Source organism: Hylemonella gracilis str. Niagara R, assembly GCF_000600295.1.
GTDB lineage: Bacteria > Pseudomonadota > Gammaproteobacteria > Burkholderiales > Burkholderiaceae_C > Hylemonella > Hylemonella gracilis_A.
In genome coordinates this window covers 2,153,142-2,209,333 of the sequence record NZ_JEMG01000001.1, presented here as the reverse complement: position 1 = coordinate 2,209,333, position 56,192 = coordinate 2,153,142, and the positions used below count along the sequence as shown (strand labels likewise).

Sequence of the window (56,192 nt, the reverse complement as noted above, 5' to 3'; positions counted from 1 at the left end):
GACCAGGCCGAAGAAAGCGACCTGGCATTCCTGACGCGACTGGGTAAGCTGCACGACGCGGTGGCCACCGTCAAGCACGGCAGGCTGTTGTTGCTGCCGGTGACATCGGGGCAGAACAGCCAGGGGCAGCAGTTGGAGGGCGTGACGATCGCACGCAGCGACGGCAGCACGCACCGGTACCAGGTGGCGGACCGGGAGACGTGGCGCGGGGTGCGGGCGTACTGGCAGGACTCGCGCGCGGCGCGGCGCAAGAGTGAACTGGCGGGCAGCGATCCGCCCGAAAACAACGGCCAGAACGTGAAACGGCTGCTGCCTACTTACGCGAACCAGGCGGAAGCGCAGGCGGCCGCGAACGCGGAGTGGGAGCGGCTGCAGCGCGGCAAAGCCACGCTGAGCCTGAACCTGGCCGAAGGCCAGCCGCTGCTGACACCACAGGCGCCCGTGACGGTGCGCGGCTTCAAGGCGGAGATCGACGCGCACGCCTGGCGCGCGGCGCGTGTGACGCACGAGCTGGCGGCCAGCGCCGGCTGGACAACTCAGGTCGAGCTGGAAACGGATTAGCGGCCGGCCTACGGCATAATTACGAGCTGCGGACGGTCGGCATGATAAAGGAATCAGGCCTTGCGTTTCCACTGCCCGCATTGCAATTCTCAGAACACCAAGACGCGCTCTTCCCTGCGCGTGAGCGCCACAGTTACGCGTGCCTATGTCCAGTGCCGGAACTCGGCATGCGGCTTTTCCTGGCGCATGGACTGCCACGCAGCCTTCGCGCTGACTCCCCCAGCCAAGCCGGCACCGGGCGTTCTCATCCCCTCCAGCACTTTGATCGATCGCAAGCGGGCGGCGCGGCAGCAGGCCGCAGCCCATGCCATCGAGGTTGCACGGTCGCATCGAGGGGGGCGTTGCGCGTGAAACCCTGGCAAATGATCGAGGGCGAAGCGCTGCCCGAACTACTCGCCATGCCTGGCGCCAGCGTGGACGCCGTGATTACCGACCCGCCCTACAGCAGTGGTGGATTCTCCCGTGACGACAAGGGCAAGAGCCCCGATGCCAAATACACGCAGCATCAGCAGCGCGGACGCTACCCGGATTTCTCGGGTGACTCACGAGACCAACGCAGCTATCTGACCTGGTGCGCGCTGTGGATCGCCGAATGCCTGCGCGTGCTCAAGCCCGGCGGCTACTTCATGTCATTCACGGACTGGCGACAGCTGCCAGTCATGACGGACGCCGTGCAGGCCGGCGGCGTGTTCTGGCGCGGCCTGACGGTGTGGGACAAGGGGCGTGGAGCACGTGCACCGCACAAGGGCTACTTCAGGCACCAGTGCGAATACGTGGTCTGGGGCACCAAAGGCGCCGCATCCATGCTGACCCACGACGGCCCTTTCGACGGCTGCATCCAGGCCACGGTGCGGCGCGACGACAAGCACCATCTGACGGGCAAGCCCACCGCGCTGATGCGTGAGCTGGTGCGTCCCGTGCCGCCGGGCGGCCTGGTGCTGGACCCGTTCGCGGGCAGCGGTTCCACGGGTGTGGCGGCGCTGCAATCGGGGCGCCGCTTCATCGGCATCGAGCGCGAGGCGGCCTACGCCGACATCTCGCGCCAGCGCCTGGCTGCGGCCGAACAGGAGTCGCGGCCGGGCGGCGCGGAAACATAGCGCTGAAATACCCGGCTGCCGCCGGACGCTGGCCAACGCAACAACGGCCCCAAACCCCGAATGATTAAAACGCGCTAGGCGCGTTTTTTTCATGGCCGAACGACTCAGGGCCTAGGCCAAGCCGAAAAAACGGCTCAAACGCCGCGTAGACGCTCCGCAGACCCCCGCGCATGTCGCGGCTCCGGTGGTGTAGCGCCAAAAAATTCCCTCGCGTCCCTAGCAGGCGGCTGTTCACGGCCCGCCAAGCACGGACGACAAGCGGCCTCAGCCGCTTGCGGGAGTGCGCCAGCGGGCCGCCGGGGGCACTGTCATTGCCCCCGCTTGCGGGGGCCTTGTGTGAATAAAACGGTGGATAAGGCGGTTGAAAACCGCCGCCTACGCGCGCGTAGATAGATACTCTCTTAATACTTAATACCCATGGCCTGTTTTCGGGCCAGTTTCGGCCGTTTTGTGAGTGAAAACGGCTTGGGGATTTTCCGGGGGAGTTTTAAATCGGGCGCGACTTTTTAACTACCGGTTTGCTATTCGATTTTTTCCGCACTGCGAGATAGATTCGGAGCTGCCCATGGTTGAAGTTGGCGCTCTTGTCGCGCGCGATCAGGCCATACGCTTCCAGGTCATCGAGGACGCCACGCAGCACTTCACGCGTCGGGCCTTTGCGGCTTGGGCCGCGCTCCGGCTTGGGCGGGGTACATAGGTGCATGAGCTGGGCGTAGCTGCCCAGGTACTCCCCTGTGCCGAACAGATCGCACATGGAGCGAATGGCGATGAAGCATTGCGTCGCCAGCGGATCACGCAGGACGTTGAGCAGCACGTCCAACTCATTGGGCGTGTTTTTCACCGAACCATCCGTGCCCTCAAGGATGAGGAACCGGGGTGGATTTACCCGTGTAGGACGCGGCGCGGGGCCGCGTACCGAGCCTGCAGCGGGCCGATACGGACCATCAGGCGCGGCGCGTGGGTTGCCGGGGGGTATGGGGCGGTTGCCGGGGCGACTTGTGGCCATGCAAGGAGGGAGGTTTCAAACCCACCCGCAGAGGGTCACAGGGGCCGCAGTGGCCTCGAACTGGATCAGCACCAGGGGGCGCAGCAGCTCACGCGGCAGCGAGCACGAAACTACAGTCTCTGCCTCACACAAGGCCATGTCGCCGGATCTGCAGGTCATGCGATCTCCAGCAGTTCGAGCTGCGGCGCGGTCGTGGTGCCCGCATTGAGCGCAGCCATCAGGGCAGGAGAAAGCCAGACGCATTCCGTGCGTTCGACAGAGCCGCGCGGTCCGCTGGCCGCGACCTGGCGTACTCGCCGGGACCAACCGCGCGCGGCTGTGAGCGTGTCGGAGTACAGCTCGCTGTCATAGCCGCAGACCATTACCCTGCCCTGCAGATGCTGAACCACGCGCAACAGCTCGGAATGCTGCGCATCAGTCATTTCGTGGCGGTAGTAGCGGCTGGATGCGCGCATGGACCGCTCACCTATCACATAAGGAGGGTCCACCAGGTGGAGCGTTTGTGGGCAATCGTGCCCCTGCATGACAGAGATCGCGTCCCTGTTCTCAATAAGCACACCCTCGAAACGCAGACCCACGGCCGCGAGGTTGTCCGGGTATTGCGCCCAGATGTGAGCTGAAATATTGCCGTTTCGAGCGGTATCGCTGCGAAAGCCTGTCACACCCTTGGTTGCGCCGGCACTGCCAAATCCCATCATGGCGCGAACGGCCAGGCGTCGGGCTTGTTCGATAGGCTCATCCGCGGGCAGATATGCGGCATCGAACTCTGCGCGAGAGTACGGAGTGAGCGCCACAGCCTCAATAAGTTGAGCGCGCGTCTCAGGGTTGCGCAGTATGCGGAAAAAGCTGGCGACTTCACCATCGAGATCGTTATAGACCTCCGCATGGCTGCGCGGCTTTCGGATAAGCACGCCAGCTGCACCACCGAAGGATTCGACGTAGCGGCGATGCGTCGGCATGAACTGCAATAGCCATGGCGCAAGGCGGAACTTTGCGCCGTGATAGCGCAAGGCTGGGCGGGTGATTTCAGTCATGCCAGCATCCCTCCCTGCCGCCGATCCTGTTGATTTAGCGCGCATCGGCGCGCCAGCTCTACCAGCCAGCTTGCAAGCGCGGGGGGGGTATGCTCACGTTCGGCCTTGGTGATTTCCGGACGGGTCTTTTTGCTACTGGCAACGACAAACTCCGGCTCACCCATGCGAAACGGTGGCATGTCGGGAATGTCGCCTGGTGCGCAGCCAACGATGTAAAGCCAAGTCGCCTTAGCGGCCTTGTGGCCCCACTGCCACTGTTGGATTGGCAGCGTCCAGCCGCCGTAGCCATCGCAGGCCTCGCCGGGTCTAGGCAGGTTCTGCGCACGCCAAAGACCTGAATTTGCGGGGTGCTCCAGTACGCCACCGAACTCGCGAACCAAGGCCGCGGCTAAGCGCGCCAGGTTGCGCTCATCAGCGCGAGGCTGACTGAAATGCCTTAACGCACCCCAGCTGCGGCATGGCGGATGCGCCACGACCGGATACGGGCCGTCATATGTGCGCGCGTCGCGCTCGATGTCGAAAGCCTCGACGCCGGGCAGCGTCTTGTAGATGCTGTCGCGGCGCACGAACAGCGCGGCGATCAGCGAGGCGCCGTCCGGAAGGCCCGTGCCGCGTATGTGGCCGATGCTAGATGGGAGTCGATAGCTCGGCATCAGTCCAGCTCCAGCCGGCCGATCTGGACATAGGGCCGGTGAGAAATTCGCACCAAGTCCCCGAAGTCGCCCACCGTGGCAAGGTAGCCCGCAAACGCGCTTTGCGGCCGACCGTCATGCGGGATCTCCACCACGTCGTAGAAGCGGGCGTCAGTCCAACCGTGGTGATAGGCCAGCCAGTACGAGCCGCAGCTCGTCCAGGACACGGGGATGCACTTGGGTGTGTAGTCGGCAGAACCGTTCATCCCACAAACCCCATTGGTGCGCCTGCGCTCGCCGGGGCCACGTGGATCTCCGGACTTGCGCGGGCGGCGTCCTGCAACTGGCGGCGGATGACGCGGGCTTTCTCCGGCGAACATCGAAGCAAATCGCGTATGAAGGTTTCAGTGGGCGGGCGTGCACCCGCCGTTATCGACCGACGCACTTGCTCCAGCTCGGAGGCTGTCACGTCCAGGTCGGCGGCGGCGTCGGGCACTGACACCGGCGCTGGGTTTTCCTGGTCCGCGCCGTTGTCGGCCGGTGTCGGCATCCGGGCGACTCGGTCTATCCGCGCGCGCGCCTCTCGCGGCGCGGCCAAGGCCAGCCACCACAGCAGGCAGCCCAGGACCTCCACCAGCACGGCCAGGAGGCCGTTGACGGCGAGCTGCACGGCGGCGGCGCTGGCGCCCGTGACAGCCATGAAGGAGCGCGTCACCGGGTCGCTGGCCAGAGCCGCGGCACCATCGCCTGCTGCCTCGCTGACCGCGCCGGCCAGGGCCACCAGGTCATCACGCAGACGCGCGGCGCGCTGAGCTTCTGCCAGCTCGATCTGCAGGCGTTCGACGCGCGCAGGCGTGGCCCAGGCCTGGCCCTGATCGGCGGCGGCGCGAGCAGTAGCCAGCTGCGCGGCCACCGTGGTGACGCTGCGCGCGCGGATGCCGGCGAGCGCTGTTTCCAGGGCTTGGCGCTGGGCGGCGCGCGCTTCGGCCTGGCGCTGCTGCACGGGCGCGGCCTGAGCTTGGGCCGAGGCTGCCCAGGCATTGAGAAAGAATCCTGCATGCGCCACCATCGCGGCCAGCAGACACAGAGGCCAGACGATGACGACGGCAGCGCGGCCCCAGCCTTTGACGCCGGCACCGAGCGCAGGCAATAGGTGGACAGCCAGCACGATGCAGGCACTGAGCGCAGCCAGCGTGAGCCGGTCCACCCAGGCATCAGCACGGCCCCAGGCGCTGGCCACGGCCATGGCCAGGGCGGTGGCAGTCACGACGAGGGCCAGGGCGTAGGTGATGGCGCGACTCATGCGACTTCCACGCATACCACCAAGCGCGCGCGGTCGGCGTCGAACAGTTCAGCATGCAGCGCCAGATCATCCCGGGCCAATTCGATGGCCAGCTTTTCCGTGACGGCGCGCATGCGGGTTCGGAATGTGGCGCCGTCGCAGGCGAATTCCAGCAGCCAGGTGCGCTTATGTTGCGCGGCCTCGCGGGTGATAGCGTCCATGTCGAGGGAGAATCTTGCGGAGTTCATGCCAGCGCTTTCCTCTTGAGGTGGGACACGGGTGCCTCCTCCAGCCCGAACACGAGGGCGGGGAAGTTTTGGGACAGCGCCTCCAGCTTCCTGGCAGCGGTGGAGCGCGTGTAGACGAGCGCGCGGGCGCGGCGCGGGGTCATGAGGGGGTCTCCCTGGCGATCGAGGGAGGCCACCCACATGCCGCGCGACCAAATCACATAGCGTTTTTGCATGTGAGCCTCCTACGCTGTGCGGTCGCACGCCAGGGGCGTGATGCATGCCGCAGGGACAGTGCACAAGGCATCGCCGCGACAGATGACAGGTGCCCCCTGGGCGGCGCTTTCCCGCGCTGCTGCGGCTTTCCGTTCCTTGGCAAACCGGGCGTCCTCCGCGGCCATTTCCAACGCAAAGATGACGGCGCTCAGTTGGTCGGGCTTGAGCTCCACGGCGGCGACCTTGGGTGCGGCAAAGCCCGGCACCATGACGACGCCTAGCGTGACGGTTTCCATGTCTGGCAACCATCCGACGATGACCTGCCCGGCTTCTGCTTGGATGCTGTTCATCGCGGACCGCCTTCCCGCACCATGGGCACGACACTGAGGCCAACCGCAGCCAGCGAGTCGGTCGAGGTTTGCAGCGCCCCCGCCTGTTCGGCGGCGGCCTCCAGCGAGGCCAACAGCAAGCCGAGGTGCGGCATGTCCACGTGCACCGTCATGCTGCCCGGCTCGGCCTGGCCCTGGGCCTTGCCGCGCACGGTGAGCAGCACGCCGTCACCCTCTTTAAGCGGGCTGATGAGCAGCGCGCCCGTCTTGACTTTGATAACGTCGGTCATCGCTCGCCCCCCTTGCCACTGGCAATGCCCGCGAGGGCGACGATCAAGCGGTCCTCGAGGTACCCATCGGATCGGTATCCGATGCGCCGGAAGACGTGCATGTGCCCGTTGCAGCCGAGGTAGTAGCGGGCTTCCGGCAGGCCCAAGAATGCTCGGCTCACCACCCGCGCACCCTTCGGGCTCAGGGTCCGCTTTTTACGAACCTTCACTTTGGAACGGCGCTCCGCATTCACATGGCGCCGTGCTGCTGGCAGACTGCCTGCAAAAGAAAGGGCGTTGTTGGGAAGCACGCTCATTGCACCTCCCCCGACGGCACGGCCTTGGTCGGGTCCAAGTCGTAGGCCTGGGCCACGATGCGGGCCTGGGCGACCAGGTCATCGAAGCGGTTGTGGCTGTTGCAGCGCTTGCACGCCTCTTTGAATGCCGCCGTCTTGACGGCATCCCATTTATCCCAGCCGGGCGGCATGCCGGAGGCCTTGAGACGGTTGATCGTGGTGCAGATCTCGCGCTTGATCGCGCGGCGGTCGCGCGGGTGATCGCCCTGATTGGGCGAAGCCGGGGGCGTGCCCGGATTGATGCCCTTGCGGGCAGTTTGCTGGTGGCGGCTCATTTCGCACCGCCTGTCTGCACGGCCCGCGCTGGATTCAACTTGGTGAGGTACGCCAGCCGCTCTGCCTCGTGCCAGGACCGACGCTCAACGCACTCCCACGAGGCGCGGATGGAGGCTGGAAGTTCGTCCCACGACCTCAAGGCAGCGCGAGCCATGGCTGCGCGCATCGCCTTTTTGTGGGCCTCATAGATCAGACGGCCAATGTCTGACGGGTGATCGCCTTGAGGGCTTGCGCCTGGCGATTGCGCTGCCCGCGGCGGGGGCGCGGCGGGCTTTTTGCGGGCAGTGTCCATGGTGTCCTCCACCGGCCGGACCGCCATCCCGCTTTTTCAGCAGGAGGCCCCGGGCTGGACACTGGGTCGTGCGGACTCGGCCGGATTGGTGGCTTCGGGGCCCGGGGCGAGGTGGAATTTAGTTGAAATCAACTCAACATGTCAACGTCAATTCACCGTTGCTGTCGCCTCCACGTTGAATTATGCTCACCGCTCCAACTGGACACTGGAAAAAGGACTGGACATGAAGGCTATCGACTGGATCGATCGCGCCAAGGCTGCGCGCGGCTGGGAATCGGACTACAAGGCCGCCCAGGAACTTGGCATCACACGCTCTGCCGTGAGCAAATACCGCTCCAGCGTGACGGCAACACTCGATGAGGAAGTTTCTGTCGGTGTCGCTGATGCTCTTGGCATTGACCCGTTTGAGGTGTTAGCCGACCAGGCCGCAGAACGATCTAAAACGGAGAAAGCCCGCTCTGCCTGGCGGGCTTCGCTTGCCCGCCTAGGCCATAACGGGCGGGTCGCAATACTGGCCCTGGGCGTCACCGGCGTTTTATCCGCCCTCCCCCAGGAATCGCAAGCAAACACGGGCCTCAGCACTTTGGCTGATCCGCCGTCTGTGTATTATGTAAAGTTAATGCCACGGGGCTAGTTTCAAACTGGCCAAGTCTTTGACACCGCCACCTGCGCGCCACGACGACCCGACAGCCGCATACCTTTCAGGCTGGCAGACCATCCGTCGTCGTGGCCAAACGCGGAACTCTAGGGCTGCGACGGCAAGCCCAAGGCCCGCATCACCAACAGCTGCTGTTCCGTTTGATGGATAGCCTGAGACACCGTGGGGCCCGCTGCAGTGCCCGGTCTGGCAGCACAGCGCAGGGGCACGCCAGTTGGGCACGCGGCTGCAAGCTCGTCGCGGATGAAGGGCCAGGCGCCCTGGTTCAGTTCCTCCTCCTGCGCCCACACCAGTTCCCGCAATCCGCTGTAGCGCTTGAGCAGGCGCTGCAAGTCTGCCTGTGGGAATGGGTAAAGCTGCTCCAGCCGCAGCAGCGCGATGCCTTGAGCGGAGGCAGCATGCCTCCCTCGTGCCAAGTCGTAATGAAGCTTGCCGCTGGACAGCACGACACGCTCTACCTGGGCCGCTGATTGTGTGAACGGGTCGTCCAACACCGGCTCGAAATGGCCGTCCAGCATCTGCTGCAACGGTGTGTGCGAATCGGCTTCTTCATAGAGCTTGCCCTTGGGGCTCATCACCACCAGCGGCCTGCGCGGCTGCAGGCAGGCCTGACGGCGCAGCAGATGGAACCACTGCGCCGCGGTGGACGGCATGGCCACCTGAAGATTGTCCTGAGCGCACAGTTGCAGGAAGCGCCCCAGGAACCCGCTGGAGTGTTCGGGCCCTACCCCTTCATAACCATGGGGCAGCAACAGGGTCAAACCCGACGCACAACCCCACTTCGCCTCGCCTGCGGCGATGTAATGGTCAATGTAAACCTGGGCTCCGTTGACGAAGTCACCGAACTGCGCCTCCCAGATCGCGAGGCGGTTTGATGCGTCCAGGCTGTAGCCGTACTCAAAGCCCACAACCGCTTCCTCGGAGAGCTGCGAGTTGTAGATCTCAAAGCGTGCCTGACCGTTGCGCAGACGGTCCAGCGGCTGGATCATCGCCGGTCCCCGACCATCCGTCTGTTGGCCATGCCAGACCGCAAAGCGATGCATGAAGGTGCCCCGGCGCACATCCATGCCGGACACCCGCACGCCGATCCCGGCCTGCAGCAACGTAGCGTAAGCCATGTTCTCGGCAAAACGCCAATCGCACCGGGCATCTGCCTGGGCGGACATGGTTCGCCAATCCTTGATCAGGCCCTGCACCATGGCGTGCGGCTGGAAACCGTCGGGCAATTGCGTCAAGGTGGAGACGATGCCTTGCAATTGGGCGAGTTCAGGCAATGGGAGGTCGGGCATCGCCGCGAAGGGCATTCCCAGGGCGGGCGCTTCGGCGGGTGGGCGATCGAAGGCTGCAATCGCTTGTTCGCGGCTGTGCGCGACCACGCGCATCAAGTCCAACTCGCTCGCCCGTCCCGCGTCACAGAGCTGCGCGGCGTAGCGCTCCACCACGGTCGAGAGCTGATCAATGCGGGCCTGACGCGTCGGGGCCGTCAGGGTCGGCACATCATGCTCGGAATGTCCATGGCGGCGGTAGCCTATCAAGTCAATGAAAACATCGCTGCCAAAGCGTGTCCGGTAGGCCAACGCGATCTCGGCCGCTCGTTGCACCTGTTCCGGGGCGTCCGCGCTCACGCGCAGCACGGGCGCATCGATGAGGCGCGACACATCGGTGGCGTAGCGGGGTTGCTCCGCGTCCATGACATTCAGTTCGGTGAAACCGACCTGGTTGTTGATCACGATGTGCACAGTCCCGCCCACGCTGTAACCGTGTTTTCGGCCCATCACCAGCGACTCCATCACGACGCCCTGCCCTGCCAGCGCCGCGTCGCCGTGCATCACCACCGGCAGGGTTTGCTCGGGTGCGTGGCTGGCGCCACGGTCCTGGCTGGCGCGCGCCATGCCAACCACCACTGGCTGCACGCTCTGCAGGTGCGATGGGTTGGCGGCCAGTTCCAGGTCGATGTCGCCGTGGCGTGTGCTGACCCGGTGCCGGGCTCCCAGGTGGTAAGGCAGATCCTTGTGCTGTTCGGGATGGGGGTACTTGGCGTCGAAGTAAGTCAGCAAATCCAGGGCTGGTCGTCCCATGAGATTGACGAGGACATTGATGCGCCCGCGGTGCGGCATGCCCAACACCAATTTGCTCACGCCATGGGCACCCGCCTGTTCGACCAGCACGTCCAGCAGCGGCAGCAGCGCTTCGCAGCCCTCCAGCGAAAAGCGCTTGGCGTGGGGGAAGCGTCGCGCCACGTGGTGTTCCCACGTCTGCACGTGCACCAGCCGCGCCAGCAGCCCCGTGCCGGTCATGGCGGCTGGCAGTGCATCCACGGAGACTGGTGCCTCCATCTCGGCATGCAGCCAGGCCAGCCGTGCCTCATCACGGACCGCGCTCGCATCCAGCGTCAGATTGCCGCAATAGATCGCTCGCAGCGTGGTTGTCAGTTCCTGCACCGTTTTCACGCCCAACAGAGGAGAACCATCCTCCGTGACCGCCTCGGTCGGCGACAACCCGAAACGTTGCGGTGTCAGCAGCACCTCGTCCGCGACGGGAGCATGCCCCAGTGGGTCCAACGGGGCGCATTGGTAGCCCCGCTGGCGGAAGGCATCGAGCAGGCGCTGCACGCCGGGGCGCACGCGCTGACTTGAGTTCCAGCCAGTGGGTGCCTCGGTGATGGGCTTGCCAGAGTCGAAACGGGGGTGGTGCAGCGAGGAATGCTGCAAGAGTGAAGGATTGCGCATGAAACGTTCTCCCAAAAGCGTAGATGGCACCGAACCCGCACCGCCGCTGCGTTGCCTGGGGTTCGCCATGGGGGCGCGTTCTGGGGCGCCGCATGCCATGGATGGCACGGACCCGAACCGCGCCCCTGGCACGGGGCTCGGAACGGGAGTCATGCCGGTCTGTCTACCGGCCGTTGTCTCCGGCTAAAAAGAGTTGCGGCTGCGCCGCAGCGAGCAGTTGCCGCTTGGGTTCGGACTTGTCTTTCAGCACGAAGGCCCGCACGACCTCGTTGAGCTGCTTGGCTTGGTCCTGCATCGAATGCGCCGAGGCCGTGCTTTGCTCCACCATGGCCGCGTTTTTCTGCGTCGAGTCATCCATTTGCACGATGGCTTCATTCAGTTGCTCGATGCCTTGGCTCTGCTCGCGACTGGAGGCACTGATCTCGGCCACGATGGTGCTGACCTGCTTGATGCTGGCCACGACCTGCTTCATCGTCGCGCCGGCCTGCTCCACCATCTGGCTGCCTCGGTCGACCTGCTGCACCGAGTTGTCGATCAAGGACTTGATCTCCTTGGCAGCCACCGCGCTGCGCTGCGCCAGACTGCGCACCTCGGCCGCCACCACCGCGAAGCCACGGCCATGCTCGCCCGCGCGGGCCGCTTCGACCGCCGCGTTCAGGGCCAGGATGTTGGTCTGGAAGGCGATGCCGTCGATCACGCTGATGATCTCGACGATGCGCTTGGAAGAATCAGCGATCGAGCTCATCGTGGTCACGACCTGCCCCACGACGTCGCCACCTTGCACGGCCACGGACGAGGCCTGCGAAGCCAGGGAATTGGCCTGATTGGCGTTGTCGGCGCTGAGTTTCACGGACGATGTCAGCTGCTCCATCGCGGCCGCGGTCTCTTCCAGCGCACTGGCCTGCTGCTCGGTGCGGGAAGAAAGCTCCAGATTGCCCTGCGCCACCTGGTGCGAGGCGCTCACGATGTTGTCCGCCCCGGTGCGCACCTCCAACACGATGCGGTGCAGGTTGTCCACCATGTGCTTGAGTGCCCCCATCAGGCGCCCTACTTCGTCTCGGCTCTCATCCGAGATCTTGTAAGTGAGGTTGCCCTGCGCCACGGACTCCGCCATCGAGATGGCCCGATCAATCGGTCGGATGATCGAGCGCGTGATGAGGACCGCCGTCACGATCCCCAGCAACACCGCGACCACCGAGAAAGCCAGCATGCCGACGCGTGCGCCATCGGACGCCCGCTTGGCCTGAGCCACGTCGGCAATCATGCCCTTTTCCTGGTAGACCACCATCTTGTCGATCAGGGCGTAGTAGCGCGGTTGCAGAGTGGCCATGTCGCCGTGATACACGGCCATGGCTTCCTCCCGCTTGCCAGCAGCCATCAGATCGAACAAATTGCGCACCGCAGCCCCATAGGCCTTGCGGGCCTCTGATTGCTCGGCAAAGATTGCCTTGCTTTCATCGGTATGCAGGAGTTTCTCGAATTTGGCGAAGTTTTCGGTGTTGATGGTGCGCAATGCCGCGTAGTCGTCCATGTACTTCTTGGTTTGCTCAGGCGAGGTCGCCAGCAAGATGCGCCCGATGATGATTGCGCCCTTGTCACCCACGCCCTTGATCGAGTTGCTGAGCGCGATTTGCGCGTATCGGTCGTCCACCAACTGATCCATGGTTCGGTCCACGCGACTCAGCACCGACAAGCCCGCGATCAGACTGGCGAGCAACAAGGCAATCACCAGGGCAAACGCCAGCGCCAAGCGGGTTCCAATTTTCAAGCCATTCAATTTCATTGTTCTTCATTTCCTGTTCTAGTAGGTTGCCTCCCGCGCCGTCATGAACAGCTGCCGCTCACTCGGATACGACGATGCTGTTCACGCTCATGGGCCGATGTGCCACGTACCTGCTTGTGTGCCCATGCGTGCAAGTGGTCTTTTTGTGCATGGATGCATTCCATCGTTGTGCCCTGAAACAGCGCTACAAGATTCATGCCCAGCCCGCGAAGCGGAGGCGAGAGAATTGCAACAGTCTGCTAATCGTTCGTGCAGAGGTGTCGTTGACAGGGGCCGGATGTGGACGCGTGGAAGACGGAAGAGATTTCATCTGCTTCTCGTGTCAGCGCGATGACCTCCGCGACGAATGGGTCATGCAAGTCGTTGGTGCTGACTCATGCGCTCACGATCGAATTCACCTCGGAAGATGTGAGGCGAGCAAATACGGCGCCTGTGCAGCGACGAGTGGCTGGCTGTATCGACTGGTCATGGGCGCCAGCAGGAAGGCCTGCTATATGCGCGCCCACGTGTGCGTGGCACGCAGCAAATTCAGTGGGTTGAATTCACCGATGTGATCAAGGTGACTGCGTGGCCGGCTACGACACCGAACTCAATCGCGCGTGGAAGGCCGGCGACCTTGAATGGTTTGCACGCCTGTGACCGGGCTGCCAATCAGTGTGCGTGATCAGCGTGGCCATGGGCGTGGCCCCAGACCAGCAGTGCGTCACGGCCTTCCACCAGCAGATCGCAGCAGGCGCCAACCGGCAGCAGCACCTTGGTAGGCACATGGCCGAAGGGCAGGCCCGTCAGCACCGGTACCTTGAGCTGGCTGCGCAACCAGTTGACCACGCTTTGCAGCGTGTATCCCTTGTCGTGCGGTGTCAGCTTGTAGTCAGTGAAGTGGCCGAGCAGGATGGCCTGCTGCCGGCCCAGCACGCCCGCGTGCAGCAGCTGGGTCAGCATGCGTTCGATGCGGTAAGGGTGTTCGCCCACGTCTTCCAGGAACAGCAATCCCCCCTCGGTCTTCATCGGAGACGGGAAGTACGGGGTACCCAGCAAGGACACCAGCACAGCGAGGTTGCCGCCCCACAGCGGTGCGTGCTCCACCTTGATGCGAGCCGTGTCACCCAGTCGGCGTGCCTGCCAGGCACCCGCCGCCGCCTTGTTCGCCTCGCTGGTCTTGGGCAGCCGCCAGCCCGTGCCTTCACCCTGCCCCAGCAACAGGTCCTCGAAGCAGGCCTGAGTGATTTCGTCTGGATCCCCTGCTCCACCAAAGGCTTCGAGCAAGGCGGGGCCTGCCCAGGTGATGCCGACCTCTTGCCCGCTCGCGTGGGCCAGCACGGCGAGTTGGAAGGCGGTGAAGTCGCTCAGTCCGACGAAGGCGGTGCCGCGTTCGATCGCTTTGTGGATCTGCTTCATGGGCAGGTCCGGCAGGATGCGCGTGAGGCCATAACCCCCACGCGTGATCAGCGCCACGTCCGCGCCGCTGGCCGCCGCGCGGCGGATGGCGGCCAGCCGAGTCGCGTCGTCGCCCGCGAAGCGCTGCTGGCTGGCCAGGGCGGTCTCGTCGACTTCCACCTCGAGGTCTATGCCGAGAGCGGGGCCCAATGCTTTCAGTCGTTGGATGCCGCGCTTGAAGGCAGCCTTGTCGCGCACCGCGCCGGAGGGGGAGTAGATGTAGATGTGTTTGCTCATACCGCAGCCATTATCGGTGGCGATCTGTGTCGTCCCGACCCAAGGAGCGGTTTCCAGCCCATCGGGGTGGGTGCCCCAGCTCAGTCCGGTGCGCTGATGGTGGCAAAGGCCGCGAAAGCGCGTTGCGCGGCGCGATGCCCGGCATCGGGAAACGGCGCGTCCCAGGCGCGGCGTGCTTCCTGGGTGTACGACTCGTCCAACTCATCCGGCTTGGCCCTGGGTGCTGCTGCATCGTGCGCTTGCACTTGCCGTCCCGATTCGGCCCTGGCCCAGCGTCGGCCCAGTTCAGCGATCGGGTCACCCGCCTCGCCTGGCAGCAGCAGCGCCACGCGCCGCAGGTCCAGCCGTTCGACAAATTCCCGCAGTACCTGCAGGTGCCATTCCAGGCGGTGGGCGCCCTCCTTCTTGGGCTTGTCGCTGCGGCCGAAGCCGATCAGGTCCGGCGCGACCACGCGGTCACCCCGGGCCAGCAGTTGAGGAATCAGCGCACGGTAGCGGTAGCTCCAGTCGCCTTGCCCGTGTAGGCAGAGCCAGGTGACTCTATGGTCGTCGGATGCATCGGCCGGCCCGTCTCCCTGATGTGTCGTGTCGCCGCCACCTTCGTCCAGGTAATGCAGGCGCAGCCCGGCCAGGGATGGCAGGTCGTTCAGGTAACGTGGCGTCCAGGGGAAATCGGGCAGATTGGCGAAACGGTGTTCAGGTGTGCGCAGCGCATCCTCGCGCAGCGGAAAACGGGCCGGATCCTGCAAGGTGGCTTCCCGCGCCTGTCGACGACGCTGCAGAAAGAAGTCCTGCAGCAGCGCGCCGCAGTCCTCGGCCAGCAGGCCACCCTGCACCTTGGTCTGGTGGTTGAGTTGGCGGTAATCAAACAGGTTCAGCACCGAACCGGCAGCGCCGGTCTTGGGGTCGGCCGCGCCATAGACCAAGCGCTTGAGGCGCGCGTGCAGCATGGCGCCGGCGCACATGGGACAAGGTTCCAGCGTCACGTACAGCGTGCAGTCCTCGAGCCGGTAATTGCCCAGGGCCAAACCGGCGGCGCGCAAGGCCTTCATCTCGGCATGGGCGGTCGGGTCATGGTCGGCGATGGGGGTGTTGCGTCCGGTGGCAAGCACACGATGCGCGCCCGTGCGCGGGTCCTGGTGGACCAGCACCGCGCCGACCGGAACCTCACCCATCTGAGCGGCCTGGCGCGCCTGGTCCAGGGCCTGCCGCATGAAATCGAGGTCCAAACTCATGCTTGCCCGCGCAGGCCCAGCCGGTCCATCCAGGCCGCCAGGCCCTGTTCGTCCGCGCTGCCCGCCGCGTAGCCCGCGCGCATGGCAGCATGTGCCTCGGGCCGGTGCTGGTTGAGCTTGAGCTTGCACTGCAGCGCGGTCACGCGCAGTTCAAAGGCGACGATGCCGTTGAGCATCTTGCGCTGAAATTCCGGGTCCAGGCTACGCCACCGGGCCGCGTAAGCCGGTTCATGGTCGCCGATCAACTGCTTGAGCAAGGCGTCCTTGGCCTCGGCGTCCTCGATCAGCGTGGCCTCCACCGCGCAATGCACGGCCAGGTAGTTCCAGGTAGGCACCCGTTGTTCGTCCGGATAGACCTGGGGCGACATGTAGGCATGCGGCCCCAAAAAGGTGACGAGCGCCCGGGGGCGGGCCTGCAGGTAGCGCCAGTGCGGATTGGGTTTGGCCACATGGCCCAGCAAATGCAGTTCCTCTTGCGCGCCCTGTGCCAGGGTATGCAACTGCACATGCAGAGGCAGATGAGTCACGTAAGGCAGGCCCTCGTCGTCATTGCCGATCAGGCTGGCGAAGGGGTGCTCGCGCATCAAGGCCAGGGCGAGCGAGCGGTCCTCGGATGTGAATTGCGGCGGCAGGTACATGCGGGCAGAATGTAGCGCATGAGTGGCGCATTGGTGGGCTTCCGTATCGGCGGCGAGAAAAAGCTGCTGCGCCTGCATGGCGAGCGCGGTTGTGAAAGCGTGCTGACCGGCCTGCTGGCCTGGTTGCGCGGCGTCAGTGACGCGCGCCTGCACGCATACGCCGGCGTACTCCACGCGGTGGACATGGCGCAAGGGCACTACACCGCCGAGCTGCGAGAGAAGGAGCGCGCCATCTTGCTGGCCTTCTTCGAAGACCACCTGGGCGAAAGCTGCCAGCCACCGACCTGGGCCGAGGCTTTCGCGGCCTTTCCCGAGCTGGAAGGCTGGCATGCCGGTTTTCCCTACATGCCGGCCGCCAACATCGACGCTTGCGCCGACGTGCCTTGGGGTTTCCTGCTCGACCTCGACGCGGACCGGGGCGCTGGCGAACTGCAGATCTACATCAACCGTCACGCCCGTTTCGCCTGGCGCGACATGGGTGTCGGCCCGGCAGCCCCCTGCTGCACCGTGCCCCTGGCCCACGCCCGCAAGCTCACGGCCGCCGATGTGGCCGCCCTGCAGGGCCTGCTGCATCAGAATTTCTATTCCGACGGCATCGACCCGCTGCTGCCCTTGCGCGAACCCGCGCGCAACCATCTGTCGCCTCCCTTCCCGGCCCTGGGCTCCACCACCTCTGTCGCGGGTGAGGAGGCTTGGCTGGCTCGCCTGCATCTCTCGGCCGGTCACGCGCGCCTCCTGTTGGAACGCGCGGGTCTGCGTGCCACGGTGCGCCAGGTGAGCGAATTACGGCTGGACGATCCCCATTGCGGGGCCTGGCTGCGCGAGGCACTGGCACCAGAGGTTCTGGCCCTGACCCTGGCGATCCACGGCCCCGGCGCGAGCCTGGGCCAGATGGCCCGCGTTGCGGCGCATCTGCCCAGCCTGCCTTTCGCGGTTGAGCTCCGAACCGAAGCCGGGGCAGAGGTGGTCAGTGGCGGCCTGCCGCTGCTGGCTCTGGGCCTGAACCCGCATACAGGGCTCAACCTGGCCCTGAGTCCGCGCGACGGTCCCGCCTACTTCGACGCATTGCGCACCTGCTTCCTTGATGGAGGCATGAGCGTGCAAGGCTGGCGTTTCCTGATCAAGCAGGACAACGCGGTGCTGCGCGCCATCTTGCAGTTTTTTCCGCCTTCGGCCCGCATCCTGCGCGGCTTCACGCACTTCATCAACCTGCTGGCCAGCAGCCTGCAGCGCGAACCGCTGACCTTGAACCGCTGTCAGCCGGCCCTGCGCGGGGTGGAGCGCATCCTGGACCGCACGCGTGGACGTCCCGAAGCGATGCGCGAGGAAAACGCGCGCATCTTCCTGCGTGCCCTGATGCGCGCGCGCCTCTCGGTCGAGCAGGAAGCCAACCTCGCCCACGAGGCGCAGGACGTGTCGGACTTCGTCTACGCACACACCGCCGTGCTCAAGGGCGCGACCTGGGCGTCCTTGTGCCGCCGCTCGGATGCCTGGCACCGCGCCTTGCTGATCGAAGTGGATCCGGCCAAGGACCTGCGCTGGCATGCCCTGCTGCCCCTGCATCAGAGCGGCGCTTACGTCGCGGTCGAGCTGGACAGCGGCTACCTGCTGGCCGAGGAAGGGCTGGAACAGCGCCATTGCATCGGTAGCTACGCCAATGCATGCGCCAGCGGAGGCACGCGGGTGTTCTCGCTGCGCCATGGGACCGCGCAGGGCCGGCGCGTGGCCACACTGGAAGTTCAGCGCGGCCACGATGGGGTCTGGCGCATGGTGCAGATCCGGGGCAAGGCCAACACGCCGGTGCATGACCCGCAGCTGCTGCAGGCGGCCGATCAGGTCGTGGCGGCCTATGGCGCGGCGGTGCGGACCCGGGCCATGCGGGCCGGCGTGAGTGGCCTGGGCTCCTCAGCGGTGGGGGACTATGCTGCACCGCCTTATGTCATCCACCGCCAGGAACACTGGACCGGCTGAATTCCGCGTCCATTTTCCATCGCCCCTTCGCATCCACCTTCGCACGTCCGGATCCCCATGGCCACCGACCGCATCTCCACCGGCAGCGCGTTGCTGCCCTTGCCGCGCGTCGCCAGCACGACCGGGAGTAAGGCCGGTGGCGGCGATGGCGAAATGCTGACGCTGCGCATCGAGAGCCGCAGCGGCGCCGGCGCGAACCAGGTGTTCAACGGCCGCAGCGCGGACGGGCGGCTCTTCCAACTGAGCGCGGGCCTGGCGACTGGCATCAACTTGCAGATCGGACAGTTGCTGCAAGTCCAGGTGCCAGGGAGGCAGTCGCAGTTTCAGTTGGCGATGCAGGGCGGCGCCCTGCTTGTGCCCTCGCCGACCCAGCCCGGCGCGCCCACCAGCACCACCCTCAGCCTCGCGGCGACGCAAGTCCAAGCCCAGATGACGGACGCGGACGGTGAGGCCTCCTCCCGCGCGCCGGACCTGGAGCAATTGCTGCTGCAACGTTTCTTCCAGGGCCAGGGGAGCGTGGGCGACATCTGGGTACTGGCGCAGGGCTGGCGTCATCTGGTGCTCGCGCGCATGCGCCAAGTGCAAGGGCCGACCTTTGCAGCGACGCCCACGGCTGCCGCACGCCCCGGCAACACCACCGTGGACGCCGCTGCCACGGCCGCCTCGATGGCCCTGCTGCAGGCCATGACGCCGGATGAAGGACTGCAGGACAATGGACCACATCCCTCCTTCTTCGGCGCCACGGCCCAGGCGCCCACTCCCCCGCTGCTGCTGCCGCAGCTCTGGATGTTCCATACCTATGTCTGGAACAATACCCTGCCCCTGACCTTCTGGGTGCTGCCGCGCGAGGAAGAAAAAAAGGAGGGTGGGCAAGCCACCCGTCAGCCCACCCGCGCGCGCATGCTGCGCTTGTGCTTCAAGCACCCTGTGCACGGACTGCTCTGGGTGGACGTGCGCGTGGACGAGCTGCACGTCACGCTCGATGTCCACGCGGAACAGGCCGCCGCCGTCGACGCCTTGCTGCAGCTGCGTCCAGCCGTCAGCGCCGCCATGGCGCAGGCCGGACTGCGTCTGCTGCGGTTTCAGGTCCGGGCAGAGCCGCCCCCTCGTCCCGCGCACGATCCTGACCAAGCGGGCACGGCGGCCCTTCGGGGCGGCATGGATACCTTGCCTGCTCCGCTGAACTTTGCCGAATCGGCGCTCGCACCCGAGCTGTTTCTCGCGGCGGTGGGCTTGATGGAAGCGTTGCGCCAGACTTGAGTCCGCAACGGCGGCACCTAGGGTCCATGGAGAGTGCGTGGATGGTCATGCCGCATTCATGGCGGTGGTCGCGCGGGCGCCGCACTGGCGAACACATGGTCCCAGAAGCCGCTGGTCACGCCATAACAGGCCGACGCCGCCTCGTGGTGGTGCCGGGCATGCCAGCGTTTGCGCTCACGCAACCAGGCATTGCGGGCACGCCAGTGGTGTGTGGCATGGTGCGTTACCGCGTAACCCAGGTAGCCCGCCAGCACCCCCAGCGTCAGCGCGCAGGCCTGCCAGACACTGCCCCAGAGCAGTGCTGGCAGAAACACCAGCGCGACGAAGAGGCTCGCGCTCAGTATCGTGGGGGTGAAGATCAGCGCCTGGGGTCTGCGGTGGTGCGCCGCGTGCCAACTGCGAAATGGCTCCACGCCATGCAGAATGAAGCGGTGCAGCAGGTACTCAATGGCTGTCCAGGCCACGAGACCGACCGCGACGAGCGCGCAGCTCTGCAGCCACTGGTCACGCGGGCTGACGAACAGCAGCAGAAGCATCAGGACCGCCGTGGCGCAGGTGTAGAGCACAAAATCCACCAGGTAAGCCGTCTTTCCTTGCTTCAGCGTGAACAGCAACGCCATCCGGCGCGGCAACGAGCGCTCAGATCCGGACATGGGGCATGCGTGGCGTGGCTGCGTCGCGGGTCGTCGCGTCGGGCAAGGACCCGCATCGCGAGGTGATGGGTTCGGCAAACACCATCGCGGCTTCCACCGCACGGGCGACTCTCTGGCCGCGCGCTTCGTCCTCGGTCCAGACCGAGCCACCCAGGCTGGAATCGGCGCACAGGGCCAGCGCGGTCGCGGCCGCGTCGTTCTTGACACGATGGAAGGACAGCATGGGGCCGAAAAGATCGTCACGGAAAGCGGGCTCACCCGGCTGGATATCGGTCAGTATCGTGGTCAGCATGAAGGGCCCAGGACCGGCAATGCGCCAGCCGTCCAGGGCTCGCCCTGCCCCGGCTTGCAGCGCGGCATCCACCTGCGCCAGCAGCCGGACCAGCACAGCCTCGGCGGACAGCGGTCCGCGGGTGCTCCTTGCATCCGTGCGGCCGCCGATCGTCATGCCCTTGAGCTCGGCCTTGAAGCCCTCCAGGAACGCGTCGGCGACCGATTCGACCACGATGAAGCGCCGGGCGGCAGCCCCACTCTGGCCCGGAGGGTACATGCGCCCGTGGACGGCCCAGGGCATGGCCTGGGCCAGATCGGCGTCGTCCAGCACGATGAAGGCATCGCTGCCGCCGAGTTCCAGCGCGCCTTTCTTCAGGCCACCGCCCTGGCATGCAGCGGTGCCGGCCATCGCGGTCGGGCGGCCATCCGAGCCCAGTCCCTGGAGGTGCGAACCGTTGATGGCCTGGTCGGACCGCTCGTGCGAGACGACCAGGTTGGTGTAGACCCCTGCCGGTGCGCCGGCCTCGGCCCAGAGTTTCTCGAATGCGATCGCGCAGGCGGGCACATATCCGGCGTGTTTGACGATGACCGTGTGGCCCGCCATCAACTGCGGACCAGCGATGCGGGCCAGTTGGTAGAACGGAAAGTGCCAAGGCTCGCCGCAGAACAGCACCCCCAGGGGACTCCCCTGCAGGAAGGCCGCGCCATACCGCGGATAGAGATTGGCGGGATCAGGAAATGCCTCGGCCTGTCGCGCATGGTAGGCCAAAATGTCCGCGCTCAAGCGCACCTCGCCACGGGCCTCGCCGATGTGCCGCCGCATCTCCCGCGTGACGAGGCGGGCGTAGTCATCGGCGTGCGCCAGCATCAGGGCCGCCGCCTTGTGGACGATCTCGGCCCGTTGCGCGGCGGAGGTTTTTTTCCATTGCTGCAAGCTCGCATGCGCCTTGGCCAGTACCGCCTCGGTCTGAGTGGCGTTGATCTGGCCGGGAGGTTTTGGCAGTTCGGTGGTGCTCGGGTCGATGCTCAGGCGGGTCACGGTGAAGTCGTCCTTCAAGGGGAAATGGCCTGGGCCGTGCGGATCATCCAGGGATGCAGGCGGCCCATGCTTCATGCAGATGCACAGTGCGGCATCGCCCTCACCGTGGTCTGTGCGTTGGAGTACCCACTGCGCGAGCGTCGACAAGATCTCATGCCATGCGCATCGCGGCGCATGGCATGGGTGCACGGACTGCGTATGCCGGCGCACCGACCGCGGCGCGAGGCCTCGCCCACAGTCGCTAGGGACCAGGCCGCGCTTGCCACAAACATGCCGCAGCCCTTACCCCAACCTTGATTGCACGAGGAAACACCATGTCTCCTGGCTTGACCGAATCACATCGAACCCTGGTTCTGAAAACCGGGTCTTGCCCGGCATGGCCCCCATGTCTGCGCTGATGGGCATGGACCTGGATCATGTGCTCCGAGCCGCGAGGGCCGACCGTTTCATCGCCGCGGGTTGACGAAAGGCATGGTGTTTCCCGGCATCGACACGCTTACCATCGCGGCGCGGCGATCAGGTCCGACCTCGCCGACTCACAGGCACGGCGCATCCATCATGGTTTCGGTGTCGGACGCCGTGCTCATCTTGCTTGTCTCCTCATAACGCGGAGGGCTGCGCCAGGGCAGTGCCCGATTCGCGGTTTTCGCGAGCAAGGTGAGCATCGATCCCTTGCGGGCATCCCCATGGGGTGCTGCCGGGGCCGATCGGACGGGGGGCATGGGTGGGCTTGAGGAAGGCATGCCTCAGTGTGGGCAGCAACAGCACCTGCCTTCTGTGCGCTGGCGCACATCAGCCCCGCTTTTCCGAGCCGATGTTGTTTTCACGGCAATGAAGGGCCGGTCAGCCGACCTGCCAATCGGCGATGCCTTGCTCATGCATGCAGGCCAGCTGGCCGTGCTGATGCGCAAGACAAGGGCGAGGCGCGCTCAGCGCGCCTCGCCCACGCAGACCACGGCTTGGTGCCGCAAGTGGAACATCTCGATGTCGGTTTCCAGGAAGAAGGCCGCTTCCCAGGGATTCTTCAGGATGAACTGGGCACGCAGCGGTTCGTACTCGGCCGCCGTGCGCGGCACGAGGTAAGCCTGCATTTCCAGGATGGTGTAGTTCCAGTGGATGGACTGGTCGAAGGTGAACTTGGCGCGTTCGTCGATGGTGAAGAAGCAGCGCGGTTCCCGTTTCAGGACTTGCGACTTGAAGGTGCCGGGCCGCGTGATGATGAAGACATCGTCGTCCTCCGAGGAGAGAAAGGCCATCACGGTGGTGTGCGGCTGCGCGGGTGTCAGCGTGGTCAGCACGCCGATCTTGTTGGGGTGGTCCTTTTCCTCGGGCGCTGGAATGCGGCTCAGCGGAGAGGCCGCCAGCGCGCGCGAGGGGCGCGGATCGGCCGGGAACTCGTAACCGGGTTCGCGTTGCGACTCGACCACCTTGACGCCGTGGATCAGGCTGAATTCGACCGGCGCCACCGTGGCCCAGTTCTCGTCCACCGCCAGTACCCTGCCCTTGTAGGAGGTCCGGTAGACGCGCAGCTCGGCGTCCAGTTCGTCCACCCCGGTCCGGTTGTCCAGGTGCAGCGTGACCAGGGAGCCCTGGGCCAGGGCGTGGCCCTTGGGAATGAACAGCTGCAGCTGGTTGTCACGGCGGGGGTACACCACGCAGATGTGGTGCACGATGCCCGAAGCCTGGTAGGAGGCCAACACCCCCAGAATCTGCTCGCCCAGATAGTCACGCAAGGCCATCACGGAATCCTTCGTCTTGATGCGCGCATTCTAGACAGATGGCTTGGACGGTGGGTTCGAGGGCAGACGGTGCGCCGGACCAGCCGGCGCACCGGATGTCCGCGTTCAGTGCGGCGAATCGGGGAAGTAGTACTTCGCGGCGTTGTCCTTGGTCACCAGCACCGAGGGGATGATGGTGCGCGCTGGCATGGACTTGCCGGACACGCGGGCCTCGGCCGTGAGCTTCATCGCGTCGGCGATCATGCTGGGCGAGTAGGTCACGTTGGCGCGGACCAGCTTGTCGCCGTCCATGACTTTCTTGATGTAATCCTTGGCACCGGCACCACCGACGACGAGCTTCACATCCGTGCGCTTGGCCTGTTCGATGGCGCGTTGCACGCCCACGGCCATGTCATCGTCCGAGGCCCAGACGGCGTCGATCTGCTTGAAGCGCGTGAGGAAGTCCTGCATGACCTTGAAGGCGTCATCGCGGTTCCAGTTGCCGTGCTTGGCGTCGAGCACCTTGATGCCGGGGTGCTTCTTCATGACGGCGTTGAAGGCGTCCACGCGCTCGTTGTCGATGACGGTGGGAATGCCGCGCAGGATGACGACGTTGCCCTTGCCGCCCATCTCCTTGGCCATGTATTCGCCAGCCACCTTGCCGAAGCCGGGGTTGTCGCCGGCGACATAGGCGTCCTGCGCCTTGGGGTCGGTCAGGCCACGGTCCACCACCGTCACGAAGACCCCCTTGCCCTTGACCTGCGCCACGGGCCGCGTCAGGGGGGCGGACTCAAAGGGCAGGATGACCAGGGTATCGATCTTGTTGACCGTCTGCAGGTCCTGGACCTGGTTGGCCTGCTCGGCGGCGGAGCCCGCGGTCCGCACGATGACCGTGGTGCCGGGGTATTGCTTCTCAAGCTCGGTCTTGGTGCGGTTGGCCCAGTACACCACCCCGCCCGTCCAGCCGTGGGTCGCCGCCGGGACGGAGACACCCATCACCATCTTGTTCTGGGCAAATGCAGGCGCGCTCATCAGAGCGCAGACGGCCAATGACATGGCCGAGAATAGACGTCGATTCATGTTGTCTCCTAGCGTAAGTTTTTGAAGGCAAAGATGGCCTACCGCCCTCAGGGGCTGGCGTGGCCGCAGGTTCATCGTCGCCCACGTTGTAGGAAGGCCACGACGATGATCACGAAACCCTGCACCGCCGCGTTCAGGTAGACGCTGATGATGCTGGTGAGGTTGAGGATGTTGCCGATGACCGAGAGCAGCACAGCGCCGACCACGGTGCCCGCGACGCGGCCCTGGCCGCCCTTGAGGGCGGTCCCGCCCACGATGACGGCGGCGATGGCCTCGAGTTCCCAGAGCAGGCCCGTGGTGGGCGAGGCTGAACCCAGTCGCGGCACGTAGAGCACGGTGGCGATGCCCACGCAAATGCCCAGCAGCATGTAGGTCAGGATCTTGACCCGGTCCACCGCCACGGCGGCATAGCGCGCCACCTGCTCGTTGGAGCCGATGGCCTGCACGTAACGCCCGTAGCGCGTGCGGTTGAGCAGCAGCGCGCCCACCAGGGCCACCGCAAGAAAGACCCAGATCGGGATCGGAATGCCCAGCCAGGCCCCGTAATAGACCGGGCCGTAGACATCACCCAGGGTGTTGTCCAGCGTGAGCGCGCCGCCGTTGGAGAAGTAGGTCAGGTAGGCGCGGAAGATGCCCAGGGTGCCCAGCGTGACGATGAAGGGTTCGATCCGCCCCTTGGTGATGAGCAGGCCATGCGCCAGGCCGAAGGCCGCGCCCAGCGCCAGCGCCAGTGCCATGCCCACCAGTACGGCGGCGAGCGGGCTGCCGACCAGGGGAGCCACCCAGTTCATGACCATGATCATGCAGCCCGCGATCAGCGCCGCCATCGAGCCCACCGAGAGGTCGATCCCGCCCGAGATGATGACGAAGCACATGCCCACGGCGATGATGCCGATGAAGGCCGTGCGGGTCAGCACGTTCATCGCGTTGTCCCAGGTGGCGAAGTCGCTGTTGAGCAAGGTGCCGACGACGCACAGCAGCAGCAGGCCGATGAAGGGGCCCGCTTCGCGCAGGTGACGGCGCAAGTGGCGGCCCATCAAAGCGCCGACCGGCTCTTGCGCGCTGGTTGTGGTGTCGGGTTGCTGCATGGTCATGGTATCAGTGCGTGCCGGTGGCATGGGCGATGAGCTCCTCTTCGGTCAGATGGTCAGAGTCCAGGGTGGCCTGCACGGCGCCAGCCCGCATCACCACCACGCGGTGGCACAGGCCGATCAGCTCCATCAGTTCGGAGGAGATCACGACCACCGCGCGGCCTTCGGCCGCGAGCCGCTGGACCAGGAAGTAGATGTCGCGCTTGGCCCCCACGTCCACGCCGCGCGTGGGTTCGTCCAGCACCACCACGCGCGGGTCAGGCTGCAGAACCTTGGCCATGGCCAGCTTCTGCTGGTTGCCGCCGGACAGGGACCCCGCGGCGGCGTCCAGCGTCCGTGCGCGGATGCCGAAATCGGTCACGGCTTGCGCCAGTGCCCGGCGTTCCGACTGCGGATCGAGCCAGGGCCGCGCGTGGCGGTCCAAGTCCATGAGCGTCAGGTTCTCCTGCAGCGACATGCGGGTGTGCAGCCCCCGGCCCTTGCGGTCCTCGCTCAGGTAGGTCATGCCGGCGCGCGCCGCCTCGCGCGGGTTGCGAAAGCGCACCACCTGACCGCCCAGTCGCACCTCGCCCGCGCTAACGGGGCGCAAGCCCAGCAGGGCCTCGAACAGTTCGGTGCGCCCTGCCCCGACCAAGCCGGCGAAGCCGAGGATCTCACCCGGACGCACATCAAAGCTCACGTCCCGGGCCCAGCCGGGCACACTCAAATGCCGCGCCGACAGCAGCGGTTCGGCCGGCGGCGGTGGCTTGCGGGGCGGGAACATGTCGGAGAGCTCACGACCGACCATCAGGTTGGCCATCTGCTGCCGGCTGTGCTCGGCGGTGGGGCCGTGAGCGACGAAGCGGCCATCGCGCATCACCACGATCTCGTCGCTCACGCGTTCCACCTCGTCCAGCTTGTGCGAGATGTAGACGATGGTCACGCCCTGGCCACGCAGCCGCGCGATCACCTCGAACAGGCGCTGCGCCTCGGTGGGCGTGAGCGTGGCCGTGGGCTCGTCCATCACCAGCAGGCGCGCCTGACGCGCCAGCGCCTTGGCGATTTCGACCAATTGCTTCTCGGCCACCATGAGATCACGTACGCGCGTTTCGGGGTCCACCTCCAGGCCCACCTGTTGCAGGACTTCGCGCGTGACGCCGCGCATGTGCGCCTCGTCCAGCAGCAGTCCGCGTCTCGGTTCTCGGCCCAGGAAGATGTTCTGCGACACCGTCAGGTCATCGGCCAGGTTGAACTCCTGGTGGATCAGCACGATGCCGGCGTCCTCGGCGTCGCGCGAGCTTTTGAAATGCCGCGCAGCGCCATCGACTTCGAAGCCGCCGGCACTGAGCGTCTCGTAACCGCAAAGAATCTTCATCAGCGTGGACTTGCCCGCGCCGTTCTCACCCAGCAGTCCGACCAGGCGACCCGCCGCCAATTCAAAGCTCACGCCGTGCAGCACCCGGACCGGGCCGTAGTCCTTGACGACCTCGTGAAAGCGCACATGCAGGCTCACGCCGGCACCTCCACCCAGCGCGCGCCCTCGGCGGCCGAGTGCACCGCCGCTTCGATGAAGGCCATGCCGTGCACGCCGTCGGCGATGGTGGGGAACACCACGTCCGCGGGCGGGGCCTGGCCCTCGCGCGCGGCGTGCAGGGCCTGCGCGATCTCGCTGTAGATGGTGGCGAATCCCTCCAGATAGCCTTCGGGGTGGCCGGACGGCAGGCGCGTGACACGCGCCGCGTCGCCGTTGGCTGCGCCGGTGCCGCGCGCGATGGTCTGGGTCGGCTGGCCGAATGGAGACCAGTGCAACTGGTTCGGATGTTCCTGCCGCCACTCCAGCCCGCCCTTGTCGCCATACAGGCGCAGGCGCAGCCCGTTCTCGTTGCCGGGCGCCACCTGGCTGGCCCACAGCAGGCCGCGCGCGCCGTTGGCGTAGCGCAGCATGACTTGCACGTTGTCGTCCAGCGCACGGCCGGGCACGAAGGTGCTGAGCTCGGCGCACAACTGCGTGGGCTGCAGTCCCGTCACGAAACCTGCGAGTTGGTAAGCGTGGGTGCCGATGTCGCCGACGCAGCCGCCCGCGCCGGAGCGCTTCGGATCGGTGCGCCAGGCGGCCTGCTTCTGCCCCGTGGATTCGAGCGACTCGGTCAGCCAGTCCTGCACGTACTCCACCTGCACCAACCGGATGTTGCCGAGCGCGCCCTCGCGCACCATGCGCCGCGCGTGGCGCACCATGGGGTAACCCGAGTAGTTGTAGGTGACGGCGAACAGGCGGCCGCGCGACTGCGCCAGCGCCTTCAGGCGCTGGGCGTCGGCCAGCGTGGTTGTGACCGGCTTGTCGCAGATCACATGGATGCCGGCTTCGAGGAAGGCCTGGGCGGCCGGCGCATGCTGGTCATTGGGCGTGACGATGGCCACGGCCTCAATGCCGTCCGGCCGGGCCGCCTCCTCGCGCGCCATGGTGCGGTAGTCCGCGTAGGCGCGCGCCAGACCCAGCGCCGCGGCCGAGCGCAGCGACTTCTCGGGCGTGGATGAGAGCGCCCCCGCCACCAGCTCATAGTGGTCGTCGATGCGGGCCGCGATGCGGTGCACCGCGCCGATGAAGGCGCCCTCGCCTCCGCCCACCATGCCCAGGCGGATGCGTCCGCCTGCCTTGCCTTCGGCCTTGCCGGCTTCGATGCTCATGCGCCCTCCTTGGCCAGGCCCAGCATGCGGCGCAGCTGCGCGGGATCGGTCTGGCCCCCGGCAAAGTCGTCGAAGGCCTTCTCGGTCACGCGGATGATGTGGTCGCGGATGAAAACCGCCCCCTCCGCCGCGCCGGCCTCTGGGTGCTTGAGGCAGCATTCCCATTCCAGCACGGCCCAGCTGTCGTAGTTGTACTGGGCCATCTTGGAGAAGATGGCACCGAAATCCACCTGCCCGTCGCCCAGCGAGCGGAAGCGCCCCGCGCGCTGCACCCAGGGCTGGTAGCCGGAGTACACACCCTGCCGCCCCGTTGGGCGGAACTCGGCGTCCTTGATGTGCAGCGCCTTGATGCGCTCGTGGTAGATGTCGATGAACTCCAGGTAGTCCAACTGCTGCAGCAGGAAGTGCGAGGGGTCGTAATTGATGCAGCAGCGCGGATGGTTTCTCACACGTTCCAGGAACATCTCGAAGGTCACGCCATCGAACAGGTCTTCGCCCGGGTGCAGCTCGAAGCAGACATGGCAATCGGCGTCCTCGAAGGCATCGAAGATCGGCAGCCAGCGCTTGGCCAGTTCATCAAAAGCCGCCTCGATCAGGCCGGCTGGGCGCTGCGGCCAGGGGTAGAGAAAAGGCCAGGCCAGGGCGCCGGGGAAACTCACATTGCTCTTGAGACCCAGGCGCTGCGAGGCCTTGGCGGAGAGCTTCATCTGCTCCACCGCCCAGGCCTGGCGGGCCTTGGGGTTCTTGCGCACGGCCTCGGGCGCGAAACCGTCAAAGGCTTCGTCGTAGGCCGGGTGCACGGCCACCAGCTGGCCTTGCAGGTGGGTGCCCAGCTCGGTGATGGCCACGCCGTGCTCGCGCGCCACGCCCGCCACCTCGTCGCAATAGGTCTGCGACGCGGCGGCCTTGTCGAGGTCGAAGATGCGCTTGTCCCAGGACGGGATCTGCACACCCTTGAAGCCCAGGTTGCCGGCCCATTTCGTGATCGACGCCCAGGAGTCGAAGGGCGCGGTGTCGCTTGCGAACTGCGCCAGATAGATACCCGGACCCTTGATGTTGCTCGCCATGTCTCGCTCCTTATTGCGGGTTGCCGCTTGTGGTCAGAAATAGCTGTTGACGAGGTGCTCCAGGCGCTCCTGTTGCGCCGAGCGCGGTTGCGGCTCCAGGCTGCGCGCCTCGACCTCGCGCGCCAGGTCTTCGAGCGAACGCCGCCCTTGCAGGATGGCGCGGCCGTTGTCACTGTCCCAGCCGGCATAACGGTCCTGGACGTGGCGTGGCAGCGCGCCGTGGTTCAGCATGCGCTCGGCCACCAGCAGCGCGCGCGCGCACAGGTCCATGGCGGTGGCGTGGGCCCATACCAAGTCATCCGGATCGATGGACTGGCGGCGCAGCTTGGCATCGAAATTCAGCCCGCCCTGCCCGATGCCGCCAGCCTTGAGCACCTCATACATCGTCAGCGCGACCTGGGGCAGATTGTTGGGGAACTGGTCGGTGTCCCAGCCCAGCATTTCGTCGCCGCGGTTCATGTCCAATGAGCCGAAGATGCCCAGCGCCCCCGCCAGCGCGATCTCGTGTTCGAAGGTGTGGCCTGCCAGCAGCGCGTGGTTCTGCTCCAGGTTGACCTTCACTTCTTTCTCCAGTCCATGGGCCTTCAAGAAGCCGTAGACCGTGCCCACGTCGTAGTCGTACTGGTGCTTGGTCGGTTCCGCGGGTTTGGGTTCGATCAGGATCTGGCCCTTGAAGCCGATCTTGTGCTTGTGCTCCACCACCAGGTTCAGGAAGCGGCCGAGCTGGGCCAGCTCACGCTTCAGGTCGGTGTTGAGCAAGGTCTCATAGCCTTCGCGTCCACCCCAGAGCACGTAGTTGGCACCTCCGAGTTCATGCGTGAGTTCCAGCACGTTCTTCACCTGGGCCGCGGCGTACATGAAGACCTCGGGGTCCGGGTTGGTGGCCGCGCCGGCCATGTAGCGCCGGTTCGAGAACAGGTTGGCCGTGCCCCAGAGCAGGCGCACGCCGGTGTCCTGCATCTTGCGGGCGAACACCTCGCCAATGCGGCGCACGTTGGCGTTGGATTCGGCCAGCGTGGCGCCTTCGGGCGCGATGTCCCGGTCGTGGAAGGTGAAGAACGGCGCGTCGACCAGGCGAAACAGGTCAAAGGCCACCTCGGCCTTGAGCTCGGCCTGCGCCATCGGATCGCCGGCCGCGTGCCAGGGCCGCCGGAAGCTCGGTTCACCGAAGGGATCGGTGCCGCCCCAGCCGAAGCTGTGCCAGTAGCAGACGGCGAAGCGCAACTGCTCCTCCATGGTCTTGCCCAGCACCACGCGCTTCTTGTCGTAGTAGCGGTAGGCCAGAGGCTCTTGCGCGCTGGGCACGAAGTCCGGGCCCCGGTAGGCCAGGGTTTGCGGGAAGCTGAAGTACGCGGTGCGCCGCGCGCCCGAGGGTTCGTTTTTCATGCGGGTTCCGTGGTCGTGGGAAGAGAAGATGGCAAAGCCGATGCTGGCGCAGGCAGTTGCCGCAGCCGTCCGTAGAGCTGTTGCCACTGTTCGAAGGCACCGTCATGCCGGTGCGCCGCGTGCCCATCGGGCAGGTAGGAACGCTGGCGCGGCGGCTTGCTGAAGAGGCGTCCGCCGTCGGCCGCCACGCGTGCGAGCCTCGCCGCGCCGAGCGCGCAGCCATGCTGGGAGCCGGCCACCTGGTGCAGGGGCAGGCCCAGCACGTCGGCCAGCGTCTGGTTCCATAGATCGGAACGTGCCCCACCGCCGATGAGGTCCGCCTCGGTGATGCGGGTGCCTGCGGCCGCGAGCGCGTCGCGCATGTCGCGAAAGGCGTAGGCCACCCCGGTGAGGACCGCGCGTGTCATGTCGACACGCCGTGTGCTGGCCGACAGATGGACGAATCCGCCGCGCAGCAGCGCGTCGTTGTGCGGCGTGCGTTCACCCGACAAGTAGGGGGCGAACCAGCAAGCCCCCTCGCCCGCGCTGTTCATGTTTGTGTCCGCCTCGACTTCCCGCAGCAGATCGGCTTCGGAACATGCACTGACACCGGCCCACCAGGACAGGCTGGCCGCTGCCGAGAGCATCACGCCCATCTGGTGCCAGGTGCCGGGCACGGCGTGGCAAAAGGCATGCACGCCGCGGTCGGGCGCGGGCGCGAAGCCGGCTGTGGTGGCCCACAACACACCCGAGGTGCCGAGTGACAGAAAGGCGTCGCCCGGTGTGACTGCGCCGACACCGACCGCCCCGGCTGCGTTGTCCCCTGCGCCACCGGCCAGTACCGGGGCTTGTTCAAAGCCCCAGCGCGCCACCCATTCGGCGCGCAAGCGCCCCGTCGGCACCGTGCCTTCGACCAGGCGTGGCATGTGCCGCTCGTCGAGCCCGCAGGCCGCCAGCAACGGCGCGCTCCAGGCCCGGGCACCGACGTCCAGCCACAGGGTGCCCGAGGCGTCCGACATGTCTTCGGCGTACTCACCGCAGAGCTGCCAGCGCAGCCAAGCCTTGGGCAGCAAGACCCTGGCCACCCGCGCATACACCTCGGGTTCGTGCTGGCGCACCCAGAGCAGCTTGGGCGCGGTGAAGCCCGGCATGGCCGGGTTGCCGGCGCGCTGGCGCAGTTGCAATTCAGGCCGCTCCAACTCGGCACACTGGGCTTCGCTGCGACCATCGTTCCAGAGGATGCAAGGGCGCAGCACTGCGTCATCGGCGCCCAGCAGCGTGGCGCCGTGCATCTGGCCTGACAGGCCGATGGCCCGCACGGCCGCCAGGGCACGCGGATGCTCGGCCTTGAGTGCGTCCAGGCAGTCGCAGGTGGCGCGCCACCAGTCGGCCGGATCCTGTTCGGACCAACCGGGGTGCGGGCGACTGATCGTCAGCGGCGCGCTCGCCACGGCGACCTGCCGCTCGTCCTCAAGCAGCAGCGCCTTGACGCCGGAGGTGCCCAGATCAATGCCCAGCGTGATCATGGCAAGTTGTCCTTCACGTAGACATCGATGCGAATCCGTTCCTGGTCGGCGTGCAACGGCTCATGCGTCACACGCGCCAGCGCCTGGCGCAGCGCTGAACGGATTTCATGCCCCGCGTCCTGGTTGATCACGGCGGCCAGGGTGCCATCCAGCAGATCGGCGCGCGTGCCTGGTGTGAGCTCATGCCCCACGAACACCACGTCCCGCGCGCGGCCTTCGGCCTTGAGGGCCAGGGATATCCCTTTGCTCGCGCCGATGCAATAGATGGCGCGCAACTGCGGGTGTTCGCTCAGCAGCCGGCGCGCGAGTGACTCGTTGAGCGCAGGGGTGTCCTTGCCTTGCAGGGTGGGGAGCACCGTGAGTTGCGGGTATTCGGCTGACATGACCTGGTTGAAGCCCAGGTTGCGCTCCGCGTGATCACGCAAGGACAGGCTACCGGCGATCACGCCCACCTCCCCCGCCACGTGACCTACAAACCGACCGATCAGGGTGGCCGCCGTGCGCCCAGCGGCCACGTTATCGATGCCGACATACACATGCCGAAGTGAACGTGGCACGTCGGAGACCAGGGTGATCACGCCGCAACCATGCGCGACGAGTTCATCGATGGCGCTTTGCACCAGCGGATGGTCCAGGCCCATCACCACGACGGTTTCGCAACGGTCCTGCAGGGAGCGCAGCAGATCGGCCAGCCGCTGGGGCTCAAAGACATCCACGTTCAGCGTCTCGGCACTGGCGCGGTGATCCTCCAACCATGGCCGGCTGGCGTGCAGCTCGGACTGCAGCTGTGCCACAAAGGGGTTGTCCCCCGAAGGCAGCACAAAACACACCCGGTGCGAGCGCGTGCGTGCCAAGCGTGCAGCCGCAGGGTCAGGGCGGTAGTTCAAGCGCGCCACCGCCTCGTGCACGCGGGCAATGGACTTGGCGTGGACCCCGGCGCGATGGTTCAGCACGCGGTCCGCGGTGGCCAGGCTGACCTGGGCTTCGCGCGCCACGTCGCTGAGCGTGGCGCGCCCGGGGACAGCATCCGATTTGACTGACATGGCGAAATTTTGAGGTTCGAACCTCAAAATCACGATCGGGGTTTACGCGATGAAATAGAGTTGATTTTCAAGCGTTATGAAGGATGAAGAGATTCTTCAAGGAGAAAAATGAGGTTCGCAAGTCAGCATCATGATGCTGCGGCAATAGGACTGACCGGCAGGCCAATCACATCGCGGCATGGCGCTTGCAGAAATGACAAGCCCCATCCAACGCCAGCCATCCCGAGCGCGGAACTATGTTGGCTCGGTCAGCACCATCAGGACGTCGGCATACCAGGCGCAGTTGAGTCCGAGCGACTCGTCTTGGACCTGATCTCGGGTCCGCATGTCCATGCGCGTGGAATGCACCCCAAGCAACTGCCAGGTCGCTAGCGACGAACTGCCACCTTGGCCGCTCCTGCGGCGCAGCACGGGCGCGCCGCTGCTGCCGCGGTGCGTCCTGGCGTCGGTCAGGAAATAGCCCTGCTGCTGGAAGCGCACCCCATACGCGGAAGCGATCGATGCGCTGCGGGCAACGGCCAGGTGATGCACCGTGTCATGGAACCCCAGCGGAAAGCCGATGACCATGAGCGCGTCCCCGATGGCCACGTCTTCTTCCTCGCAAGCCAGGTGCGCGGTGTCGAAGGCCTGCAGCACCGCGCCTGCGGGCAGGCGGTCGGCCTGGAGTTCGATGACCGCGACATCCACCGGACCGGCCGTGTCGGTGGTCTCCCGCCACAGCGCCAGGCCGTTGCCGTACAGCGGTATCGAGAAAGTCGCGTATTGCCGCAGATCGCTGTCATCGGTATGCAACTCGATCTCGATGCGGTCCGGAAGATGGACGCTCGGCTCGTCGAGAAAGACATGCCGGTTCGTCACCAGGAACAGGCGCTCGTCGCGGCAAAAGAAAAACCCGCTGGCACCTGTCGACAGATGCGATCCCCGGAAGGTTCGGATATGCGTCGTCGCCAACAGCACCGCCTCGACCGCGTGGCGCGAATCCGGCACCCGCTGGGGCGACAGCGTGCCGGCCAGCACCGCGCGTGTCCTGACCACGTCGCGCTCGAACGCAGCCATCACATGGTCCGACATGGTGGTGTTCAGCATGACGGTTCGCGCCGCCTCGGCATGCGCTTCGAACGAACGCGTCAGTGCGGCGTGCGCGGTCGGCGGCAGCGTTTCCAGCAGCGCCGGTAGCAAGGCGTCCAGGGCGACCAGGCTGCCTTTGAGCTCGCAGATGCGCTCCGTGGCTTCCTGCAGATTCTTCATGGCACATGCGCCTTCCCAAAAAAAGAAGCGCGGACAAGCCGCGCTTCGAGCCATCGGTGCAAACCGAGTGGCTGGACCCGTTGGCCCGATGGGGCCCTCAGGTCTGCAGGCGCATCAGCTCACTGCACGAATGTTGGAGGCTTGTGGGCCCTTGGCACCCTCGGTGACCTCGAACTGCACATGCTGGTTCTCGGTCAAGGTCTTGAAGCCGCCGCCCTGGATTTCACGGAAGTGGGCAAAGAGGTCCTTGCCACCTTGATCGGGGGCGATGAAGCCAAAGCCCTTGCCTTCGTTGAACCATTTCACGGTTCCGGTCTGTGTCGTCATGGTGATTTCCTTTCGAAGTTTCCAGAACGCAAAAGCGCGCCCGGGGAAGAGACGCCAAGAAAATCATCGAGGGAAGTTTGACACGGCCGCCGGAAGAATCCGGGGAAGCGAATAAAGACCGAGGCAATGATGGCCTTGCACATTTCAACGAAGCCATAGTACACCTTATGCGGCTTGCGTGCGCGTTTTCCGAACTTATGTTTTTCGGGATGGTCCATCGCTGGGGTCGCGAAACCCATGGCCGCGATGGTGCTTGGATGGTCGCAGCGTGGCCAGGCCCTGCTTCACCGCCACGCGCGAATCGATCATCCGACGTGCTGCTCCGCCCGGACACCGGGGCCGATTAGGAGTAGCGTGCAAGAAACTGTCGGACTGGATACCCATGAATGCTTTGCTGTCTCGCATCTTCGCTCCGTGCAGAGCGCCTCCTTTCTGGATGGACCAGGCACCTGTTCGCGAGGAACTCTTCGGGGCCGATCGGCTTGAACAGCATGCCAAGAGCCTGGCCTTGGCCCAGCCCGTGGCCTCCAGGCCTTTGCCGGTTCCCTCATTGCACCGACGGCTGGATGCCAATGCGCGGGTGCTGCTCCTCGCCTATCGCACCAGCGCGAACGAACTCGAAGCGGGGCGACGTGGGGTACCGGCTGCCGAATGGCTGCTCGACAACTACCATCTGATCGAGCAGCAGATCCGTGAAATCCGTGCCGATCTGCCAGCCAACTACTACCGGCAGTTGCCCAAGTTGACGACGGGTCCGTTCGTCGGTTACCCCCGCGTCTTCGGGATCGCCTGGGCCTTCGTCGCGCACACCGACAGCCACCTCGACACCGACATCCTGAGACGGTTCATCGTTTCCTACCAGCAGGTCGAAGCACTGACCATCGGCGAGCTGTGGGCGGTTGCGATCACGCTGCGCATCGTGCTGATCGAAAACCTGCGTCGCCTTGCCGACCAGATCACGGCGGGCTGCGTGGCTCGCGCGGATGCGGACAGGCTTGCGAATCGCCTGATCGAAAGCAGCAGCGCGCGTGCCGCGCTCGAAGAAGACATCGCCTTGCGCTCGCCGCAGCCGCTGTCCGAGCTTTTCGCCGCGCAGTTGGCCAAGCGCTTGCGAGACCGGGATCCACTGGTGATGCCGGCGCTGGGATGGCTGGAAGAGCGGCTGGCCCAGCAAGGGGCCTCCATCGACGAGGTCGTCGCGCATGCGCAGCAACGCTTGGGCGCTTCCAACATCTCGGTGCGAAACGCGATCACCAGCCTGCGGCTGATCTCCGACATCGACTGGCAGGAATTTTTCGAGAGCGTCAGCCCGGTCGATGCCAAGTTGCGCGCGGGCAGCGCATTTGCGGCCATGGACTTCCCGACCCGCGACCGCTATCGCGGCGCGATCGAGCATCTGGCGCGTGGCTCGCCTTGCTCGGAGCTGGAAGTCGCCGAGCGGACCCTGCTGGCCGGGCGCACCGCGGGCGCCGCGCGCGTCGATGCACGCGAGCGGGCACGGGTCGAAGATCCTGGCTACCACCTGATTGCCGAAGGCCGCGTCGCCCTGGAGCAGGCCGTCGGCTACAGGCCCACGCTGCGCACGCGCATGGGCCGCTGGCCAGGCTTTCAGGGCATTGCCGCCTACGCCACCGCGATCACCGGGGTGACGGCCCTTCTGCTCGGGTTGGCCTGGGTGCTGGTCATCCTGCCGGCCATCGACGGCGGCCATGCCACCAGTCATGCCGGCGTTCTGGCGCTATGGCTGCTGGCCTTGCTGTTGCCGACATCGGAACTGGTGGCGTCGCTCGTCAACCGCCTGGTGGTCTGGCGCTTTGGCGCCGTGGCCCTGCCCGGCCTGGCGCTCGTGGAGGGCGTGCCGACGTCGCTGCGCACTCTGGTCGCCGTACCGACGCTGTTGACCGGAAAAGACGATCTCCTGGAGCAGGTCGAACGGCTGGAAGTCCACTATCTTTCCAGCGGTGGCGGTGACATCGTGCTGGCCCTGCTGACCGACGGCATGGATGCCGACCGCGAATGTCTGTCCTCGGACGAGGCGCTCCTGGCCGTCGCCGTCGAAGGCATCGCGGCGCTGAATCGGCGCCATGGTCCGGCGCCCGCGGGCCCGCGCTTCATGCTGCTGCACCGGCGCCGCATCTACAACGCGTCCGAAGGCGTGTGGATGGGCTGGGAGCGCAAGCGCGGCAAGCTGCATGAGCTCAACCGGCTGTTGCGCGGTGCGACCGACACCAGTTTCATGGCGTCCGGCGAAGCCCCGCTGGTGGTCCCGGATGGCGTGCGCTACGTGCTCTCGCTCGACGCCGACACGCGGCTGCCGCGCGACGCGGTGCTGAAACTGGTCGGAAAGATGGCCCACCCGCTGAGTCAGCCGCGTTTCGATGCCGGGTCACAGCGCGTCGTGGGGGGGTATGCCATTCTTCAGCCGCGCATCACGCCGTCGCTGCCCATGGGCCAGGAGGGGTCCGTGTACCAGCGGATATCGTCCAGTCCCGCCGGGATGGACCCCTACGCGACGGCGGTGTCGGACGTCTACCAGGATCTTTTCGGGGAAGGCTCCTTCACCGGCAAAGGCATTTACGACATCGACGCCTTCGAGGCATCGATGCGGGGCCGGGTGCCCGACAACACGATGCTGAGCCATGACCTGTTCGAGGGGGTCTTCGCGCGCGCCGGACTGACCACCGACGTCGAACTGATCGAGCAGGCGCCAGCGCGGTACGACGTCGCGGCCGCGCGCCAGCATCGCTGGACCCGGGGCGACTGGCAACTGCTGCCGTGGCTGTTCGGGCGCCAGGACGGCGTGCACGCCATTCCCCCCATCGGTCGCTGGAAGATGTTCGACAACCTGCGGCGCTCGCTGCAGGCGCCTTCTACGCTGCTGGCCCTGGTCTGCGCCTGGTTGCTGCCAGCGGCGGTGGCCCCCTGGGCCGTGCTGCTGGTGCTGGTTTGCGTCGGCTTTCCCATGCTGCTGCCCTTGCTGGTCGGCATCTGGCCGCGTCGCCCAGGCGCCCGCATGCGTCGCCACACCGGCGCATTCACGACCGACCTGAGGCTGGCCATGCTCCAACTGGGTCTGAATCTGGCCTTTCTGGTGGATCAGGCATGGCGCATGGGCGACGCCATCGCGCGCACCCTGGGGCGCCTGTTCGTCACGCGACGGCACCTGCTCGAATGGACGAGCAGCGCGCAGTCGGGCAAGCGCACCCGTCCTGGCCTGGCGGCTTGTTATCGCCAGATGGCCCCGGGCACGACGGTGGGCCTGGCGCTGGCGATCGGCGTGCTGGTAGCCGTGCCGGCGGCGACCGCCTTGCTCGTTTGGCCCTTCGCCTTGCTGTGGCTCGCCGCGCCGGCGCTGGCCTTGTGGTCCAGCAAGCCGCCCGCCTTGGCCCGGAGGCAGGCGCTGTGTCCGGCGGACATCCACGCCCTGCGCCTGACGGCCCGGCGCACCTGGCGTTACTTCGAAACCTGCGTGACCCCGGCGGACCACATGCTGCCGCCAGACAATTTCCAGGAAGACCCGCAGCCGGTGCTGGCGCGGCGCACCTCGCCCACCAACATCGGGCTCTATCTGCTGTCCACCGTGGCCGCGCGTGATTTCGGCTGGGCCGGCACGCTGGACACGGTCGAGCGCCTGGAGGCCACGCTGACCACCTTGCGTGGCTTGCCGCGGCACAGGGGCCACTTCTTCAACTGGTACGGTACCGCGGATCTTCGCGTGCTCGAACCTCCCTATGTCTCGTCCGTGGACAGTGGCAACCTGGCAGGCCATCTGGTGGCGCTGGCCAATGCCTGCGAGGAATGGCGCGATGGCGTGCCCTCGGCAGCGGCCAGGGTCGGCATGGACGACGCGCTGCAACTGGCACTCCAGGCCGTGGCCATGCTGCCCGAAGATGCGGGCGGACCCGCGGCTCGCTTGCGCATGCAGATGACCGACATGTTGGGGCAATTGCAAGGGCCGCGCAGTGTCGAGGCCATCGCGCCAGTGCTGGAACGCCTGGCCGCGAAAGCGGCCCACACCGCACGCAACTTGTGGCCGTCTCGGCAGGACGACGCGACGGACCTGGTGTTCTGGATCGACGCCGTGGGCCGCTCAGCTGCCTCGCATGCGCGAGATCGGCCGCAGGCGCAAAAACCGCAAGCGCTGGCCGACCGGCTGCAGTCGCTTGCCGATACGGCGCGCGAGATGGCGCTCGCCATGGACTTTGCCTTTCTCATGGACCCCGCGCGGCGTCTGCTGTCCATCGGTTATTCACTGGCCGACCAGCGGCTGGACACCGGCTGTTATGACTTGCTGGCTTCGGAGGCGCGCCTGGCCAGCCTGTTCGCCATCGCCAAGGGCGATGCACCGACACGGCACTGGTTCCGCCTCGGCCGTGCCGCCACCTCGATCGGCGGGAGGGCCGCGCTGATCTCCTGGTCCGGCTCCATGTTCGAGTACCTGATGCCCTCGCTGGTGATGCGCGCGCCCGCCGGCAGCCTGCTCGAACAGACCAACAGGCTGGTGGTGCAGCGGCAGGTGGACTACGGGCACTGCCTCGGCATCCCCTGGGGCATCTCGGAGTCGGCCTACAACGCCCGCGACCTGGAACTCACCTACCAGTACGCCAATTTCGGCGTGCCCGGCCTCGGGCTCAAGCGCGGTCTGGCCGAAGATCGGGTGGTGGCGCCTTATGCCACCAGCCTGGCGGCCATGGTGGATCCCGTGGCCGCCTGTCTCAACCACGTCCGTCTCGCCGCCTGGGGCGGGCTGGGCCGGCATGGCTATTGTGAGGCGCTTGACTTCACGCAGTCGCGCATCCCCGACGGCAAGAAAGTGGCGGTCGTGCGCAGCTACATGGCCCACCACCAGGGCATGACCATCGTGGCGCTGGCCAATGTCCTGATGGATGGCGTCATGCGCGCGCGCTTTCACCGAGAACCGATGATCCAGGCCTGCGAGCTTTTGCTGCAGGAGCGCATGCCGCGCGATGTGGTGGTCGAGCACCCGCGCGCCGAGGAAGTCAGAACCTTGCGTGAGGACATCAAGGTGCAGGCGCCGACGGCGCGCTACCTGTCCACCAACTTGACCGGCCCAGCGCCCATCACGCATCTGTTGTCCAACGGACGCTACAGCGTGATGCTGACCACGGCGGGCGGCGGCTACAGCCGCTGGCGAGGGCTGGCCGTGACACGCTGGCACGAGGACACGACCCGGGACTGCTGGGGATCCTTCGTCTATCTGCGCGACGTGCGCAGCGGGCAGGCCTGGTCCGCCAGTCCGCAACCGATGACCGCCCTTGCACGACCCGGCGAGGTGCTGTTCAGCGAGGACAAGGCGAGCTTCGTGCACCGCGACGGCAGCCTGAGCGCGACGCTGGACGTGCTGGTTTCCGGAGAGGATGACTGCGAGGTTCGACGCCTGTCACTGGCCAACGGCGGCTGGCGCGCGCGTGAACTGGATGTCACCTCGTATGCCGAGCTGGTGTTGGCCCCGCCTTCCGCCGACACGGCGCATCCTGCCTTCTCCAAGCTCTTCATGTTGACGGAATACCTGCCGGAATTCGGGGCCTTGATCGCGAGCCGCCGCCCACGCACGCCAGATGAACCGCGGATATGGGCCGCGCACTTCGCCGTCGTGGAAGGAAAAATCACGGCCGAGCCGCAGCATGAGTCCGATCGCGCCCGTTTTCTGGGCCGTGGCCGGGATGCGGCGTCAGCCTCCGCCATCCAGGACGGCCGGCCGCTGTCAAACACCGTGGGCTGCGTGCTGGATTCGGTGTTCTCTTTGCGCCAGCGCGTGCTGATCCCGCCGGGGGGAACGGCATCGATCGCGTTCTGGACCGTCGTCGCGCCGAGTCGGAACGAATTGCTGGATCTGATCGACCAGCACCATGACCGCAGCGCATTCGACCGGGCCGCCACGCTGGCCTGGACGCAGGCCCAGGTCCAGTTGCGGCATCTGGGCATGGGATCGGAAGAAGCGGCCGATTTCCAGCGCCTGGCGGCGCCAATCCTCTACACCGACCGGCGCCTGCGTGCCTCGCCGGAACTCCTCCGGCGGGAAGCCGGGGCACAGTCGGGCCTCTGGGCCCATGGGATCTCTGGCGACCTTCCCATCGTGCTGCTGCGCATCGACGACCTCGAGGACATCAACCAGGTGCGCCAGTTGCTGCGGGCCCATGAGTATTGGCACATGAAGCAACTCGCGGTCGATCTGGTGATCCTCAACGAACGCGCCGCCTCCTATGTGCAGGACTTGCAAGTCGCGATCGAGGCGTCCGTGCGCAGCAGTCCGTCGGGACGCCGCCTTGAGGAGGGTCTCGCGCAGGGAGTGGTCCACGCATTGCGCGCGGACCTGATCGGGCGTGTGGCCTGCGGCTTGCTGCGGTCGGCCGCGCGGGTCGAGCTCATCGCCCGTCACGGCCCCATCGCTGATGGACTGGCTCGTCTTCTTCCCGCTGAAATGAAAGACCCAGGCCGCCCCGCTCTGCCCGCGCCCCAGAGTTTGCCGTTGCTCACGGATACCGCTTCGGCGCAGCAGCCCTCCTCCGGGAATCTGGAGTTCTTCAATGGCCTCGGGGGGTTCGCGCACGGGGGCCGGGAGTACGTGGTGCATCTCTCGGCCGGAAAGACGACGCCCCAGCCCTGGATCAATGTGGTCGCCAATCCCGGCTTCGGATTCCAGGTGTCCGCCGAAGGCAGCAGCAGCACCTGGTGCGAGAACAGCCGCGAGAATCAGCTCACCCCTTGGTCGAACGACCCGGTGACCGATCCGTCCGGCGAGGCCTTTTTTGTGAAGGATCTTGAAAGCGGCATGGTGTGGTCGCCGACGGCGCAGCCCAGGCGCGACGGTGGAGACTACGAGGCACGGCATGGCTGGGGCTACAGCCGTTTCGCGCATGAGGCGCACGGCATCGCGCTCGAACTGCTGCAGTACGTGCCGCTGGACGACCCTGTGAAGATCTCGCGCATGACCTTGCGCAATCGATCGGGCCGGGCGCGCCGCCTGTCGGTGACGGTCTATGTCGAATGGGTATTGGGAACCTCACGGGGAGCCTCGGCGCCCGGCGTCGTCACCGCCCTGGACCCGGCCAGCGGCGCGATGCTGGTCCGCCGGCCCTGGGGTGTCGCTTTTCCGGGCCGGGTGGCCTTCGCCGACCTGGGCGGCCGGCAGACGACCTGGACAGGGGACCGTGCCGAGTTCCTGGGACGCCATGGCGGCCTGGGCGCGCCTGCGGCCCTGTTCCGGGAAGAGCCGCTTTGCGGCGCCACGGGGGCCGGCTTGGACCCGTGCACGGCCTTGCAATGTGTCGTGGAACTGGCCGCCGGCGAGTCGATCGAGCTACGCGCCCTGATGGGCCAAGGTGCTTCCGAGGAAGCCGCGAAAACCTTGATCGCCCGCTACCGGGCGGCAGACCTCGACGCCGTGCTGGCGGAGGTCACGAACTACTGGAAGCGCACGCTAGGCGCCGTTCAGGTCAAGACGCCCAACCGCGCCATGGACATCATGCTCAATGGCTGGCTGCTGTACCAGACCATCGCCTGCCGGCTGTGGGCGCGTTCGGCCTTCTACCAGGCCAGCGGCGCCTATGGGTTCCGGGACCAGTTGCAGGACGGCATGGCCCTGACCTTCGCGCAGCCCGAGGAGACGCGGCTACACCTGTTGCGCGCGGCGGGCCGCCAGTTCGTCGAGGGCGACGTCCAGCACTGGTGGATGCCCCACTCGGGCCAGGGGGTGCGAACCCGCATCTCGGACGATCGCGTCTGGCTGGCTTTCGCCGCCGCGACCTATGTCAACGCCACGCACGATGCCGCGGTGCTCGACGAGCCAGTCGCGTTCCTGGCCGGCCCGGCCCTGCAGGCGGGCGAGCACGATGCCTTCTTCCTGCCCACGGCCGCCGGACCAGCCGCCTCGCTGTTCGAGCACTGCGCGCGCGGTCTTGACCAGTGCATCGAACTCACCGGTGCCCTGGGCCTGCCGCTCATGGGCACGGGCGACTGGAACGATGGCATGAACCGGGTCGGCGCGGGCGGCCGAGGCGAAAGCGTGTGGCTTGCCTGGCTGCTGGTGCGCACGATTGCGTTGTTCGCACCGCTCGCGCAGGGTCGGGACGCGGCGCGCGTTGGCCGTTGGCGGGCTCATGCGGAATCCGTGCGTGCAGCCATCGAGCGCGAGGCCTGGGACGGCGCCTGGTACCGCCGCGCGACCTTCGACGACGGTAGCTGGCTGGGCGCCAGCGCCAATGAGGAGTGCCGCATCGACGCCATCGCCCAGGCATGGGCCGTGCTCAGTGGCACCGCCGACGCCGGACGCGCGGCCACGGCCATGGCATCACTGGCGCGGCATCTGATTCGCCCTGACGAAAAGCTGGCCCTGCTGCTGGCGCCGCCCTTCGACAAGACGGCGCGGGATCCGGGCTACATCAAGGGCTACCCACCGGGACTGCGCGAGAACGGCGGCCAGTACAGCCATGCGGCCATGTGGGCCGCCCTGGCGTTTACCCAGCTGGGTGACGGCGATCAGGCGACGACGCTGTTCGACCTCGTCAATCCCATCCATCACGCGCTGACGCCTGCGGCGGTCGCGCGTTACCAGGTCGAACCGTATGTGATGGCCGCCGACGTGTACGCCGTGGCACCCCATGTGGGACGGGGTGGATGGACCTGGTACACGGGCTCGGCCGGCTGGATGTACCGCGCGGGCATTGAGGGCATCCTGGGCCTGCGGCGCGAAGGAGACTGGCTGCGCCTCAGCCCCTGCTTGCCCTCAAGCTGGCCCGGCTTCGAGGCCACGTTGCGTGTGCTCTCGACCGAATGCGCGATCCAGGTGCGGCGTGCATCGGCCAGCGAAGAGGGCGGCATGCATGCCCTGCTGGACGGTGCGGCCGTTACCTGCGAACCGGGCGGCGTGCGCATCCGGCTCGATGGTGGATCACACCGTCTGGAGTTGCTTGTCTAGGTCGCCGCAGGTGGACATGGGACTGAGCATCTCTAAGCCTGCCCGACCGAAGCGGCGCTGAACAGCGCGGTGTAACGGCGCTGCATCTCCTCAGGGGTGACCGATTCGATGGCGTGCCCGATCAGCCAGCGGTGACCAAAGGGGTCGCGCACGGTGCCGGAGCGTTCGCCGTAGAAATGGTCCTGCGGCGCACGATTCAGCGTGCCACCCGCCGCCACCACGCGTGCGATCAATGCATCCGCGTCGTCCACGTGCAGGTGCAGCGTGACCGGCGAGGCGCCCAAGCCCTCGGGACTGCGCACGCCCAGCTCCGGATATTCCTCCGAGAGCATCAGCGTGTGGCCGCCGAAATCCATCTCGGCATGGCCGACACGGCCGGAAGGTTCGGTCAGGCGGAACAGTTCGCGCGCGCCGAAGGCACGGGTGTAGAAATCGATCGCGGCGCGTGCATCGCGCACGCACAGGTAGGCATACAGCTCGTGGATGGTCATGGCAACTCCTGGTCGGTGTGATGCGGCATTCTGGCGTGGGCAGGCCACCGCGTCTTGCAGGAAATTGACCTGCCTTGATTTCAGGGGGGGCGTGGCCGCGGTTCGAGCACCTGCGGCACATGACGCGGTTCGACCGGGTCCATCTGGCGCCGCCAGGCGCTGGGCGTCAAACCCGTGATGTCCCGGAAGCTGTTCGCCAGATGCGCCTGGTCCGCATAACCGCAGGCCGCCGCGATGTCGGACCAGCTTGCCAGGGGCTGGACTGCCCGTCCCAGCACCTGGTTGAAGCGTTGCAGCGCCAGCCATTGGCCAGGCGTGAGCCCGGTGACCTGACGGAACAGCGCAATGCAGTGGCGATGACTGAGGCCGCTGGCGCGCACCAGATCGGCGACCCGCTGCCCAGGATGCGCGGGGCGCTGCAGCACCTGGATCAAGGCTGGATGCAGCACCACGGGCCGGCCCCGAGCCCGGACAAACAACCAGTGTTCGAACAAGGCCAGCCGCCTCGCCCCATCGCCACAAGCCCGCAAGCGCTCCGACAAGGCCGCCACTTCGCTCGCTGGCAGCAACTGGTCCAGCGGAGTGTGCTGCCCGGCCAACGTGGATTCAGGCGCGCCCAGCAGCACGCTGGCCGCGCCCGGCCGCAGCATCGCGCCCACCGATGCCGAGGGCTGCGACACATCGCGCAGGTGATGGACCGTGCGGGCGCCGCCCACCACGGCATGACCCAATTGCTGACCGAGCGGGTCAGCGGCGTGCGCGTAGATGCGCAAGGGCGGGCCGTCGAGGCGCAGCGCGATGTGCGTGGCCCCGGTGGGCAGCACATGCTCGCGTGCGCCTGGCGATGCGGGAGCCCCGGGCGACGGATCGTGCGCCCAGACCGTGGCCACCAAGGCGCGCAGCGCGGGAACGGGGGCACGGTGCAACGTCGCCATGGCCAGATCTTAGCGGTGGAGGATGGTGGACACCGCAACCCCTCTCCATCCAACACTGCACAAGACCGACTCAGAGGCAGGCGCCTGCATGGATGAGAGGTCGAAGCCGGGAAAACCCGGCATCAATGAATGAAACAACTAATTCTCGTAATGAATTGACTATTACAAATTGATCGGTATGCTGCGAAGCATGTGGTCCATGCTTTGTCTGACCTTGCCGACCCAGCCCAGCGCAGTGCGCCTGCGGGTCTGGCGCGCGCTCAAAACCCTGGGCTGCGGTGCACTGCGCGACGGGGTGTACCTGCTCCCCGAAGCCCATGCCGAGCTGTTCACGCCGATCGCGCAGGAGGTCCGCGCCCATGGCGGTCTGGCCATGGTGTTGGAACTTTCGTCGGCGCAGGAGGAGGTACGACGCGAAGTGCTGACCTTGTTCGATCGCGCGCCGGCCTATGCGCAGTGGCGCGGCCTCGCGCAGTCCTTGCAGGCCGATTTACCTGAGCTGGAAGAGGTGGAGGCGCGCAAGCGCTGGCGTGGTGTGGCGGAAGCCCTGCAGGCGCTGCGTCGCATCGACTACTACCCGGGCGACGCCGCCGCGCAGGCGGTCGCGGAGCTCGAGGAACTGCGGCTGGCGCTGGACGCGTGCTTTTCGCGGGGTGAGCCGGTCGCGCGCGCCCCCCACAACATCCCCCTGCTGGACCCACGCAAGTATCGCGGCAAGCGCTGGGCCACGCGTGCCCGTCCCTGGGTGGATCGACTGGCCTGCGCCTGGCTGATCCTGCGCTTCATCGATCCCGAGGCACGCTTTCTGTGGCTGGCCGATCCCGCTGCAACGACGCCTGCGCCGCGAGGCGCGCTCGGTTTTGACTATGACGGCGCTCGCTTCACGCATGTCGGCGCGCGTGTCAGCTTCGAGGTGCTGATGGCCAGCTTCGGCCTGGATGCCGATGCTCGATTGCAAGCCATCGCGCGGGTGGTGCACTTCCTGGATGTTGGCGGAATCCCCGTGCCCGAGGCTGCCGGGCTGGAAGCCGTGCTGTCGGGTCTGCGCGAGGTTCACACCGACGACGATCAACTTACCCTCGCGGCAGCGGCGATCTTCGACGCGCTGCTCGCGGCACCTGGACCTTCTCGATGAGCACCACGGCACGCCCCTCACCCGACGACGCCCAGCAGGCTGCGCCCGACATGCCGCCCGCGCCGGTCAGCTTCGCCGAGGCCTTCCGCTTCTGGCTCAAACTCGGTTTCATCAGCTTCGGCGGACCTGCCGGGCAGATCGCGATCATGCATGCCGAGCTGGTCGAGCGCCGGCGCTGGATCAGCGAGCGCCGCTTCCTGCATGCGCTGAACTACTGCATGCTGCTGCCCGGACCCGAAGCGCAGCAGCTCGCCACCTACATCGGTTGGCTGATGCATCGCACCTGGGGCGGCATCGTGGCCGGTGCGCTCTTTGTGCTGCCAGCACTTTTCATCCTGATCGCCCTGAGCTGGATCTACCTGCGCTTCGGCGACGTGCCCCTGGTGGCCGGCCTGTTCTACGGCCTCAAGCCGGCGGTGACGGCGCTGGTGCTGCACGCGGCGCACCGCATCGGCACGCGGGCACTCAAGAACCGCTGGATGTGGGGCATCGCCCTGGCCTCGTTCGTCACGATCTTCGCGTTCGACACGCCCTTCCCGGCGATCGTGGTGGCCGCCGGGCTGATCGGTTGGTTCGGTGCGCGTCGCTGGCCACAGGTGTTTGCCCTCGGCGGCGGGCATGACGGCGCCCAGGCCCAGCATGGTTCGGCGCTGATCGACGACCACACGCCCACGCCCGCGCACGCACGCTTCTCCCGTGGCCACCTGCTTCGCGTACTGATCGCCGGCCTGGGCCTGTTTGGCTTGGTCATGGTCGTGCTGGTCTGCACCCAGGGCGTGCAAGCCACCTTGACGCAGATGGCCTGGTTCTTCACCAAGGCCGCCTTGCTGACCTTTGGCGGCGCCTACGCGGTGCTGCCCTACGTCTACCAGGGCGCGGTCGAGCAGCACCAGTGGCTGAGCGGACCGCAGATGATCGATGGCCTGGCGCTCGGTGAGACGACCCCGGGCCCCCTGATCATGGTGGTGGCCTTCGTCGGTTTCGTCGGTGGCTGGCTAAAGCAGGTGCTCGGGCCCGACGCACTGTTCCTGGGCGGCGCATTGGCGGCCACCGTTGTCACCTTCTTCACCTTCTTGCCGTCGTTCGTGTTCATCCTCGCCGGCGGGCCCTTGGTCGAGGCCACGCACGGAAAGCTGGGCTTCACCGCGCCGCTGTCGGCCATCACGGCGGCGGTGGTCGGTGTGATATTGAACCTGGCGATGTTCTTCGCTTACCACGTCCTGTGGCCACAAGGCTTCGGCGGGCATTTCGATTGGCCCTCGGCGCTGATCGGTGCCGCCGCCACGGTGGCCCTGTTCCGTTTTAAGGTCGGCGTGATGCCGCTGCTCGGTGCCTGCGCGGCCATCGGGCTGTCGGTGAGCTGGCTGCTTCCAACGCTGCGCTGAAAGAAACCGCATGGACGCCCGCCCCCTGGATCTTCCATTCGACCCGTCGACCCTGCGGGGGCTATCGCCCCGGCTGATCACGAGCCACCACCAGAACAACTACGGCGGCGCTGTCAACCGGCTCAACGCCATCCGAGCGCAGCTGGTGGCCATGGCGCCTGGGGCCGCACGGGGTTTCCTGCTCAACGGTCTGAAGCGCGAGGAACTGATCGCCACCAATTCGATGCTGTTGCACGAGCTGTATTTCGGCGGTCTGGGCGGGGATGGAGTGACCATGGCGCCTGCGATGAAACTCGCGCTGGACGCGAATTTCGGCAGCGTCGAGCGTTGGCGCGAGGAATTCACCGCGATGGGCAAGGCGCTGGGCGGTGGCTCGGGCTGGGTGCTGTTGATGTTCCAGCCGCGCGAGGGCATGCTGGTCAATCAGTGGGCCGCCGACCACACGCATGTACTGGCCGGTGGCATGCCCCTGCTGGCGCTGGACATGTACGAGCACGCCTACCACCTCGACCATGGCGCAGCGGCCAGCACCTATGTCGATGCTTTCATGGCCAACATCGACTGGGCCGCCGTCCACGCGCGTTACCAGCAGGCGGTGCTGGCGGCCAGCGAGCCCCTGGGCGTCGACGCGGACGAGATCGGCGACGCCTGCTTGCTCGACGTGCGCCGCACCGAGGCTTTCGACCAGGCCCGCACGATGGTCCCCAACGCGCGTTGGCGCGACCCGGCCGCGGTATCCACCTGGGCGGCGCAATGTCCCACCGACCGGGACGTGGTCGTCTATTGCGTGCATGGCCACGAGGTCAGCCGCGCCACCGCGATGCGGCTGCGCGCGGCCGGCCTGCAGGCGCGTTACCTGCGCGGCGGCATCGAGGGCTGGCAGGCTGCAGGCCGATTGCTGTCAGAAAAGACGCGGCCCTGAGCCCCGTTCGGAGCAGTGGTTCATCCCAGGGGGAATGCCCAGCTTTCGTGGCTGGTGGCTTGCCGCTCACGACCTGGCACTTGCGGTGGATGCCCTGTGCTGCACGCGGGCCACTTGCCCCCTCGGGGCGCGACGTCACCAGGGCGTGCGGCCTCCGGGTTCGAAGAACAGCCCCGACTCCGTGCCCTCCAGCGCAAACTGGACGGGCAGTCTGGCGCCCTCCTCCGGCGTCATCGTTCCGTACCCCGTGAGGTCGGTCTTGACAAAGCCCGGACTGACCGAATTCACAATCACACCCGTTGCCTTCAGTTCCTCGTGGAGCTGCACCGTCAGCATGTTCAAGGCCGCCTTGGAGGCGTTGTAGCCGATGTACTGCGCCGCGTAGTAGGTGGAACTCGGGTCGCCATTGAGCGTCAGGGAGCCGAGTGAACTGGACAGGTTGACGATGCGCCCCGCCGGGGCGGCGCGCAACAGCGGCAGCATGGCCTGAGTCACCGCCAGCACGCCGAAAAAGTTGGTTTCCATGGTCCTGCGCGCGGCGGCCAGAGACGCCTTGCTGGGAGGGGCGTCGGCCGGATCGAATATGCCTGCGTTGTTGACCAGGATGTCCAGACGGCCGTGTTCGGCCTGGATGACCGCCGCCGCAGCCGAGATGCTGGTTTCATCGGTGACGTCGAGGGCGACGGCGCTGACCTCCAAGCCCTGGGCCCGCAATGAGGCCACCGCGGCCTGGCCGCGCTGGGCGTCCCGGGCTCCGAGGATCACGCGCACGCCAGCCTTTGCCAGCTGTTGCGCGATGGCGTAACCAATGCCCTTGTTGGCGCCCGTGACGAGGGCGATGCGTTGTGTGCTCATGAGAGAAGTCCCTTTCAAAAACAGGTGGCGTTAATATATGAAGCATTGTTCGGTTATGGAATTCGCTTTTTGGCCACCCCCACCCGCCCCTCTCTGAACCCGCGTAAAAAGCCGCGTCAGGCCCGCGCGGCGGTCACGCTGGACGCCATTTTTGAAGCCACCATTCAGCTTTTGGTGGCCGAGGGCATGCATCGGCTCACGACCACCCGCGTGGCCGAACGTGCCGGGGTCTCGGTCGGGACGATGTACCAGTACTTCCCGAACAAGGAGTCCTTGGTCTACGCGCTCAATGAGCGCTATCTGGTGGCCTTGGCATGCAAGATAGAAACCACCTGCGCGACCCTGCGCGGCGCCCCGCTCCAAAGCATGGTGGAAGCGCTGATCGACACGTACTGGGCCGCCAAGACCGAGCGCGCGGACGTCACTCGGGCGCTGTACCGTTCGGTCGCGGAGCTGGACAACCAAGCCATGATCGACGCGTTCGCGAGCCGGGTGGATGCCGCGACCCAAGCCATGCTGGCCACCGCATCGGATGCCAGCTTCGCCGATGTGGAGGAAGTGACGCTGACCTTGCTGACCGTGATCTTCGGCGCCGTGCGCAACGCATTCGAGCGCAATCTGCCGCCCTTGGCGGTCGATGCGCTGCGTGGGCAACTGAGCCTCATGTGCCGAGCCTACCTGGCCGAGAAGCGGTTGCCTGCCGCACGCCGTGGCAGGCAGATCCCAGCAGCGGATGGCGGCCACGAGGCTGCACGAGCCCGCGTCGCGCCGCACGCTAGGCGTAAGCGACCCACCCTCTGAAACTGAAGCCTGCGTAGAACAACTCCACCCCATGGAAGCCGGCCTCTCGCAAAAAGGCTTCTTCGGCTTGCGGCGCCACGATGCTGAGCCGGGTTCGCATGGCGGAGATGGTGTGCTCAGCCTCGTGCCGCGGCGTCGCGGAATACGCAACGTGACGCGCCAGCCAGAGCGACCGTTCCGGCTCGGTTTCCGCCACGCTGATGTGCGCGACGACCAAGGGCGCGCCAGGTTTCAAGCGGCGGTGGATGGCCTGCAGCGTGGCCAGACGTTGCGTTCGCGCAATGAAGTGGAACGTGAGCAATGAGACCGCGCCATCGTAGGGCCCCGACGGTGCCGCATCGATGTAACCCTGATGCCAGGCCATCCGTTGGGCGTGCGCTTGAACGGTCTGCGCCGCGAGGTCCAGCATCTCCCGCGAGGGGTCGATGCCGTCGAACCGCCATCCCGCATGGGCGTCGGCGAGCGCCTTGATCTCCATGCCGCCGCCAGCGCCGAGAACCAGCACCTGCCCGTTGGCGGGCACGCGCTCGGCCAGCAACAAGCCAACCATGCGATGCAGACCCGCAAGGCCGGGCACCTGTCTCGGTGGGCCATCCAGGTAGCTGTGCCGTGGTGCGGGGCTATCGGAGGTACTCATGCTGGCTCGCCGCGGCGCGTGCCGGGACAAGGAATCGGCACATCATGCGCGCTCGAAAAGGGACTCACTCCCACTCGATCGTCGCCGGTGGCTTGCTGCTTACATCGTAGGTCACGCGGTTGATGCCACGCACCTCGTTGATGATGCGGCTGCTGACCTTCTTGAGCAAGGCGTAGGGCAGCTCGGCCCAGTCGGCGGTCATGAAATCGCTGGTCTGAACGGCGCGCAGGGCCACGACGTAGTCGTAGGTGCGGCCGTCGCCCATCACGCCCACGCTCTTGACGGGCAGGAAGACGGTGAAGGCCTGGCTGGTCAGTTCGTACCAGGTCTTGCCGGTTTTCTCGTCCTTGAAGTTGCGCAGTTCCTCGATGAAGATGGCATCGGCGCGGCGCAGCAGGTCCGCGTAGTCTTTCTTGACCTCACCGAGGATGCGCACGCCCAGGCCCGGGCCGGGGAAGGGATGGCGGTAGACCATGTCGTGTGGCAGGCCCAGGGCCACGCCGAGTTCACGCACCTCGTCCTTGAACAGGTCGCGCAGTGGCTCCAGCAGCTTGAGGCCGAGCTGCTCGGGCAGACCACCGACGTTGTGGTGGCTCTTGATGGTGACGGCCTTCTTGCTCTTGGCGCCGCCGGACTCGATCACGTCGGGGTAGATCGTGCCCTGGGCCAGGAAGGTCGCCCCCTTGGAACCCGGTCGCGCGGCCTTCAGCTTCTCCGCCTCGGCCTTGAACACATCCACGAACAGCCGGCCGATGATCTTGCGCTTCTGCTCGGGATCGTTCACGCCCGCGAGTTCGCGCAGGAAGAGTTCGCTGGCGTCCACGCGCACGACCTTGGCGTGCAGTTTGCCAGCGAACATCTCCATCACCATGTCGCCTTCGTTCAGGCGCAGCAGGCCATGGTCCACGAAGACGCAGGTGAGCTGGTCGCCAATGGCGCGATGGATCAGTGCGGCGGCCACGGAGGAGTCCACGCCGCCCGAGAGGCCCAGGATGACCTCCTCGTCGCCCACCTGTTGCTTGATGGCTTGCACGGCTTCATCGATGTGACCGTCCATCACCCAGTCGGGCCGGGTCTTGCAGATGTCGAGCACGAAGCGCTCGAGGATGGCCCGGCCCTGCACCGTGTGCGTCACCTCGGGGTGGAACTGCACTGCGTAGAAGCCACGTTCCTCGTCGGCCATGCCCGCGATCGGGCAGGACGGCGTGGAGGCCATGAGCTTGAAGCCGGGCGGCAGTTCCGTCACCTTGTCGCCGTGGCTCATCCAGACCTTGAGCATGCCGTGCCCCTCGGGGGTGGCGTAGTCCTGGATACCGTCGAACAAGCGGGTGTGGCCGCGCGCGCGGACGTCGGCGTGGCCGAACTCGCGTTTGTGCCCGCCCTCCACTTTGCCACCGAGCTGATGGGCCATGGCCTGCATGCCGTAGCAGATGCCCAGCACCGGCACGCCCAGTTCGAATACGGCCTGCGGCGCCTTGTCCGTCGTTTCCTCGTAGACGCTGGCGTGGCTGCCCGAAAGAATGACACCCTTGAGCGTGCCGTCCTTGGCGTAGTCGCGTATCCACGCGTCCGTCACGTCACAGGGATGGACTTCGGAATAGACATGCGCTTCGCGCACGCGCCGGGCGATGAGCTGGGTGACCTGGGAGCCAAAATCGAGGATGAGGATTTTCTGGTGCTGCATGGTGCTGAAACGGATGTGACTTGAAAAACAGAAAGCCCGAACACCGTGATGGGGTTCGGGCCTGTGTCTCAGGGCGGCTTAGTTCGCCCGGTAGTTGGGGGCTTCCTTGGTGATCTGCACGTCGTGGACATGTGACTCACGAATCCCCGCTGAAGTGATCTCCACGAACTCGGCCTTGTTCTTCATGTCCTCGATGGTGGCGCAGCCGCAGTAGCCCATGCTGGCACGCACGCCACCAGCCATCTGGAACAGGATGGCGACCACCGAGCCCTTGTAGGGCACGCGGCCTTCGATGCCTTCGGGCACCAGCTTGTCGGCCTGCGGGTTGCCAGCGGTCGATTCCTGGAAGTAGCGGTCGGCGCTGCCCTGCTGCATGGCCCCGATGCTGCCCATGCCGCGGTAGCTCTTGTAGCTGCGGCCTTCGTACAGGATGACTTCGCCCGGCGCTTCTTCCGTGCCAGCGAACATGCTGCCCATCATGACCGTGGATGCCCCTGCCGCGATGGCCTTGGCGATGTCACCGCTGTAGCGGATGCCACCGTCGGCGATCAGCGGCACGTCCGTGCCCTGCAGGGCCGTGGCCACGCCGTCGATGGCCATGACCTGAGGCACGCCCACGCCGGCCACGATGCGGGTGGTGCAGATGGATCCGGGGCCGATGCCGACCTTCACCGCGTCCGCGCCGGCCTCGACCAGCGCCAGCGCCGCCGCGCCGGTGGCGATGTTGCCACCGACCACGTCCACCTGCGGGTAGTTCTGCTTGACCCAGCGCACGCGGTCGATCACGCCCTTGCTGTGGCCGTGTGCCGTGTCCACCACGATGGCGTCCACGCCGGCTTTCACCAGCGCTTCCACGCGTTCTTCCGTGCCCTCGCCCACGCCCACCGCCGCGCCCACGCGCAGGCGCCCGGCCGCATCACGCGCGGCGTTGGGGAAGTTCAGCTGCTTGGTGATGTCCTTGACGGTGATCAGGCCCTTGAGCTCGAAGGCGTCGTTCACCAGCAGCAGGCGTTCCAGCTTGTGCTTGTTCAGCAAAGCCTTCGCTTCGCTGGGCGTCGTGCCGTCGGGCATGGTCACCAGGCGCTCGCGCGGTGTCATGATCTCGCGCACCGGCAGGTCGTAGCGGGTTTCGAAGCGCAGGTCACGCCCCGTCACAATGCCGACCACCTTGCCGTTGTCCACCACTGGGAAGCCGGACACACCGAGCTGGTCCGACAGCTGCATGACCTGGCGCACCGTGGCATTGGGGTTGATCACCACCGGGTCGCGCAATACGCCGGACTCGTAGCGCTTGACCTTGGCGACCTGGGCGGCCTGTTCGGCGGCGGTCAGGTTCTTGTGGATGATGCCCATGCCGCCTTCCTGGGCGATGGCGATCGCCAGGCGAGCCTCGGTGACCGTGTCCATGGCCGCGGAGACCAGGGGCAGATTCAGGGCGATGTTGCGGGAAAAGCGGGTGGAGAGAGAAGTGTCCTTGGGCAGGACCTGGGAGTACGCTGGCACCAACAACACATCGTCGAAGGTGAGCGCTTTACCGAGAAGGCGCATGTTCTAGGGCTCCAAAAACAGCATTGTACCCGCGCGTCCTGCTGCCATTTGTGCGGTAGCGGCAAATCCCTGTCACCGGCCCCGACGCAGGTGGGCCCGCCCTGACCACGCTGCTTGCCCTCTGCGTCCTACGCCCTTCTTTTTTCTAGTAGCCGGCCTTTGCGCCGACCCGGCGCTGCGCGAACAGCCCCGCACGCTTGGCCCCTTGCTGCGCGAAGCGTTCGCGCCGCGCCACTTTCGGATCCACCCGCAGTGGGCGGTAGATCTCGACCCGGTCCCCCTCACGCAGCGCATGGTCGGGGGTGGTCTTGCGCCCCCACAGGCCCAGTGCGCCGCTCGCAGCCAGTTCTGCCAGGCTCTCGGCGGGGAACTCCGGCCAGCCGCAGGCCACCACCGCCTGCGCCACCGTGGCGCCCGCGGGCAGCGTCAACCGATGTTCACGCACCTGCTTCGCAGCGCGCGCCTGGGCGACGACCACGGTGATCTGCGTCGGTGCGGGCGTTGTGTCCATGCCCATGTACTGCTTCTGTCAGGTCGCCCCGTACACCTGCTCGGCGCGCTTGACGAAAGCGTCGACCAGAGTGCCAGCGATCTTGTCGAACACCGGCCCGACCAGCTTGCCCAGCAAGGCGTTGGTGAAGCCGTATTCCAGCGTCAGCTCGACCTTGCAATGTGCGTCGCTGCCACCCACGGGCGTGAAGGTCCAGTGCCCATCCAGTTGGGAAAATGGCCCATCCACCAGGGTCATGTGCACGCTGTTGCCATCGGGACCGCTCTGGTGCGTGTTGCGGGTGGTGAAGGCCTGATGCAGGCCGCTGAAAGCGATGCCGACTTCGGCCGTCAGCCCGTCGGGACGTGACTCGATCACGCGGGCACGATCGCACCAGGGCAGGAACTGCGGGTAGTCCGCCACGCGCGTGACCAGATCAAACATCTGTTGCGGGCTGAACCAGATCAGGACGGACTTCTTCACGGTTTTCATAGAATGCGGGGTTACTTGCTGCTCCGCCGCGCGATTGTAATTTTGCGCGGAAGGCCCCACATACAGACGCATGTCCACCGACAAGAAAAAAACCGCCAAAACCGCCCTTCCCGCCCGCATCGCCGACAACAAGAAGGCCCTCTTCAACTACCACATCGAGGAGCGCTTCGAGGCCGGCATGGTGCTCGAAGGCTGGGAGGTCAAGGCCGTGCGCGAGGGCAAGGTGCAGCTCACCGATGGCTACGTGGTCATCCGCGACGGCGAGCTGTTCCTGATTGGCTGCCAGATCAATCCGCTCAAGACCGCCTCCACCCATGTGCGGCCGGACGCGGTGCGCACTAAGAAGCTGCTGCTGCACAAGGACGAAATCCGCCGCCTGATCGGCAAGGTCGAGCAGAAGGGCCATACCCTGGTCCCGCTGAACCTGCACTGGAAGAACGGCAAGGTCAAGGCCGAAGTCGCCTTGGCCAAGGGCAAGGCCGAGCACGACAAGCGCGACACCATCAAGGAGCGCGAGGGCAAGCGCGAGGTGGAACGCGCCATGAAGCAGCGAAGTCGCTAAATTTTTCGAGACGATGGAATAAACGACCGGGCCAGGGCGTTCATCCAGACAGGCACGCTCTTGTGCCGTATTTTTCTGGAGACCCCATGAAATTCACCCTACGCGCCCGTCTTTCCCTCTTCGTCGCCACGGCTGCCCTGGTCGGCTGCGCCGCCATGGCGGCAAGCCCGGCCCAGGTCAGCGACGGGGCTTTGGTCGGCCCCAACGGCATGAGCCTCTACACCTTTGATCGCGACGCCATGGGCAGTGGCAAATCGGTCTGCAACGGCCCTTGCGCCACCAACTGGCCGCCTCTGATGGCCAGCGACATGGACAAGGGCGGCGGTGACTACAGCGTGATCACGCGCGACGACGGCAAGAAACAATGGGCGTACAAGGGCAAGCCCCTGTATTTCTGGGTCAAGGATGGCAAGCCGGGCGACCGCACAGGCGACGGCTTCAACAACGTCTGGAAGTTAGCCCGTCCCTGACATCGCATTGCCCCGGCATCCCTTCACGTCGCCACCCCAACCATGGACCGCCGTCCCCTCGTCGAGCAGATCCCCGCGCTGCGGCGTTATGCCCGCGCGCTGACGGGCGAGGCGTGGGCCGCCGATGACTTGGTGCAGGACACGCTGGAACGCGCCTGCGTCAAGTGGCGTCTGTGGCTGGCGGGCTCGGACCTGCGGGCCTGGTTGTTCAGCATCATGCACAACCTG

General features: G+C 66.2%; 52 protein-coding genes (2 of these 52 cut by a window edge). 14 read left to right on the top strand and 38 right to left on the bottom strand.

Annotation, left to right across the window (positions count from 1 at the left end; genetic code table 11):
* The 3 genes in view from AZ34_RS10200 to AZ34_RS10195 are tightly spaced (at most 60 nt apart) and all read left to right on the top strand, a layout consistent with a single transcriptional unit that may run on beyond the window.
* Positions 1-561, top strand: the 3' portion of a protein-coding gene (locus AZ34_RS10200; RefSeq protein WP_035607746.1) for a contractile injection system protein, VgrG/Pvc8 family. It extends 447 nt beyond the left edge of the window; 561 of the gene's 1,008 nt are visible here — the last part of the coding sequence; its start codon lies beyond the left edge, outside the window; its stop codon occupies positions 559-561.
* 60 nt (positions 562-621) lie between these two features.
* On the top strand, positions 622-912 hold the full coding sequence (locus AZ34_RS19025) for an ogr/Delta-like zinc finger family protein (RefSeq protein ID WP_081767167.1): 291 nt from the start codon (positions 622-624) through the stop codon (positions 910-912).
* Positions 909-1,658, top strand: coding sequence for a DNA-methyltransferase (locus tag AZ34_RS10195; RefSeq protein ID WP_231495505.1), 750 nt, complete (start codon positions 909-911; stop codon positions 1,656-1,658). Before AZ34_RS19025 ends, AZ34_RS10195 begins: the two co-directional genes overlap by 4 nt.
* A gap of 487 nt (positions 1,659-2,145) precedes the next feature.
* Here AZ34_RS10195 and AZ34_RS10190 read toward each other — a convergent pair whose 3' ends face one another.
* The 11 genes from AZ34_RS10190 to AZ34_RS10145 all read right to left on the bottom strand — a co-directional run bounded on the left by AZ34_RS10190 (position 2,146) and on the right by AZ34_RS10145 (position 7,284).
* Positions 2,146-2,472, bottom strand: coding sequence for a hypothetical protein (locus tag AZ34_RS10190; RefSeq protein ID WP_155831779.1), 327 nt, complete (start codon positions 2,470-2,472; stop codon positions 2,146-2,148).
* A gap of 347 nt (positions 2,473-2,819) precedes the next feature.
* The gene (locus AZ34_RS10185; RefSeq protein WP_051509671.1) at positions 2,820-3,698 is read right to left on the bottom strand and encodes a DNA adenine methylase; all 879 of its coding nucleotides are present in this window, start codon (positions 3,696-3,698) and stop codon (positions 2,820-2,822) included.
* On the bottom strand, positions 3,695-4,351 hold the full coding sequence (locus AZ34_RS10180) for a hypothetical protein (protein WP_231495504.1): 657 nt from the start codon (positions 4,349-4,351) through the stop codon (positions 3,695-3,697). Before AZ34_RS10180 ends, AZ34_RS10185 begins: the two co-directional genes overlap by 4 nt.
* Positions 4,351-4,596, bottom strand: a complete 246-nt coding sequence (locus tag AZ34_RS10175; RefSeq protein WP_035607739.1) for a hypothetical protein — start codon at positions 4,594-4,596, stop codon at positions 4,351-4,353. The genes AZ34_RS10180 and AZ34_RS10175 overlap by 1 nt, the downstream gene beginning before the upstream one ends.
* A complete protein-coding gene (locus AZ34_RS10170) occupies positions 4,593-5,633 on the bottom strand; it encodes a hypothetical protein (protein ID WP_035607737.1) in 1,041 nt (346 codons plus the stop codon). Before AZ34_RS10170 ends, AZ34_RS10175 begins: the two co-directional genes overlap by 4 nt.
* Positions 5,630-5,833, bottom strand: coding sequence for a hypothetical protein (locus AZ34_RS10165; protein WP_035607735.1), 204 nt, complete (start codon positions 5,831-5,833; stop codon positions 5,630-5,632). The genes AZ34_RS10170 and AZ34_RS10165 overlap by 4 nt, the downstream gene beginning before the upstream one ends.
* Before the next feature lie 23 nt (positions 5,834-5,856).
* Complete coding sequence (locus AZ34_RS10160) at positions 5,857-6,075, bottom strand: hypothetical protein (RefSeq protein ID WP_035607732.1); 219 nt, start codon at positions 6,073-6,075, stop codon at positions 5,857-5,859.
* A 9-nt stretch (positions 6,076-6,084) separates the two neighbouring features.
* Positions 6,085-6,405, bottom strand: coding sequence for a hypothetical protein (locus AZ34_RS10155; protein ID WP_035607729.1), 321 nt, complete (start codon positions 6,403-6,405; stop codon positions 6,085-6,087).
* Positions 6,402-6,674 carry a hypothetical protein gene (locus AZ34_RS10150; protein WP_035607726.1) on the bottom strand — a complete coding sequence of 91 codons (273 nt, stop codon included), beginning with the start codon at positions 6,672-6,674 and terminating at the stop codon, positions 6,402-6,404. The genes AZ34_RS10155 and AZ34_RS10150 overlap by 4 nt, the downstream gene beginning before the upstream one ends.
* Positions 6,671-6,970 carry a hypothetical protein gene (locus AZ34_RS18320; protein ID WP_155831778.1) on the bottom strand — a complete coding sequence of 100 codons (300 nt, stop codon included), beginning with the start codon at positions 6,968-6,970 and terminating at the stop codon, positions 6,671-6,673. The genes AZ34_RS10150 and AZ34_RS18320 overlap by 4 nt, the downstream gene beginning before the upstream one ends.
* Positions 6,967-7,284 carry a hypothetical protein gene (locus AZ34_RS10145; protein WP_035607723.1) on the bottom strand — a complete coding sequence of 106 codons (318 nt, stop codon included), beginning with the start codon at positions 7,282-7,284 and terminating at the stop codon, positions 6,967-6,969. Before AZ34_RS10145 ends, AZ34_RS18320 begins: the two co-directional genes overlap by 4 nt.
* A gap of 291 nt (positions 7,285-7,575) precedes the next feature.
* Here AZ34_RS10145 and AZ34_RS18315 point away from each other — a divergent pair, with 291 nt between their 5' ends.
* Positions 7,576-8,211 (top strand): hypothetical protein, encoded by a 636-nt coding sequence (locus tag AZ34_RS18315; protein WP_155831777.1) that lies wholly within the window; start codon positions 7,576-7,578, stop codon positions 8,209-8,211.
* Positions 8,212-8,321: 110 nt separating this feature from the next.
* On the opposite strand, the gene AZ34_RS10130 is transcribed toward AZ34_RS18315, so the two are convergent.
* The 5 genes from AZ34_RS10130 to AZ34_RS10110 form a co-directional block, all read right to left on the bottom strand.
* On the bottom strand, positions 8,322-10,964 hold the full coding sequence (locus AZ34_RS10130; RefSeq protein ID WP_035607714.1) for a 2-oxoglutarate dehydrogenase E1 component: 2,643 nt from the start codon (positions 10,962-10,964) through the stop codon (positions 8,322-8,324).
* 163 nt (positions 10,965-11,127) lie between these two features.
* Positions 11,128-12,732: a methyl-accepting chemotaxis protein gene (locus tag AZ34_RS10125; protein ID WP_269320442.1), complete on the bottom strand. Its 1,605-nt coding sequence runs from the start codon at positions 12,730-12,732 to the stop codon at positions 11,128-11,130.
* A 666-nt stretch (positions 12,733-13,398) separates the two neighbouring features.
* Complete coding sequence (locus AZ34_RS10120; protein WP_035607708.1) at positions 13,399-14,421, bottom strand: LD-carboxypeptidase; 1,023 nt, start codon at positions 14,419-14,421, stop codon at positions 13,399-13,401.
* Positions 14,422-14,501: 80 nt separating this feature from the next.
* Positions 14,502-15,656, bottom strand: coding sequence for a tRNA adenosine(34) deaminase TadA (tadA, locus tag AZ34_RS10115; RefSeq protein ID WP_035607705.1), 1,155 nt, complete (start codon positions 15,654-15,656; stop codon positions 14,502-14,504).
* The gene (locus AZ34_RS10110) at positions 15,653-16,294 is read right to left on the bottom strand and encodes an FMN-binding negative transcriptional regulator (RefSeq protein ID WP_035607702.1); all 642 of its coding nucleotides are present in this window, start codon (positions 16,292-16,294) and stop codon (positions 15,653-15,655) included. The genes tadA and AZ34_RS10110 overlap by 4 nt, the downstream gene beginning before the upstream one ends.
* A gap of 18 nt (positions 16,295-16,312) precedes the next feature.
* Between AZ34_RS10110 and AZ34_RS10105 the strand changes: the two genes are divergently transcribed.
* The gene (locus AZ34_RS10105; RefSeq protein WP_081767166.1) at positions 16,313-18,265 is read left to right on the top strand and encodes a PcfJ domain-containing protein; all 1,953 of its coding nucleotides are present in this window, start codon (positions 16,313-16,315) and stop codon (positions 18,263-18,265) included.
* A gap of 57 nt (positions 18,266-18,322) precedes the next feature.
* Positions 18,323-19,525: a flagellar hook-length control protein FliK gene (locus tag AZ34_RS10100; RefSeq protein ID WP_035607696.1), complete on the top strand. Its 1,203-nt coding sequence runs from the start codon at positions 18,323-18,325 to the stop codon at positions 19,523-19,525.
* Between the two features lie 56 nt (positions 19,526-19,581).
* Here AZ34_RS10100 and AZ34_RS10095 read toward each other — a convergent pair whose 3' ends face one another.
* From AZ34_RS10095 to AZ34_RS18310, 14 genes are all read right to left on the bottom strand, one after another.
* Positions 19,582-20,178 (bottom strand): sterol desaturase family protein, encoded by a 597-nt coding sequence (locus AZ34_RS10095; RefSeq protein ID WP_197026526.1) that lies wholly within the window; start codon positions 20,176-20,178, stop codon positions 19,582-19,584.
* Entirely contained in the window at positions 20,165-21,637 is a 1,473-nt protein-coding gene (locus tag AZ34_RS10090; protein ID WP_051509669.1) for an aldehyde dehydrogenase family protein, read from the bottom strand. The genes AZ34_RS10095 and AZ34_RS10090 overlap by 14 nt, the downstream gene beginning before the upstream one ends.
* A gap of 782 nt (positions 21,638-22,419) precedes the next feature.
* Positions 22,420-23,229: a hypothetical protein gene (locus AZ34_RS10085; protein WP_035607689.1), complete on the bottom strand. Its 810-nt coding sequence runs from the start codon at positions 23,227-23,229 to the stop codon at positions 22,420-22,422.
* A 105-nt stretch (positions 23,230-23,334) separates the two neighbouring features.
* Positions 23,335-24,288 (bottom strand): ABC transporter substrate-binding protein, encoded by a 954-nt coding sequence (locus AZ34_RS10080; protein WP_035607686.1) that lies wholly within the window; start codon positions 24,286-24,288, stop codon positions 23,335-23,337.
* A 71-nt stretch (positions 24,289-24,359) separates the two neighbouring features.
* Positions 24,360-25,325, bottom strand: coding sequence for an ABC transporter permease (locus tag AZ34_RS10075; protein ID WP_051510130.1), 966 nt, complete (start codon positions 25,323-25,325; stop codon positions 24,360-24,362).
* A gap of 61 nt (positions 25,326-25,386) precedes the next feature.
* Positions 25,387-26,871 (bottom strand): sugar ABC transporter ATP-binding protein, encoded by a 1,485-nt coding sequence (locus AZ34_RS10070; protein ID WP_035607683.1) that lies wholly within the window; start codon positions 26,869-26,871, stop codon positions 25,387-25,389.
* A complete protein-coding gene (locus tag AZ34_RS10065; RefSeq protein ID WP_035607680.1) occupies positions 26,868-28,043 on the bottom strand; it encodes a Gfo/Idh/MocA family protein in 1,176 nt (391 codons plus the stop codon). Before AZ34_RS10065 ends, AZ34_RS10070 begins: the two co-directional genes overlap by 4 nt.
* Positions 28,040-29,110: a sugar phosphate isomerase/epimerase family protein gene (locus AZ34_RS10060; RefSeq protein WP_035607677.1), complete on the bottom strand. Its 1,071-nt coding sequence runs from the start codon at positions 29,108-29,110 to the stop codon at positions 28,040-28,042. The genes AZ34_RS10065 and AZ34_RS10060 overlap by 4 nt, the downstream gene beginning before the upstream one ends.
* 33 nt (positions 29,111-29,143) lie before the next feature.
* Positions 29,144-30,496, bottom strand: coding sequence for a xylose isomerase (gene xylA / locus AZ34_RS10055; RefSeq protein WP_035607675.1), 1,353 nt, complete (start codon positions 30,494-30,496; stop codon positions 29,144-29,146).
* The gene (gene xylB / locus AZ34_RS10050; protein WP_197026524.1) at positions 30,493-32,001 is read right to left on the bottom strand and encodes a xylulokinase; all 1,509 of its coding nucleotides are present in this window, start codon (positions 31,999-32,001) and stop codon (positions 30,493-30,495) included. The genes xylA and xylB overlap by 4 nt, the downstream gene beginning before the upstream one ends.
* Positions 31,998-33,044 (bottom strand): LacI family DNA-binding transcriptional regulator, encoded by a 1,047-nt coding sequence (locus AZ34_RS10045; protein ID WP_035607671.1) that lies wholly within the window; start codon positions 33,042-33,044, stop codon positions 31,998-32,000. Before AZ34_RS10045 ends, xylB begins: the two co-directional genes overlap by 4 nt.
* 234 nt (positions 33,045-33,278) lie before the next feature.
* Positions 33,279-34,292, bottom strand: coding sequence for a trypsin-like serine peptidase (locus tag AZ34_RS10040; RefSeq protein ID WP_081767165.1), 1,014 nt, complete (start codon positions 34,290-34,292; stop codon positions 33,279-33,281).
* Positions 34,293-34,406: 114 nt separating this feature from the next.
* On the bottom strand, positions 34,407-34,619 hold the full coding sequence (locus AZ34_RS10035) for a cold-shock protein (RefSeq protein WP_035607668.1): 213 nt from the start codon (positions 34,617-34,619) through the stop codon (positions 34,407-34,409).
* Complete coding sequence (locus AZ34_RS18310) at positions 34,616-34,858, bottom strand: hypothetical protein (RefSeq protein ID WP_155831775.1); 243 nt, start codon at positions 34,856-34,858, stop codon at positions 34,616-34,618. The genes AZ34_RS10035 and AZ34_RS18310 overlap by 4 nt, the downstream gene beginning before the upstream one ends.
* A 143-nt stretch (positions 34,859-35,001) precedes the next feature.
* Here AZ34_RS18310 and AZ34_RS10030 point away from each other — a divergent pair, with 143 nt between their 5' ends.
* Entirely contained in the window at positions 35,002-43,557 is an 8,556-nt protein-coding gene (locus tag AZ34_RS10030; RefSeq protein ID WP_035607665.1) for a GH36-type glycosyl hydrolase domain-containing protein, read from the top strand.
* 32 nt (positions 43,558-43,589) lie between these two features.
* Here the strand turns inward: AZ34_RS10030 and AZ34_RS10025 are convergent, their stop codons facing one another.
* Positions 43,590-44,048 (bottom strand): VOC family protein, encoded by a 459-nt coding sequence (locus tag AZ34_RS10025; RefSeq protein WP_035607662.1) that lies wholly within the window; start codon positions 44,046-44,048, stop codon positions 43,590-43,592.
* A gap of 80 nt (positions 44,049-44,128) precedes the next feature.
* Positions 44,129-44,983 carry a helix-turn-helix domain-containing protein gene (locus AZ34_RS10020; RefSeq protein ID WP_035607659.1) on the bottom strand — a complete coding sequence of 285 codons (855 nt, stop codon included), beginning with the start codon at positions 44,981-44,983 and terminating at the stop codon, positions 44,129-44,131.
* A gap of 178 nt (positions 44,984-45,161) precedes the next feature.
* Between AZ34_RS10020 and AZ34_RS10015 the strand changes: the two genes are divergently transcribed.
* From AZ34_RS10015 to AZ34_RS10005, 3 genes are read left to right on the top strand one after another with little or no spacing between them, the layout of a single operon-like run.
* Positions 45,162-46,118 carry a chromate resistance protein ChrB domain-containing protein gene (locus AZ34_RS10015; protein WP_035607656.1) on the top strand — a complete coding sequence of 319 codons (957 nt, stop codon included), beginning with the start codon at positions 45,162-45,164 and terminating at the stop codon, positions 46,116-46,118.
* Positions 46,115-47,503: a chromate efflux transporter gene (gene chrA, locus AZ34_RS10010; RefSeq protein ID WP_035607653.1), complete on the top strand. Its 1,389-nt coding sequence runs from the start codon at positions 46,115-46,117 to the stop codon at positions 47,501-47,503. The genes AZ34_RS10015 and chrA overlap by 4 nt, the downstream gene beginning before the upstream one ends.
* Before the next feature lie 10 nt (positions 47,504-47,513).
* A complete protein-coding gene (locus AZ34_RS10005) occupies positions 47,514-48,425 on the top strand; it encodes a Fe-Mn family superoxide dismutase (protein ID WP_035607651.1) in 912 nt (303 codons plus the stop codon).
* A gap of 135 nt (positions 48,426-48,560) precedes the next feature.
* Here the strand turns inward: AZ34_RS10005 and AZ34_RS10000 are convergent, their stop codons facing one another.
* The gene (locus AZ34_RS10000) at positions 48,561-49,280 is read right to left on the bottom strand and encodes an SDR family oxidoreductase (protein WP_035607648.1); all 720 of its coding nucleotides are present in this window, start codon (positions 49,278-49,280) and stop codon (positions 48,561-48,563) included.
* Between the two features lie 69 nt (positions 49,281-49,349).
* Here AZ34_RS10000 and AZ34_RS09995 point away from each other — a divergent pair, with 69 nt between their 5' ends.
* Positions 49,350-50,081 (top strand): TetR/AcrR family transcriptional regulator, encoded by a 732-nt coding sequence (locus tag AZ34_RS09995; protein ID WP_081767164.1) that lies wholly within the window; start codon positions 49,350-49,352, stop codon positions 50,079-50,081.
* Here AZ34_RS09995 and AZ34_RS09990 read toward each other — a convergent pair.
* The 5 genes from AZ34_RS09990 to AZ34_RS09970 all read right to left on the bottom strand — a co-directional run bounded on the left by AZ34_RS09990 (position 50,056) and on the right by AZ34_RS09970 (position 54,932).
* Positions 50,056-50,718, bottom strand: coding sequence for a class I SAM-dependent methyltransferase (locus AZ34_RS09990; protein ID WP_035607645.1), 663 nt, complete (start codon positions 50,716-50,718; stop codon positions 50,056-50,058). The two genes, AZ34_RS09995 and AZ34_RS09990, sit on opposite strands and share 26 nt — an antisense overlap.
* Before the next feature lie 64 nt (positions 50,719-50,782).
* Complete coding sequence (gene guaA / locus AZ34_RS09985; protein WP_035607642.1) at positions 50,783-52,402, bottom strand: glutamine-hydrolyzing GMP synthase; 1,620 nt, start codon at positions 52,400-52,402, stop codon at positions 50,783-50,785.
* A gap of 78 nt (positions 52,403-52,480) precedes the next feature.
* Complete coding sequence (gene guaB, locus AZ34_RS09980; RefSeq protein ID WP_035607639.1) at positions 52,481-53,950, bottom strand: IMP dehydrogenase; 1,470 nt, start codon at positions 53,948-53,950, stop codon at positions 52,481-52,483.
* A 145-nt stretch (positions 53,951-54,095) separates the two neighbouring features.
* Positions 54,096-54,461 carry an RnfH family protein gene (locus AZ34_RS09975; protein WP_035611404.1) on the bottom strand — a complete coding sequence of 122 codons (366 nt, stop codon included), beginning with the start codon at positions 54,459-54,461 and terminating at the stop codon, positions 54,096-54,098.
* A gap of 18 nt (positions 54,462-54,479) precedes the next feature.
* Positions 54,480-54,932, bottom strand: a complete 453-nt coding sequence (locus AZ34_RS09970; RefSeq protein WP_035607638.1) for a type II toxin-antitoxin system RatA family toxin — start codon at positions 54,930-54,932, stop codon at positions 54,480-54,482.
* Between the two features lie 70 nt (positions 54,933-55,002).
* On the opposite strand from AZ34_RS09970, the gene smpB reads away from it, so the two are divergent.
* The 3 genes from smpB to AZ34_RS09955 form a co-directional block, all read left to right on the top strand.
* Complete coding sequence (gene smpB, locus AZ34_RS09965; RefSeq protein WP_035607636.1) at positions 55,003-55,494, top strand: SsrA-binding protein SmpB; 492 nt, start codon at positions 55,003-55,005, stop codon at positions 55,492-55,494.
* A gap of 86 nt (positions 55,495-55,580) precedes the next feature.
* A complete protein-coding gene (locus tag AZ34_RS09960; RefSeq protein ID WP_035607633.1) occupies positions 55,581-55,964 on the top strand; it encodes a hypothetical protein in 384 nt (127 codons plus the stop codon).
* Between the two features lie 42 nt (positions 55,965-56,006).
* A protein-coding gene (locus AZ34_RS09955; protein WP_035607631.1) for an RNA polymerase sigma factor crosses the window boundary here: on the top strand, positions 56,007-56,192 show its start. Its footprint extends 381 nt past the window's final position; the window shows 186 of its 567 coding nt (coding positions 1-186); the start codon lies at positions 56,007-56,009; the stop codon falls past the right edge of the window.

Excerpts from the sequence above, each read along its gene's own strand:
- xylA (WP_035607675.1), bottom strand. The coding sequence starts at position 30,496 with ATGAAAAACGAACCCTCGGGCGCGCGGCGCACCGCGTACTTCAGCTTC.
- AZ34_RS10155 (WP_035607729.1), bottom strand. The coding sequence starts at position 6,405 with ATGAACAGCATCCAAGCAGAAGCCGGGCAGGTCATCGTCGGATGGTTG.
- AZ34_RS10150 (WP_035607726.1), bottom strand. The coding sequence starts at position 6,674 with ATGACCGACGTTATCAAAGTCAAGACGGGCGCGCTGCTCATCAGCCCG.
- AZ34_RS10005 (WP_035607651.1), top strand. The coding sequence starts at position 47,514 with ATGGACGCCCGCCCCCTGGATCTTCCATTCGACCCGTCGACCCTGCGG.
- AZ34_RS10020 (WP_035607659.1), bottom strand. The coding sequence starts at position 44,983 with ATGGCGACGTTGCACCGTGCCCCCGTTCCCGCGCTGCGCGCCTTGGTG.
- AZ34_RS10110 (WP_035607702.1), bottom strand. The coding sequence starts at position 16,294 with ATGTACCTGCCGCCGCAATTCACATCCGAGGACCGCTCGCTCGCCCTG.
- AZ34_RS10180 (WP_231495504.1), bottom strand. The coding sequence starts at position 4,351 with ATGCCGAGCTATCGACTCCCATCTAGCATCGGCCACATACGCGGCACG.
- AZ34_RS10160 (WP_035607732.1), bottom strand. The coding sequence starts at position 6,075 with ATGCAAAAACGCTATGTGATTTGGTCGCGCGGCATGTGGGTGGCCTCC.
- AZ34_RS18315 (WP_155831777.1), top strand. The coding sequence starts at position 7,576 with ATGGTGTCCTCCACCGGCCGGACCGCCATCCCGCTTTTTCAGCAGGAG.
- AZ34_RS10165 (WP_035607735.1), bottom strand. The coding sequence starts at position 5,833 with ATGGACGCTATCACCCGCGAGGCCGCGCAACATAAGCGCACCTGGCTG.
- tadA (WP_035607705.1), bottom strand. The coding sequence starts at position 15,656 with ATGAGTTTGGACCTCGATTTCATGCGGCAGGCCCTGGACCAGGCGCGC.
- guaA (WP_035607642.1), bottom strand. The coding sequence starts at position 52,402 with ATGCAGCACCAGAAAATCCTCATCCTCGATTTTGGCTCCCAGGTCACC.
- AZ34_RS10025 (WP_035607662.1), bottom strand. The coding sequence starts at position 44,048 with ATGACCATCCACGAGCTGTATGCCTACCTGTGCGTGCGCGATGCACGC.
- AZ34_RS10175 (WP_035607739.1), bottom strand. The coding sequence starts at position 4,596 with ATGAACGGTTCTGCCGACTACACACCCAAGTGCATCCCCGTGTCCTGG.
- chrA (WP_035607653.1), top strand. The coding sequence starts at position 46,115 with ATGAGCACCACGGCACGCCCCTCACCCGACGACGCCCAGCAGGCTGCG.
- guaB (WP_035607639.1), bottom strand. The coding sequence starts at position 53,950 with ATGCGCCTTCTCGGTAAAGCGCTCACCTTCGACGATGTGTTGTTGGTG.
- AZ34_RS10085 (WP_035607689.1), bottom strand. The coding sequence starts at position 23,229 with ATGGCCTTGCGTGACTATCTGGGCGAGCAGATTCTGGGGGTGTTGGCC.
- AZ34_RS10095 (WP_197026526.1), bottom strand. The coding sequence starts at position 20,178 with ATGTCCGGATCTGAGCGCTCGTTGCCGCGCCGGATGGCGTTGCTGTTC.
- AZ34_RS18310 (WP_155831775.1), bottom strand. The coding sequence starts at position 34,858 with ATGGGTTTCGCGACCCCAGCGATGGACCATCCCGAAAAACATAAGTTC.
- AZ34_RS10100 (WP_035607696.1), top strand. The coding sequence starts at position 18,323 with ATGGCCACCGACCGCATCTCCACCGGCAGCGCGTTGCTGCCCTTGCCG.
- AZ34_RS10120 (WP_035607708.1), bottom strand. The coding sequence starts at position 14,421 with ATGAGCAAACACATCTACATCTACTCCCCCTCCGGCGCGGTGCGCGAC.
- AZ34_RS18320 (WP_155831778.1), bottom strand. The coding sequence starts at position 6,970 with ATGAGCGTGCTTCCCAACAACGCCCTTTCTTTTGCAGGCAGTCTGCCA.
- AZ34_RS10015 (WP_035607656.1), top strand. The coding sequence starts at position 45,162 with ATGCTGCGAAGCATGTGGTCCATGCTTTGTCTGACCTTGCCGACCCAG.
- AZ34_RS10145 (WP_035607723.1), bottom strand. The coding sequence starts at position 7,284 with ATGAGCCGCCACCAGCAAACTGCCCGCAAGGGCATCAATCCGGGCACG.
- AZ34_RS10075 (WP_051510130.1), bottom strand. The coding sequence starts at position 25,325 with ATGGGCCGCCACTTGCGCCGTCACCTGCGCGAAGCGGGCCCCTTCATC.
- xylB (WP_197026524.1), bottom strand. The coding sequence starts at position 32,001 with ATGATCACGCTGGGCATTGATCTGGGCACCTCCGGCGTCAAGGCGCTG.
- AZ34_RS10105 (WP_081767166.1), top strand. The coding sequence starts at position 16,313 with ATGAGTGGCGCATTGGTGGGCTTCCGTATCGGCGGCGAGAAAAAGCTG.
- AZ34_RS10030 (WP_035607665.1), top strand. The coding sequence starts at position 35,002 with ATGAATGCTTTGCTGTCTCGCATCTTCGCTCCGTGCAGAGCGCCTCCT.
- AZ34_RS10060 (WP_035607677.1), bottom strand. The coding sequence starts at position 29,110 with ATGGCGAGCAACATCAAGGGTCCGGGTATCTATCTGGCGCAGTTCGCA.
- AZ34_RS10045 (WP_035607671.1), bottom strand. The coding sequence starts at position 33,044 with ATGTCAGTCAAATCGGATGCTGTCCCCGGGCGCGCCACGCTCAGCGAC.
- AZ34_RS10130 (WP_035607714.1), bottom strand. The coding sequence starts at position 10,964 with ATGCGCAATCCTTCACTCTTGCAGCATTCCTCGCTGCACCACCCCCGT.
- AZ34_RS09960 (WP_035607633.1), top strand. The coding sequence starts at position 55,581 with ATGAAATTCACCCTACGCGCCCGTCTTTCCCTCTTCGTCGCCACGGCT.
- AZ34_RS10065 (WP_035607680.1), bottom strand. The coding sequence starts at position 28,043 with ATGAGCATCGAAGCCGGCAAGGCCGAAGGCAAGGCAGGCGGACGCATC.
- AZ34_RS10040 (WP_081767165.1), bottom strand. The coding sequence starts at position 34,292 with ATGAAGAATCTGCAGGAAGCCACGGAGCGCATCTGCGAGCTCAAAGGC.
- AZ34_RS10170 (WP_035607737.1), bottom strand. The coding sequence starts at position 5,633 with ATGAGTCGCGCCATCACCTACGCCCTGGCCCTCGTCGTGACTGCCACC.
- AZ34_RS10000 (WP_035607648.1), bottom strand. The coding sequence starts at position 49,280 with ATGAGCACACAACGCATCGCCCTCGTCACGGGCGCCAACAAGGGCATT.
- AZ34_RS10080 (WP_035607686.1), bottom strand. The coding sequence starts at position 24,288 with ATGAATCGACGTCTATTCTCGGCCATGTCATTGGCCGTCTGCGCTCTG.
- smpB (WP_035607636.1), top strand. The coding sequence starts at position 55,003 with ATGTCCACCGACAAGAAAAAAACCGCCAAAACCGCCCTTCCCGCCCGC.
- AZ34_RS09975 (WP_035611404.1), bottom strand. The coding sequence starts at position 54,461 with ATGGACACAACGCCCGCACCGACGCAGATCACCGTGGTCGTCGCCCAG.
- AZ34_RS10185 (WP_051509671.1), bottom strand. The coding sequence starts at position 3,698 with ATGACTGAAATCACCCGCCCAGCCTTGCGCTATCACGGCGCAAAGTTC.
- AZ34_RS10035 (WP_035607668.1), bottom strand. The coding sequence starts at position 34,619 with ATGACGACACAGACCGGAACCGTGAAATGGTTCAACGAAGGCAAGGGC.
- AZ34_RS09970 (WP_035607638.1), bottom strand. The coding sequence starts at position 54,932 with ATGAAAACCGTGAAGAAGTCCGTCCTGATCTGGTTCAGCCCGCAACAG.
- AZ34_RS09990 (WP_035607645.1), bottom strand. The coding sequence starts at position 50,718 with ATGAGTACCTCCGATAGCCCCGCACCACGGCACAGCTACCTGGATGGC.